This is a genomic window from Streptomyces sp. NPDC101776 (assembly GCF_044766845.1).
GTDB lineage: Bacteria > Actinomycetota > Actinomycetes > Streptomycetales > Streptomycetaceae > Streptomyces.
This window is the reverse complement of the sequence record NZ_JBIWMV010000014.1, coordinates 189006-244834: the sequence shown is the minus strand read 5'-3', so window position 1 is coordinate 244834 and position 55829 is coordinate 189006. Positions and strand designations below refer to the sequence as shown.

The 55829-nt window shown below is 70.2% G+C and carries 53 protein-coding genes, 1 tRNA gene and 1 pseudogene (2 of these 55 cut by a window edge); 28 read left to right on the top strand and 27 right to left on the bottom strand.

Features of this window, described 5'->3' with window-relative positions; all coding sequences use genetic code 11:
* Nucleotides 1-30, bottom strand: partial view of a response regulator transcription factor gene (locus ACIRRY_RS34760; protein ID WP_174447603.1) — the 5' portion only. Its footprint begins 648 nt before the window's first position; 30 of the gene's 678 nt are visible here — the first part of the coding sequence; its start codon is at nucleotides 28-30; the stop codon falls past the left edge of the window.
* Nucleotides 31-364: 334 nt separating this feature from the next.
* On the opposite strand from ACIRRY_RS34760, the gene ACIRRY_RS34755 reads away from it, so the two are divergent.
* A complete protein-coding gene (locus ACIRRY_RS34755) occupies nucleotides 365-1861 on the top strand; it encodes an oligopeptide:H+ symporter (protein WP_403980768.1) in 1497 nt (498 codons plus the stop codon).
* A 67-nt stretch (nucleotides 1862-1928) separates the two neighbouring features.
* Here ACIRRY_RS34755 and ACIRRY_RS34750 read toward each other — a convergent pair whose 3' ends face one another.
* From ACIRRY_RS34750 to ACIRRY_RS34730, 5 genes are all read right to left on the bottom strand, one after another.
* Nucleotides 1929-3269, bottom strand: a complete 1341-nt coding sequence (locus tag ACIRRY_RS34750; protein WP_403980766.1) for a hypothetical protein — start codon at nucleotides 3267-3269, stop codon at nucleotides 1929-1931.
* Nucleotides 3266-4336: a hypothetical protein gene (locus tag ACIRRY_RS34745; protein ID WP_403980883.1), complete on the bottom strand. Its 1071-nt coding sequence runs from the start codon at nucleotides 4334-4336 to the stop codon at nucleotides 3266-3268. Before ACIRRY_RS34745 ends, ACIRRY_RS34750 begins: the two co-directional genes overlap by 4 nt.
* 125 nt (nucleotides 4337-4461) lie before the next feature.
* Nucleotides 4462-5190 (bottom strand): LPXTG cell wall anchor domain-containing protein, encoded by a 729-nt coding sequence (locus ACIRRY_RS34740; RefSeq protein WP_403980763.1) that lies wholly within the window; start codon nucleotides 5188-5190, stop codon nucleotides 4462-4464.
* Between the two features lie 146 nt (nucleotides 5191-5336).
* Nucleotides 5337-5840 (bottom strand): ATP-binding protein, encoded by a 504-nt coding sequence (locus ACIRRY_RS34735; RefSeq protein WP_403980761.1) that lies wholly within the window; start codon nucleotides 5838-5840, stop codon nucleotides 5337-5339.
* A 148-nt stretch (nucleotides 5841-5988) separates the two neighbouring features.
* Entirely contained in the window at nucleotides 5989-6360 is a 372-nt protein-coding gene (locus ACIRRY_RS34730) for an STAS domain-containing protein (RefSeq protein WP_200682607.1), read from the bottom strand.
* A 278-nt stretch (nucleotides 6361-6638) separates the two neighbouring features.
* Between ACIRRY_RS34730 and ACIRRY_RS34725 the strand changes: the two genes are divergently transcribed.
* From ACIRRY_RS34725 to ACIRRY_RS34715, 3 genes are all read left to right on the top strand, one after another.
* The gene (locus tag ACIRRY_RS34725) at nucleotides 6639-7520 is read left to right on the top strand and encodes an RNA polymerase sigma factor SigF (protein ID WP_403980759.1); all 882 of its coding nucleotides are present in this window, start codon (nucleotides 6639-6641) and stop codon (nucleotides 7518-7520) included.
* Nucleotides 7521-7721: 201 nt separating this feature from the next.
* Nucleotides 7722-9212 carry a ricin-type beta-trefoil lectin domain protein gene (locus ACIRRY_RS34720; RefSeq protein ID WP_403980756.1) on the top strand — a complete coding sequence of 497 codons (1491 nt, stop codon included), beginning with the start codon at nucleotides 7722-7724 and terminating at the stop codon, nucleotides 9210-9212.
* A gap of 82 nt (nucleotides 9213-9294) precedes the next feature.
* Nucleotides 9295-10053 carry a DUF5995 family protein gene (locus ACIRRY_RS34715; RefSeq protein WP_403980753.1) on the top strand — a complete coding sequence of 253 codons (759 nt, stop codon included), beginning with the start codon at nucleotides 9295-9297 and terminating at the stop codon, nucleotides 10051-10053.
* Here ACIRRY_RS34715 and ACIRRY_RS34710 read toward each other — a convergent pair.
* The 3 genes and pseudogenes from ACIRRY_RS34710 to ACIRRY_RS34700 form a co-directional block, all read right to left on the bottom strand.
* On the bottom strand, nucleotides 10022-10285 hold the full coding sequence (locus tag ACIRRY_RS34710) for a hypothetical protein (protein ID WP_403980751.1): 264 nt from the start codon (nucleotides 10283-10285) through the stop codon (nucleotides 10022-10024). The two genes, ACIRRY_RS34715 and ACIRRY_RS34710, sit on opposite strands and share 32 nt — an antisense overlap.
* Before the next feature lie 3 nt (nucleotides 10286-10288).
* Nucleotides 10289-11164, bottom strand: coding sequence for a hypothetical protein (locus ACIRRY_RS34705; RefSeq protein ID WP_403980749.1), 876 nt, complete (start codon nucleotides 11162-11164; stop codon nucleotides 10289-10291).
* Between the two features lie 42 nt (nucleotides 11165-11206).
* Nucleotides 11207-11634 (bottom strand): annotated as a pseudogene (locus tag ACIRRY_RS34700) (ATP-binding protein).
* Nucleotides 11635-11824: 190 nt separating this feature from the next.
* Here ACIRRY_RS34700 and ACIRRY_RS34695 point away from each other — a divergent pair.
* The 4 genes from ACIRRY_RS34695 to ACIRRY_RS34680 all read left to right on the top strand — a co-directional run bounded on the left by ACIRRY_RS34695 (nucleotide 11825) and on the right by ACIRRY_RS34680 (nucleotide 14386).
* On the top strand, nucleotides 11825-12676 hold the full coding sequence (locus ACIRRY_RS34695) for a helix-turn-helix domain-containing protein (protein ID WP_403980746.1): 852 nt from the start codon (nucleotides 11825-11827) through the stop codon (nucleotides 12674-12676).
* 8 nt (nucleotides 12677-12684) lie between these two features.
* On the top strand, nucleotides 12685-12882 hold the full coding sequence (locus ACIRRY_RS34690; protein WP_403980743.1) for a DUF397 domain-containing protein: 198 nt from the start codon (nucleotides 12685-12687) through the stop codon (nucleotides 12880-12882).
* 38 nt (nucleotides 12883-12920) lie between these two features.
* Complete coding sequence (locus ACIRRY_RS34685; RefSeq protein WP_403980741.1) at nucleotides 12921-13115, top strand: DUF397 domain-containing protein; 195 nt, start codon at nucleotides 12921-12923, stop codon at nucleotides 13113-13115.
* Between the two features lie 89 nt (nucleotides 13116-13204).
* Nucleotides 13205-14386 (top strand): serine hydrolase domain-containing protein, encoded by a 1182-nt coding sequence (locus ACIRRY_RS34680; protein WP_403980738.1) that lies wholly within the window; start codon nucleotides 13205-13207, stop codon nucleotides 14384-14386.
* Here ACIRRY_RS34680 and ACIRRY_RS34675 read toward each other — a convergent pair whose 3' ends face one another.
* The 6 genes from ACIRRY_RS34675 to hutU form a co-directional block, all read right to left on the bottom strand.
* Nucleotides 14387-15352 carry a CehA/McbA family metallohydrolase gene (locus tag ACIRRY_RS34675; RefSeq protein ID WP_403980735.1) on the bottom strand — a complete coding sequence of 322 codons (966 nt, stop codon included), beginning with the start codon at nucleotides 15350-15352 and terminating at the stop codon, nucleotides 14387-14389. It abuts the gene before it with no gap.
* A 4-nt stretch (nucleotides 15353-15356) separates the two neighbouring features.
* Nucleotides 15357-15767 carry a hypothetical protein gene (locus ACIRRY_RS34670; protein ID WP_403980733.1) on the bottom strand — a complete coding sequence of 137 codons (411 nt, stop codon included), beginning with the start codon at nucleotides 15765-15767 and terminating at the stop codon, nucleotides 15357-15359.
* Between the two features lie 160 nt (nucleotides 15768-15927).
* Complete coding sequence (gene hutI / locus ACIRRY_RS34665; RefSeq protein ID WP_403980730.1) at nucleotides 15928-17103, bottom strand: imidazolonepropionase; 1176 nt, start codon at nucleotides 17101-17103, stop codon at nucleotides 15928-15930.
* 20 nt (nucleotides 17104-17123) lie between these two features.
* Entirely contained in the window at nucleotides 17124-18449 is a 1326-nt protein-coding gene (locus tag ACIRRY_RS34660; RefSeq protein ID WP_403980881.1) for a formimidoylglutamate deiminase, read from the bottom strand.
* A 29-nt stretch (nucleotides 18450-18478) separates the two neighbouring features.
* A complete protein-coding gene (locus ACIRRY_RS34655) occupies nucleotides 18479-19759 on the bottom strand; it encodes an allantoate amidohydrolase (protein ID WP_403980879.1) in 1281 nt (426 codons plus the stop codon).
* A gap of 35 nt (nucleotides 19760-19794) precedes the next feature.
* Complete coding sequence (hutU, locus tag ACIRRY_RS34650; RefSeq protein ID WP_403980727.1) at nucleotides 19795-21474, bottom strand: urocanate hydratase; 1680 nt, start codon at nucleotides 21472-21474, stop codon at nucleotides 19795-19797.
* Between the two features lie 154 nt (nucleotides 21475-21628).
* On the opposite strand from hutU, the gene ACIRRY_RS34645 reads away from it, so the two are divergent.
* From ACIRRY_RS34645 to ACIRRY_RS34625, 5 genes are all read left to right on the top strand, one after another.
* Nucleotides 21629-23056 (top strand): diaminopimelate decarboxylase, encoded by a 1428-nt coding sequence (locus ACIRRY_RS34645; RefSeq protein ID WP_403980725.1) that lies wholly within the window; start codon nucleotides 21629-21631, stop codon nucleotides 23054-23056.
* 182 nt (nucleotides 23057-23238) lie between these two features.
* A complete protein-coding gene (locus tag ACIRRY_RS34640; protein ID WP_200690521.1) occupies nucleotides 23239-23637 on the top strand; it encodes a hypothetical protein in 399 nt (132 codons plus the stop codon).
* The gene (locus ACIRRY_RS34635) at nucleotides 23634-24455 is read left to right on the top strand and encodes a transcriptional regulator (protein ID WP_403980723.1); all 822 of its coding nucleotides are present in this window, start codon (nucleotides 23634-23636) and stop codon (nucleotides 24453-24455) included. The genes ACIRRY_RS34640 and ACIRRY_RS34635 overlap by 4 nt, the downstream gene beginning before the upstream one ends.
* Nucleotides 24456-24489: 34 nt before the next feature.
* Nucleotides 24490-25002 carry a roadblock/LC7 domain-containing protein gene (locus tag ACIRRY_RS34630; RefSeq protein ID WP_403980721.1) on the top strand — a complete coding sequence of 171 codons (513 nt, stop codon included), beginning with the start codon at nucleotides 24490-24492 and terminating at the stop codon, nucleotides 25000-25002.
* Nucleotides 25003-25024: 22 nt separating this feature from the next.
* On the top strand, nucleotides 25025-25399 hold the full coding sequence (locus ACIRRY_RS34625) for a hypothetical protein (protein WP_403980719.1): 375 nt from the start codon (nucleotides 25025-25027) through the stop codon (nucleotides 25397-25399).
* Between the two features lie 32 nt (nucleotides 25400-25431).
* On the opposite strand, the gene ACIRRY_RS34620 is transcribed toward ACIRRY_RS34625, so the two are convergent.
* From ACIRRY_RS34620 to ACIRRY_RS34610, 3 genes are all read right to left on the bottom strand, one after another.
* Nucleotides 25432-26025: a hypothetical protein gene (locus ACIRRY_RS34620; protein WP_403980717.1), complete on the bottom strand. Its 594-nt coding sequence runs from the start codon at nucleotides 26023-26025 to the stop codon at nucleotides 25432-25434.
* 100 nt (nucleotides 26026-26125) lie between these two features.
* Nucleotides 26126-27025, bottom strand: a complete 900-nt coding sequence (locus ACIRRY_RS34615; RefSeq protein WP_403980714.1) for a MurR/RpiR family transcriptional regulator — start codon at nucleotides 27023-27025, stop codon at nucleotides 26126-26128.
* Nucleotides 27022-28554 (bottom strand): aromatic amino acid ammonia-lyase, encoded by a 1533-nt coding sequence (locus tag ACIRRY_RS34610; RefSeq protein WP_403980711.1) that lies wholly within the window; start codon nucleotides 28552-28554, stop codon nucleotides 27022-27024. Before ACIRRY_RS34610 ends, ACIRRY_RS34615 begins: the two co-directional genes overlap by 4 nt.
* Before the next feature lie 142 nt (nucleotides 28555-28696).
* On the opposite strand from ACIRRY_RS34610, the gene ACIRRY_RS34605 reads away from it, so the two are divergent.
* The 7 genes from ACIRRY_RS34605 (at nucleotide 28697) to ACIRRY_RS34575 (ending at nucleotide 35068) form a co-directional block, all read left to right on the top strand.
* On the top strand, nucleotides 28697-29731 hold the full coding sequence (locus ACIRRY_RS34605) for an ABC transporter ATP-binding protein (RefSeq protein ID WP_403980709.1): 1035 nt from the start codon (nucleotides 28697-28699) through the stop codon (nucleotides 29729-29731).
* Nucleotides 29728-30369 carry an ABC transporter permease gene (locus tag ACIRRY_RS34600; RefSeq protein WP_403980706.1) on the top strand — a complete coding sequence of 214 codons (642 nt, stop codon included), beginning with the start codon at nucleotides 29728-29730 and terminating at the stop codon, nucleotides 30367-30369. Before ACIRRY_RS34605 ends, ACIRRY_RS34600 begins: the two co-directional genes overlap by 4 nt.
* Nucleotides 30369-31031: an ABC transporter permease gene (locus ACIRRY_RS34595; protein WP_200688972.1), complete on the top strand. Its 663-nt coding sequence runs from the start codon at nucleotides 30369-30371 to the stop codon at nucleotides 31029-31031. Before ACIRRY_RS34600 ends, ACIRRY_RS34595 begins: the two co-directional genes overlap by 1 nt.
* Nucleotides 31032-31209: 178 nt before the next feature.
* Nucleotides 31210-32145, top strand: a complete 936-nt coding sequence (locus tag ACIRRY_RS34590) for an ABC transporter substrate-binding protein (protein WP_403980703.1) — start codon at nucleotides 31210-31212, stop codon at nucleotides 32143-32145.
* A 144-nt stretch (nucleotides 32146-32289) separates the two neighbouring features.
* Nucleotides 32290-32958 (top strand): carbonic anhydrase, encoded by a 669-nt coding sequence (locus ACIRRY_RS34585; RefSeq protein ID WP_403980701.1) that lies wholly within the window; start codon nucleotides 32290-32292, stop codon nucleotides 32956-32958.
* Nucleotides 32959-33024: 66 nt separating this feature from the next.
* Nucleotides 33025-34617, top strand: coding sequence for a SulP family inorganic anion transporter (locus ACIRRY_RS34580; RefSeq protein ID WP_403980698.1), 1593 nt, complete (start codon nucleotides 33025-33027; stop codon nucleotides 34615-34617).
* 10 nt (nucleotides 34618-34627) lie between these two features.
* Nucleotides 34628-35068, top strand: a complete 441-nt coding sequence (locus ACIRRY_RS34575) for a hypothetical protein (RefSeq protein ID WP_403980695.1) — start codon at nucleotides 34628-34630, stop codon at nucleotides 35066-35068.
* A 412-nt stretch (nucleotides 35069-35480) separates the two neighbouring features.
* Here the strand turns inward: ACIRRY_RS34575 and ACIRRY_RS34570 are convergent, their stop codons facing one another.
* Nucleotides 35481-36872 carry a cystathionine beta-synthase gene (locus ACIRRY_RS34570; RefSeq protein ID WP_403980692.1) on the bottom strand — a complete coding sequence of 464 codons (1392 nt, stop codon included), beginning with the start codon at nucleotides 36870-36872 and terminating at the stop codon, nucleotides 35481-35483.
* Between the two features lie 337 nt (nucleotides 36873-37209).
* Between ACIRRY_RS34570 and ACIRRY_RS34565 the strand changes: the two genes are divergently transcribed.
* From ACIRRY_RS34565 to ACIRRY_RS34555, 3 genes are all read left to right on the top strand, one after another.
* Complete coding sequence (locus ACIRRY_RS34565) at nucleotides 37210-38250, top strand: SGNH/GDSL hydrolase family protein (protein WP_403980689.1); 1041 nt, start codon at nucleotides 37210-37212, stop codon at nucleotides 38248-38250.
* 224 nt (nucleotides 38251-38474) lie between these two features.
* Nucleotides 38475-39695: an acetyl-CoA C-acetyltransferase gene (locus tag ACIRRY_RS34560; RefSeq protein ID WP_403980686.1), complete on the top strand. Its 1221-nt coding sequence runs from the start codon at nucleotides 38475-38477 to the stop codon at nucleotides 39693-39695.
* Between the two features lie 283 nt (nucleotides 39696-39978).
* Nucleotides 39979-40758: a hypothetical protein gene (locus ACIRRY_RS34555; protein ID WP_403980876.1), complete on the top strand. Its 780-nt coding sequence runs from the start codon at nucleotides 39979-39981 to the stop codon at nucleotides 40756-40758.
* A 176-nt stretch (nucleotides 40759-40934) separates the two neighbouring features.
* On the opposite strand, the gene ACIRRY_RS34550 is transcribed toward ACIRRY_RS34555, so the two are convergent.
* Complete coding sequence (locus ACIRRY_RS34550; protein ID WP_403980874.1) at nucleotides 40935-41216, bottom strand: hypothetical protein; 282 nt, start codon at nucleotides 41214-41216, stop codon at nucleotides 40935-40937.
* A gap of 132 nt (nucleotides 41217-41348) precedes the next feature.
* Between ACIRRY_RS34550 and ACIRRY_RS34545 the strand changes: the two genes are divergently transcribed.
* The gene (locus ACIRRY_RS34545; protein WP_026151524.1) at nucleotides 41349-41579 is read left to right on the top strand and encodes a DUF4287 domain-containing protein; all 231 of its coding nucleotides are present in this window, start codon (nucleotides 41349-41351) and stop codon (nucleotides 41577-41579) included.
* Between the two features lie 87 nt (nucleotides 41580-41666).
* Here the strand turns inward: ACIRRY_RS34545 and ACIRRY_RS34540 are convergent, their stop codons facing one another.
* The 4 genes from ACIRRY_RS34540 to ACIRRY_RS34525 all read right to left on the bottom strand — a co-directional run bounded on the left by ACIRRY_RS34540 (nucleotide 41667) and on the right by ACIRRY_RS34525 (nucleotide 45178).
* Complete coding sequence (locus ACIRRY_RS34540; RefSeq protein ID WP_403980683.1) at nucleotides 41667-42554, bottom strand: Bax inhibitor-1/YccA family protein; 888 nt, start codon at nucleotides 42552-42554, stop codon at nucleotides 41667-41669.
* A 171-nt stretch (nucleotides 42555-42725) separates the two neighbouring features.
* Nucleotides 42726-43919, bottom strand: coding sequence for a 4-hydroxybenzoate 3-monooxygenase (locus tag ACIRRY_RS34535; RefSeq protein ID WP_403980680.1), 1194 nt, complete (start codon nucleotides 43917-43919; stop codon nucleotides 42726-42728).
* Between the two features lie 111 nt (nucleotides 43920-44030).
* The gene (locus tag ACIRRY_RS34530; protein WP_403980678.1) at nucleotides 44031-44963 is read right to left on the bottom strand and encodes a class I SAM-dependent methyltransferase; all 933 of its coding nucleotides are present in this window, start codon (nucleotides 44961-44963) and stop codon (nucleotides 44031-44033) included.
* Nucleotides 44964-45091: 128 nt separating this feature from the next.
* Nucleotides 45092-45178 (bottom strand) — tRNA-Leu (locus tag ACIRRY_RS34525).
* Between the two features lie 414 nt (nucleotides 45179-45592).
* Between ACIRRY_RS34525 and ACIRRY_RS34520 the strand changes: the two genes are divergently transcribed.
* A complete protein-coding gene (locus tag ACIRRY_RS34520; RefSeq protein ID WP_403980676.1) occupies nucleotides 45593-46366 on the top strand; it encodes an ATP-binding cassette domain-containing protein in 774 nt (257 codons plus the stop codon).
* 114 nt (nucleotides 46367-46480) lie between these two features.
* Entirely contained in the window at nucleotides 46481-49009 is a 2529-nt protein-coding gene (locus ACIRRY_RS34515) for an ABC transporter permease (RefSeq protein ID WP_403980673.1), read from the top strand.
* An 84-nt stretch (nucleotides 49010-49093) separates the two neighbouring features.
* Here the strand turns inward: ACIRRY_RS34515 and ACIRRY_RS34510 are convergent, their stop codons facing one another.
* Both ACIRRY_RS34510 and ACIRRY_RS34505 read right to left on the bottom strand, forming a co-directional pair.
* Nucleotides 49094-50386 carry a class I SAM-dependent methyltransferase gene (locus tag ACIRRY_RS34510; RefSeq protein WP_403980670.1) on the bottom strand — a complete coding sequence of 431 codons (1293 nt, stop codon included), beginning with the start codon at nucleotides 50384-50386 and terminating at the stop codon, nucleotides 49094-49096.
* A gap of 218 nt (nucleotides 50387-50604) precedes the next feature.
* Complete coding sequence (locus ACIRRY_RS34505; protein WP_403980669.1) at nucleotides 50605-51990, bottom strand: NAD(P)/FAD-dependent oxidoreductase; 1386 nt, start codon at nucleotides 51988-51990, stop codon at nucleotides 50605-50607.
* A gap of 493 nt (nucleotides 51991-52483) precedes the next feature.
* On the opposite strand from ACIRRY_RS34505, the gene ACIRRY_RS34500 reads away from it, so the two are divergent.
* Nucleotides 52484-53485 (top strand): zinc-binding dehydrogenase, encoded by a 1002-nt coding sequence (locus tag ACIRRY_RS34500; RefSeq protein WP_403980667.1) that lies wholly within the window; start codon nucleotides 52484-52486, stop codon nucleotides 53483-53485.
* A 417-nt stretch (nucleotides 53486-53902) separates the two neighbouring features.
* On the top strand, nucleotides 53903-54844 hold the full coding sequence (locus ACIRRY_RS34495; RefSeq protein WP_403980664.1) for a serine protein kinase RIO: 942 nt from the start codon (nucleotides 53903-53905) through the stop codon (nucleotides 54842-54844).
* 298 nt (nucleotides 54845-55142) lie between these two features.
* Here ACIRRY_RS34495 and ACIRRY_RS34490 read toward each other — a convergent pair whose 3' ends face one another.
* Nucleotides 55143-55829: the 3' portion of an exopolyphosphatase gene (locus ACIRRY_RS34490; RefSeq protein WP_403980662.1), read on the bottom strand. It continues 267 nt past the right edge of the window; the window shows 687 of its 954 coding nt (coding positions 268-954); the start codon falls outside the window, past its right edge; it ends in the stop codon at nucleotides 55143-55145.

The window sequence follows — 55829 nt, the reverse complement described above, 5'->3', positions numbered from 1 at the left end:
GTCGTCCTCGGCGAGCAGTACACGGGTCATGAGGTGATGGTAGTCCGCCTCGGACAGCGGTCGAGGTGTGATCGCCACGAGTGATTCTTACCTTTGGGCAAGTCGGATTCACCACGGTGAAGAATCTGGTCCGAACCTGTGCCTGTGGGGTGTGATCCTTGTATTCGCCTTAGAATATTCGGCCACGGTTCCACTTATCCCTGTGATCGATGTCTCAAGTCCTTCCTTTTCCGGCAGTGTCCTGCCGTATGGTGACTGAACCGCCCGTAGTGACATTGGGGACCTTTGGCGAGCATTCACAGCTGAAGGTCTTTTTTGTGCGCGGTCCTACCGACCAACAAGGCCCGACCAGCAAGGAACGACCATGGCGTCCAGCCTGACGAAGGACTCGGTGACTCCGGGCACCCCCGGTTCCGAGAGCGCCTTCTTCGGCCACCCCCGCGGACTGGCCACTCTCTTCATGACCGAGATGTGGGAGCGATTCTCCTACTACGGCATGAAGGCCCTGCTCCCGCTGTACCTGGTGGCACCGGGTGGCCTGCACATGAACGCGGCCACCGCGACCGCGATCTACTCGGTGTACCTGTCGCTCGTGTACCTGCTCGCCCTGCCCGGCGGCTGGTTCGCGGACCGTGTCCTCGGCCCCCGCAAGACGGTCGCCGTCGCGGGCGTGATCATCGTGCTCGGCCACCTGACCCTCGCCCTCCCCTCCTCGGGCACGTTCTTCGCGGGCCTCGGCCTGGTGGCGATCGGCTCGGGTCTCCTCAAGGCCAACATCTCCACGATGGTCGGCCACCTCTACGAGGGCCCCGACGACCCACGCCGCGACGGCGGCTTCACGCTCTTCTACATCGGCATCAACGTCGGTGCCTTCGCCGCGCCGCTGCTCATCGGCACGGCCGGTGAGAAGGTCAACTGGCACTTCGGCTTCGCGCTCGCCGCCGTCGGCATGGCCCTGGGTCTCGCCCAGTACCTGCTCGGCACGCGCCATCTCAGTTCCCGCTCGGACATCGTCCCCACGCCGCTGTCCGCCGAGGAGAAGGCCGCCACGCTGCGCAAGTCGGCGCTCTGGGCGGCCGTCGCGGTCGTCTTCTACGCGATCGTCGGATTCTCCGGCCACTACACGCTGAACTGGCTGCTGGTCCCGATCACGATCGCCGGCCTGTTCATCCCCGTCCTGGTCATCGCCCGCATCAAGCGCGACAGGGACCTCGACCGCGCCGAGCAGTCGAAGATGTCCGCGTACATCTGGTTCTTCGTCGCGGCGGCCGTCTTCTGGATGATCTACGACCAGGGCGGCTCGACGGTGTCCCTGTTCGCCGACTCCTCGGCGAAGAACACCGTCTTCGGCTGGAACTTCCCGATCTCCTGGTACCAGTCGGTCAACCCGGTCCTCATCATGGCCCTGGCCCCGGTCTTCGCCTGGGCGTGGCTGGCGCTGGCCCGCCGCGGCAAGGAGCCGAGCACGGCGACGAAGTTCGCGATGGGCCTGGTCCTGATCGGCGCGTCCTTCTTCCTCTTCCTGGCCCCGCTCGCGATCGCCGACGGCGGTCACAAGGCGGCGGCGATGTGGCTGGTGGCGATCTACTTCGTCCAGACGGTCGGCGAGCTGACCCTCTCCCCCGTCGGCCTGTCCGTCACCACGAAGATGGCTCCCTCGAAGTACGCCTCCCAGATGATGGGCGTCTGGTTCCTCGCGGTCACGGCGGGCGACGCCACGACAGGCCTCCTGTCCATCGCCGGCGTCGACCTCAACAAGACGGGCATCGTCACCCTGCAAGCCGTCCTCGCGGTCCTCGCGGGCGCGGCGGTCTGGATGTACCGCAAGAAGGTCAAGGCCCTCATGGGCGACGTGCACTGAGCCCCCGTCGAACCGCCGAAGGGCGGCCGCACCACTCGGTGCGGCCGCCCTTCGGGTTTTCCGGTGCCTACCGAGCCCGCTTCCGCCCCGGCATGAACGTGAACACCGCCACGCCCAACAGGATCGCCGTACCGGAGACGAGGCCCAGCGCCTTCAGACCGCCGTGGCTGTCCGAGCCCGTCTCCGCCAGGCCTCCGGAGGTCGATGTCGAGGTCGACGTACCGCCCGATGTGGAGGAACCCCCGGCCGCGCCGCTCGCCTGTTCCGTGGTGTCGAGGGTCAGCGAGACCTTCGACTCCGTGGGCGTGCAAGTCGTCGTCGTACCAAGGGCGTTGACCGTGAGGACGCCGGGGGCCAGTGTCGACGTCCCGCTCGCGCCCGGTTTGTAGGTGCCGGTCAGGTCCGAGATCTCGATCGGGTCGCCGGACTTGATGGCGGAGGAGTTGGTCGGGCCCTCCACATGGACCGTGCCGCTGTCGGCGCCGCCCAGGACGACCTCCATCGACGGTTTCACCGAGTCCGCCGGGATGTCGGCCGGGCTGTCCATCACCGAGCCCTTGAACTGCACGGTGAGGTCGTAACTCCCGCCGTCCTTCGTGGCGTTGATCTGCACGGCCGAGGTCGCGTTCTTGTCACCGATCGGCGTCTTGCACGCGTAGGGGACGGAGACCTCCTTGCCGGTGAAGTCGGTCTGGCCGGTGCCGTCGCTGGGGCTCGCGGACGTGGACTCCGACGCGGATTCCGAGTCACTGGGCGAGGCCGATTCCGAGGAGGATTCCGACGCGGTGGCCGACGTGGAGTCCGAGGGGGTCGGGGACGTGCTCGACGAACTGCCGTCCCCCGCCGTCACGTTGATCGTCACCGAAGGCGAGACCGTCTGCGTCGGCGCGCACTTCGTGTCCGTCGAGAACGCGTTGACCGTGTACGCGTCCGGAGTCAGCGTGACCGCCCCCGCCGTCGTCAGCTTCAGCGAGCCCTTCATGTCGGACAGGGTCATGACCGCGCCCTTGGGAATCGCCGGGTTCTCGCGCGGGCCCACCATCGCGATGTTCGCGGTCTGCGCGCCTCCCGCCTTCAACGTGCCCGACGGCTGAACGGAGTTGGCGGGGAGGTCGATGATGTCGGGGTTCTTGGACGCGGCCTGGGTGAACTTCCAGACGACGTCGACCGTGTCGCCCACCTTCGCCGAGGCCGGCGCGGTGATCTCGACCTTGGTGGTGCCGTCGACCGGGTCGATACCGGCGGGCGGCACGCAGTGGGTGGCGTAGGACACCTCGGCGGCCTGCGCGGCCTGGGCGCTCAGCCCGAGCGCGAGACCCGCACCGCCGAGGACCAGGGCGAACGTGGCCGCGCCCGCTCTCCGTACACCGCCTCCGCCGGCCGATATGACTCTCCTTGGCTTGCTCACGTAAGTCCCTTCCTGGTGGGAGTCGTCGGACTCGTCGGACTGTCGTCGTGCGGTGCGGAGAGCCGGCCGGCCGTGCCCGGATCGGAGTCCGGGGTGAACCACGGCAGGGTCGAGGTCACAGGGGCGGCTTCCTGCGGATCGGCCGCCGTGCCGAACTTCGGCATGCGCAGGGTGAGTTGCGTGGGCATGCGCAGAGCCCGGTGCCGGGGCGGGCCCGTGCTGCGGGCCGCCCGTCGTGGCCGGATCCGGTCCACGACGGCCATTCCGACACGGAACACCGCCGCCGGTACGACCACGCAGAGCAGGATCCAGAACAGGGTCACGCCCCAGGGGCGGCCCACGCCCCACGGCTGTTCGGCGAGCACCCGGCCGCCGTACTTCATCGAGACGACGTAGTCGCCGTGCGCCCCGGCCGACAGCTCGACCGGGAGTCTGATCTCCGCCTTGCCGCCGGGCGCGATCGTGCCGTTGAACTGCTGGTCGTCCCACTGCGGTGCGAACACCCCGTGGGCGGTGCCGACTTGGAACAGGGGGTTCTTGACGGCGGAGGAGCCCGCGTTGCCGACAGTGAAGACCAGCGTGCGGGACGGTGGTGCCCCGAACCAGGTCAACAGCCCGCTGGAACCGTCCAGTCGGGGGTCGGACAGGACCGAGAGGCGCCCGGTCGACGGTTCGGCGGGGAGTGGTTCGATCGCGTGACCCGCCACCTGGAACACCGCGTCCGCCGACGCGCTCGCCCCCGTCACCGTCGCCACATGCACCACGCACGGGCACGGCACCGGCGGCTCGGACACCGGCAGCTTCTTGCTGAAGACCCCCTTGGCGTCCGTCGTGACGGCTCTGCCGTCCGCGTTGGCACAGGAGTTGGTCCCGCCGATCACCCCGCGCGCGGGCGTCGCCTGTCCGCAGATCAGCACCGTCAGCAGGGCGTCCGCCCGCCAGCCGCTCCCGGAGACGGTGATCGAACCGCCCGCTCCCGCCTGCGACTTCGAGAGATTCACGGCGGGCCCGCCCGCGGCGGCGGCGGACATCGTCCCCGTCAACGGCAGCAGAAGCAGCGCGAGCATCGCCACCAGCGCCGGAACCCGCACCTTGCCGCTCACGTCACCGCTCCCGTCATCCCGTCAACTCGACTTCCGTACGCGGACGTTCGGCCACCGCGGCAAGCGCGCGGCGGTCTCGCAGGGGGCGGTCAGCGGCGGGCGCGGGCCGTCTGGTTGCGCCGGGTCAGCCACAGGGTGCCCGCCGCGCCCGCGAGCAGCACCGTGCCGCCGAGCGTGCCGAGGGCGACGAACGAGTCGTCGGGGCCGGTCTTCGGAAGGGTGCCGCCGGAGTCCGTACCGGTGCTGGAACCCGTGGAACCCGTAGAGCCCGTGGAACCCGTGGAGCCTGTGGACCCGGACGACCCGCCCGCCGCCGTGACGTCCAACGTGAGGGACGGGCCGGGGCTGTTGGTCGGGGTGCACGTCGTCGTCGTACCGAGGGCCTTGATGGTGAGGACGGCCGCCGTGAAGGTGACCTTGCCGCTCGCCTTCGGGGTGTACGTGCCCGTCAAGTCGTTGATTTTGATGGGGGTGTTGGCGGGGATCGCGGCCGCGTTGGCGGGGCCGGACACCGAGACCGTGCCGCTGTCCGCGCCGCCCAGCTTGATGGTGGCGCTCGGGCTCATCGCGCCCTTGCCGAGTTCGACGGGGCTGGAGGAGACGCCCTTCTGCCAGGACATGGTGAGCTGGTAGCCGCTGCCGCTCTTGACGCCCTTGATGTCGATCGGCGAGACGGCGGTCTTGACGCCGATGGGCGTCTCGCACTTGTAGTTGACGTCGACCACGTCGGCCCGCGCTGCGGGGGCGGCCATGAATACCGCCGAGCCGGCGAGGGCCGCGACGGACGCGAGCGCTGCGGTTCGTTTCTGGTACGACACGGTCCCCTCATTCCTGACGGCACATCAGATCGGCCGTCAAGGTACGCCGGGGGTCGTGAGGAAGGAAGACAAGGCGCACGCCGGAGTTGTGACGATCCGGCGTGCACGGAGGGAGTGCCGAGTGGAAGGGGTGACCGGGGGTAACCCTAGGCGGGTGCGCCCAGCTCCGCCCACACCGTCTTGCCGGTGACTCCCGGGGTGCGTACGACTCCCCAGTCCAGGCACAGTCGCTGCACGATGAACATGCCGTGGCCGCCGGGGCGGCCCGCGCGGTGCGGGGTCCTGGGGGCGGGCTGGCCCGCGCCGCGGTCGGAGACCTCGACCCGGATCACCTTCTTGTCGCAGGTGATCCACATCTCGTCCGGGCCCTCGGCGTGCAGACAGGCGTTGGTGACCAGTTCGGAGACGACGAGGAGCACGTCCTCGGCGGCGGCGCGCCGGTCGGCGCCCTCGGCGGGCAGCCAGCCCCAGGCGTACAGGGCCTGGCGGGCGAAGTCGCGGGCCAGGGGTACGACCCCGCTCTCGCCCGCGAAACCGAGTCTGCGGGTGTCGCGCCCCATGGCGGGCTCGGCGTCGTCGCCGGCGGGCGGCGCGGAATCGCCACCGGGCTCCGGGCGGTCGCCCGGCGGGTAGGGCCGGGTGGTGCTCATCAGCGCTTCACCTCACCGATTCACCGGTTCACGATTCAAGAGTCTGTACGTGTTCAAGAGTCAGTACGTGCGTCAGGTGCATTTTCGTCGCTCCGGTTTCCGACAGGTTCAGATGTTCTCCTGCCCTGGCGAACCGGCAAAACACCCCTTATTCGTCGGCGAGAGCAGCCTCAAGGGTGTCGTGGACGGTGAAGACCGCATCCGCCCCGGTGATCTCGAACACGCGCGCCACCGCGGGCTTCATCCCCGCGAGGTGCACCCCGCCGTCCGCGGCTTCCGCCTTCAGGCGCGCGCCGAGCAATACGTTCAGGCCCGTGGAGTCACAGAACTCCAGCCGTGAGCAGTCCACGACGAGCCGTGCGTACCCATGGGCAAGCAGGTCCTCCAGCGGTTCCCGCAACAGATCGGCGGTGTGGTGATCCAACTCACCCGCCGGTGTCACGACAGCGCTGAGGCCCTCTTTCCGCACCTCGACCAGAAGCCGGCCAGACTGTGCGCTGCCGACCGTCCCGCGGTCCATGCCGTCTCTCTCTCCCGAGGTCGTGGCTGTTGACGTTCGCGCTGGAACACTACGCCTTCCTCACACTCTCCGACACCCGAACAACCGCCCACAAATGGACATATGGGTACACAACGCACTTGCGGCGGGCTCCAGAAAGCGGGTAGGGCTAGGAGAGACAAGTATTTGGACATTCGATACGACCGACAAGACCCGACACAACCGGCTTTGGAGGCGCCGCACTCCGCAGTGCACGCACCGGCTTCGGCAGCCATATGCCGAGAACGATGGAGGACGCCATGTCACCCCGGCTCGACGCATCGCCTACCCCGGCAGCGACGTCGACACCCCCACCGGCACAACTGGATCCCAATCCCATCGAGGGGCTCCCCGAGATCCCCCCGTACGACGAGATCGGCGCCGTAGACGCGCGCGCCCTCTCGAAGACCCTCTTCGCGCGGCTGGAGTCGCTCGAGGAAGGGACGTACGAGTACGCGTACGTCCGCAACACGCTCGTCGAGCTCAACCTCGCGCTGGTCAAGTTCGCCGCCTCCCGCTTCCGCTCGCGCAGCGAGCCGATGGAGGACATCATCCAGGTCGGCACGATCGGCCTGATCAAGGCGATCGACCGCTTCGAACTCAGCCGCGGCGTCGAGTTCCCCACCTTCGCGATGCCCACCATCGTCGGGGAGATCAAGCGCTTCTTCCGCGACACCTCGTGGTCCGTGCGCGTCCCGCGCCGACTCCAGGAACTCCGGCTCGACCTGGCCAAGGCCGGCGACGAACTGGCCCAGCAGCTCGACCGCGCCCCCACCGTGGCCGAGCTGGCCGAGCGCCTCAAGCTCAGCCGCGACGAGGTCGTCGAGGGCATGGCGGCGTCAAACGCCTACACCGCCAGCTCACTTGACGCCCAGCCCGAGGAGGACGACTCCGAGGGCGCGCTCGCGGACCGTATCGGCTACGAGGACCACGGACTCGAAGGCATCGAGTACGTCGAGTCGTTGAAGCCGCTGATCGCCGAACTCCCGTTCCGGGACCGGCAGATCCTCTCCCTGCGCTTCGTCGCCAACATGACGCAGTCGGAGATCGGCGACGAGCTGGGCATCTCGCAGATGCACGTCTCGCGGCTGCTGTCGCGGACCCTGGTACGGCTGCGGAAGGGCCTGACGGTCGAGGAGTAGTCCAGTCCCCCGACCGGGTTCACCCTGCCTGTGCTGAGCGCGGCGCGCGTGTGTGTGCGCCGCGCTCAGGCGTTCCCGGATGCTCCGGTGCCGTTCCCTGGGTTACCCACAGAAACCTCTTTCCCCACCGGCCCTCTTCCACCACTATGGTCACCCGACAAACTGGCTGGTCCGTCAGGACGGGCGCGAGGAGACGGGTGAATGGTTCGCTCCGACGAGTACGGCGACACCCCCGCCGACGCTTCCGACGCACGGCTCACGGAACTGCTGCGCGCCGACACGTCCACGCTCTACCCGGCCCTCCAGGAACTCCGCACCCGGCACCAGCCGTCCGTGCTGTCCTACGCCCGCCTGTGCACCACGAGCGAGTCGGCGGCACGGCAGTTGGCGGCGCAGACGTTCACCCTCGCGGCCCGCGAGACGGCACGCGGCGTGGACCCGGGAGTCCCCTGGCGGCACCAACTCCTGCTGCTGACAGGCCGGGTGGCCGCGTCCTGGTCCCAGGACGACCGCTCGACCGGCCTCGATTCCGGCCTCCTCCTGCTCCTGAACACGACGGACCCGGCCCCGTCCATGCTCCCGCCGTTCCTCTCCCTCTCCTCCCGTACCCAGGGCCTGGTCTGGTACGGCATCGTCGAGCGGGAGCCGGCGACCGTGACCGCCACCTTCCTCGGCCTCACCCCCGAGGACGTCGTCCACGGCACCGAACAGGCCCTCCAGGCCATGGCGCAGGCCTGCCTGAAGTCCCGCCTGGCCGCCTCCGACGACCCGCGCTGCGGTGACTTCCGGCGCCTGATCGAGCAGTCGGTACGCCCCGACCACCCCCGCGACAGCGCCGACCTGCGCGCCCACATGGCGCACTGCGCCCACTGCACGGGCGCGTACGAGGAACTGACGGCGCTGCGGGACGCTCCGCGGGCGACGCTGTCGGAGGGTTTGCTGCCATGGGCGGGAACGTCGTACGCGATGAGCGGTCGCGAGGAGGTGAGGGGCAACTCCCTCAGTACTCCCTCGACTTGGTCGCCCTCGCGTCGGCTGGTGCTGGCCTCGGCGGCGCTGGGGGTGGCGTTGGTGCCGCTGCTGTTCTTCGTGCTGCGGCCGGGTGGGGCGACACCGCGTCCGGGAGCGGCGGCGGGGACGGTGGCGGTCGTCCCGTCGGCCCCGTCCGAGGTGACGGTGACGGCGACGGTCCCGGTGACGCCGTCGGCATCCCCCTCCAAGTCACCTTCTCCGAAACCGAGTTCGAGTCCGACCCGCTCGGCAACCCCCACCCCCTCTCCCACCACCCACGCGCCGAACGGCACGTACGCCCAGGTCGTGAACGTCTCCACGGGCCGGTGCCTGGACATCCGGGACGGCGACCTGACGGAGGGCGCGGATGTGATCACGGCACCGTGCACCTCGTCCGACACGCAGTTGTGGCGGGTGGACGCGGCACGCGGGGTGGTGCAGTCGTCGGCCGACTCAGACCTGTGCCTGGACAGCCGGGGGTCCGTGGAGAAGGGGGTCGGCATCTGGGAGTGCGATTCGGTGGACGGGAGCCACGGCGACAACCTGAGGTTCACGGTGGACGGGGACGGGGTGATCCGTCCGGCGATCGCGATCCTGACGGGGATGACGCCGGAGGGCGGTGCCGGGGTGTCGCTGGTGCCGTTGAGCGGGGGCGCGGAGCAGCGGTGGCGGGCGGGGTGAGGCGGGTGCCGTACCGGAGCGGGCGTTATCAGTGAGACTGGGCAGCAGTCCGAACTGAGGCTCCGGAAAAAGGGAGTTGGGCATGACGGCACAGAACATCGACGAGGTCGTGGACGGGCTTGCGGGGATCGTGCGGGAGGCGACCCGTGCGGGTGACCGGATCGGGTATTTCGCGGCGCTGTACCGACAGGTGACGGTCGAGATCCGTAAGGCCATCCACGAGGGCCAGTTCGAGGACGGCCTGCGGATGGACCGCTTCGACACGCTCTTCGGCAACCGTTACTTCGCCGCGCACGACGCGTGGCTCCGCGACGGCAGTGGACCACGTTGCTGGCGCGCGACCTTCGGCCTGCTCGCCGACTCCGACACGGTCATCGTCCAGCACCTGATCCTCGGCGTGAACGCGCACATCAACCTCGACCTGGCCGTCGCCGCCGCGGGGACCGACCCCGGCAAGGACATCCAGGCACTACGGCACGACTTCCTGCTGATCAACGACATCCTGGCGCGGGTGGTGCTGGCGGTGCAGGACTCGGTCGACGCGGTGTCACCCCTCCTGTCCCTCCTGGACAAGGTCGGCGGCCGCACCGACGAGCAGATCCTCGACTTCAGCATCGTCCAGTCCCGCGCGGAGGCGTGGGAGAACGCGGTGCTGTTGGCGGGGCAGAGTGAGAGTGAGCGCGCGGCGACCATCGAACGCCTCGACATCCGCGCCGCCGTTCTCGCCCGCTTGATCGCCCGCCCGGGCGCCCTGGTCCGCCCGGCGCTGGAGCTGATCCGGCATACGGAGAGTGGTGATGTGGCTGCGGTCATCGCTCATCTGGACAGCGCGGTGCGGTGAACAACTCCCTCGCGTCGGTGATGTCGTGGGAGCGGTCGAGCCAGGTGGCGAGTTCGTCGGGGTCGGTGGAGGCGAGGATGCGGTCGCGGGTGGGGGTGGGGACGTCGATCTGACGTGCGCGGAGGAGTCGTAGAATGATCTCCGCGCGTGCCTGAGCGCGTCCCTCCCGCCGGCCTTCCTCACGCACCTGTTCTGCCAGCGGGTGCCGCCAGAAGTACTGGATGTTCCGCACGGTTCAGCGGTCGTCGCCGAACAGATCCATCGCGTCGGACACCTGTTGGGAGCGGTCGAGCCAGGTGCCGAGTTCGTCGAGGTCGGTGGAGGCGAGGATGCGGTCGCGGACACCGTCGGGGACGTCGATCTGACGCCGTTGGAGGGTACGGAGAATGGCTGCCGACCACCCCTCGGCCCGCCCTTCCTCACGTACCTGCTCCGCCAGCGGGTGCCGCCAGAAGTACTGGATCGCCGTCATCAGGTCCCTCCACATCTGCTGGGCCTGGCGGTCTGCCAGGCACGAGTCGACGAACTGCACGAAGACCGCGGCACTGTCCGGGTCGATGGTCCGCAGGGCGTTTGCCAGGGATTCCAGTATGACGGCGGCCTGCGGACCCTTGCCATGCGTCATCGCCGAAAGCACCGCAAGGGGTACATCCCGTTCGGCTTCCCGGTCGTCCACGATCACCGGCACGTTGTCCGGTCCCAGGACGAACGGTCGCACCGTCAGCGAGGGGCATCCGCGTACCCCGAGATGGATCGGTTCCGCCGCCCAGCGGGCCGTGGCGTGGCTCTGGGTGATGACGATGAGTACGGGTTCGCAGCGGTACTTCTCGTGCAGGTAGCTGAGGTAGTACGGCCAACTGCCGCGTTTCCGCTTATCGATGTCGCTCTGCGACTCGACGACCAGGAGGTAGGCCCCGTCGTCGGTCTCCGCGCGGAGCAACGTGTCCACGCGCCTCTCGACCGGTTCGATCTCGGTGAGGTCCACGTTCATGGCGGCGAACTCACGTGGTTCGGGGAAGGGGATCCCTAACACGCCCTGCAGAGCACGGGTCAGAAGCGCGGGATCCTTCTGGAAGATCCGGTGCAGCGCCTCGTGCGACGAGCTGACCATCAACTCTCCTTTCTGTCCGATCAATTCGAGATGATCAACGATCTAGGCGGCGTTCAGGTCACACCAGACGTACTTGCCGCGCCGCCCGTTCCTCGACAACGGCTGCCAGCCCCAGAGATCGGCGCAGGCCCGCACCAACGCGAGGCCTCGGCCTGCCTCAGCGTCCAAAAGATTCGCCAACTGCCCCGGCGGCTCGGGGGGTTCGGGGTCCGCGTCCCACGCCCCGACACCCGCAGCACCCCCGCCGACCAGCTCACGCGGAGCATGACCGGACCCTTTGTGTGGAGTACGGCGTTGGCCACCAGCTCCGTCGCGAGGAGTTCGGCGGTGTCCGCGACCCGGATGAGACCGTGCACGGTGAGGACGAGGCGGAGGGTGCGGCGGCAGACGGTGACGGCACGGCGGTCGTGCGGGACGGAGAGGGAGTACTCCCAGGGCTCGGGCTCGGGTTGGGTTTCAGATTCGGGCATGCGGCAGCTCCGGGGCGGTCGGTGTTGGGTGCGCGCGGTGGCAGTGCCGCATCCGTCATGGCAGGACGAAGCGGTGCGCTTCCGCAGCGTGTGCGTGGCATCACCGACAGTAGGGTGTAAATTCGTACCCCTGCAACCGCCTCGCGTAATCTGACCCCGAACGAGGAGTCCCAGAGAGGCAGTTACTCGGATGACCATGCGGAACCAGCCCACCGCCCGACACATGCGCCTGGGTTCCGAGCTGCGCAAGCTACGGGAGGCCGCGGGCAAGCCGGCCAAAGAGGTGGCCGGGCTCCTTGGGTCGAGTTCGGCACACATGAGCCAGATCGAAGCCGGCAGTTCAGCGATCAGCGAGGAACGGCTGCGCAGACTGGCGGCTCATTGCGCCTGCACGGACGAGGAGTTGATCGAGGCCCTCGTGGCGATGGCGACCGAGCGCACACGCGGGTGGTGGGACGAGTACAAAGGTGTCCTACCCCAGGTGAACCTGGACGTGGCCGAGGCAGAGCACCACGCGAAGTTCCTGCGGGAAGTCGTCATCACGCACGTCCCCGGGCTGCTCCAGACGCCGGACTATGCGCGGGCGGTCTTCGGGTACATGCGTCCGGAGCTACCGGAGAGCGAACTGGCACCCCGGGTGGACCACCGGATGAAGCGGCGAGCCGTCATCGAAGGCGACAACCCGACGCCGTACGAGACGGTCATCCACGAGTTCGCACTGCGGATCCGCGTGGCGGACCGCCAGGCATCCATCACCCAACTCCGCCGCATTCTGACCGAGATCGAGGAGGGGCACGCCACGGTTCGCGTCATCCCGACCGACCAGGACGGCTTCGCCGGGGCCGGCGCCTCAATGATGTACATGGGCGGTCCGTTGGCCCAACTGGACACCGGGCTCAGGGACACCCCTGGCGGGACCATGTTCATCGATGCCGAAGCGCAGTTGAAACGGCTCCGAGCGCTCTTCCGTAAGGTGGAGAAGGCGTCGCTGGACTCCACGGCGTCGCGGGACTTCATCCACCACCTGACGAAGGAACTGTGAGACGCACCATGAGCCACGCCCTGCACTGGCAGAAGTCCACGTTCTCGGACGGCGGCGAAGGCAACACCTGCGTCGAACTCGCCGCCGCCCCCGACACTCTCCGCCTGCGCGAGAGTGACGCCCCCACCACCCAACTCACCACCAGCATCGCCCCCTTGACCCACCTCATACGTGGCATCAAGGCAGGCCGATCCACAGCCCGTTGACCAACGGCACCCTGGCAGAAGGAATCGCGAGGACCCACATGCCCGGGAACAAGCACTGGCAGAAGTCCACTTTCTCGGACGGCGGCGACGGCAACACCTGCGTCGAACTCGCCACCACCCGTAACGCCTTCCACCTCCGCGAAAGCGTCACGCCGAACACCGAACTCACCACCGCCCGCGCTCCGTTGACCCACCTCATACACGGCATCAAGTCAGGCCTGTTCCACCCCTGAGCACTCCCGCCGCACCGGGGGCTATCCCCCACCCCTCTCCTGGGGCACACCGGATCGCCCCCGCCGAAGAGCGAAACTAGCGTTCAGCCATGACCTCGGACCTGCGGAAGCACCTCGTCATCGCACTCGGCATAGCCACCCTGCTCGCCGCAGAGATGGGCACCGCCGTAGCCCAGCCCACCACCCCCTCCCCCGCGGAGCGGTTACGGCAGAACACCAAGGCGATCCACGCGCTCGGTGTCAGCGGGGTGCAGGCCCGCGTGGTCGCGGCCGGTGGCCGGGAGTGGGTCGCCACCAGCGGTACCGCCGACCTGAACACCGGCCGCCCGGTCCGTTCCGACGGCTACTTCCGCATGGCCAGCACGTCCAAGACGCTGGTCGCCACCGTGGTGCTCCAGTTGGAGGCCGAGGGCAGGCTGTCCCTGGACGACACGGTCGATCACTGGCTGCCAGGAGTGGTGCGGGGCAACGGCAACGACGGCAGCCGCATCACCGTCCGCCAACTGCTCCAGCACACCAGCGGAATCCGCGACGACCTCCCCGGGTACACCACACCGGCCGAGTACTACCAGCAGCGCTACTTCGTCTACAGCCCCGAGCAGTTGGTCACTCGCGCCATGGCCCACGCGCCGAACTCCCCACCGGGCGAAGGCTGGAGCTACTCCAACACCGGTTACGTCCTGCTCGGCACCCTCATCCAGAAAGCCTCCGGCCGACCCGCCCACCAGGAAATCGAAGACCGGATCCTGCGTCCGCTCGGCCTCAACCAAACCCGGTGGCGCGGTACTTCACCGACCCTGCCCCGGCCGCACGCCAAGGCCTACCAACTCTTCGGCCCCGGTTCCGAGGTGGACGTCACCGACCAGATACCCGTGGACTACGAGAACCTCTCGTTCGTCACGACCACGCGGGACGAGAACGCGTTGCTCCGCGCGCTGCTCGCCGGCCGCCTGCTGCCGCCGCGACAACTGGCCGAGATGAAGCACACCGTCCCCGTGAGCGCGGAGGTCCAACAGCTCTGGCCCGGTGGCCGATACGGACTCGGCCTGGCCGAACGCCCCCTGAGCTGCGGAGGAACCTATTGGGGCCATGAGGGCGGGGACGGCGGCTACATCACCCTCAACGGTGTCACCGACGACGGCAGGCGAAGCGCCGTCGTCTCCATGTCCGAGGCACGCGGCGACACCCTGGAGCACATCCTGGCCCAGGAGAACGCGGCCAGCGCCCTGATCGACGACGCGTTGTGCGCGAGGGCACCCAACACCCCGTGATCAGAGCAGAGTTACCGGGTTGCTCAGCGCCGCCATGCTCCCCCCGGGATGACGCACCTCGACCCGGACGAACGCCGACTCCCGCGCACTGGTACGCCACTCCACCGCGCCCACTCCCGCAGCGGACAGCGAAGCAACGTGGACCTTCCCCGCCCCGGTGTGAAGACTGACCACCCCCGAAGGCACACCCCTCACACCCACCCGCGCCACGACCGGTCCCGCACCACTCTCCAACTGCCCGCCGATACACACCCGTTGAGCGCCCGCAGAGACCTCGAACGACAACTCGACGTCGGCAGAACCGGCGATCCAACTCCGCCCGGCGCGAATGCCGGCGAGCACCGCGGCCGTACTCAGCTCACCGGCCCGCACCACGGTGTGCGGAACGCCGATCTGGCCCGACAGGTGTGCGTCGCTGTTGCCCATCGCCGGCCGCCACCCGCCCTGCCGAACACCCGCCGCAAGACCACTCCCCCACTCCGCCAACGCCGCCTCGTTGTCCGCCTGCCAGGGCAGGTCCGAAGTCCACGGCCCGTTCCAGACCTCCACCACGTCGAACCCCTGGTACGGGTACAGGAACGTCCCCGAGTCGTACGGCGCGTGCGGATGGGCGACCACACACAGCCCACCGCCCCGATGGACCTCGTCGAGATGCCGGTCGATCACCCCGTCCCGCACGCCGTACCGCCAGTCGACCACCCGCCCGTACCGGACCCCCAGCGCGAGCCAGTGCCCGGTACGGGTGGTGACCTCCTGCCCCAGGATCACCAGCAGATCGTCGCCGCCGTAGCGACCCCAAGTGCCGTGCGTATCGGCGTTGTTGTGCTCGGTGGCGGTCAGGAAATCCAGTCCCGCCGCCCGCGCCTCGACGGCAAGACGTTCCGGCGTCAGCTCACCGCCGTGCGAGCACACCGAGTGCACGTGACAGTCGCCCCGGTACCAGCCACCTTCTCGACCGACAGTCACCCGATCACGCGGCGTCGAGGGCGGTGGTGATCTTGCGGACCATCTCCGTCATGACCGGGCTGACCTCGCCCTTCTTGGGCCGGACCGCCGCTTCGACCGTGACCAGGACGGTGCTGCGGAAGTTGTCGGCCTCCGCCGGATCCTGCTTCGTGAGCAGGCTCATCGCGCTGGTCAGGGCGGGCAGCACGTGGTCGGCGATCTCGGCCACGGACTTGCCGTCCAGGTTCGCGATCTTGGAGTGCTCGGCGAGCACGTGGCCGACCTGACCGGTCGCCGAGCTCAGGGCGAGGCTGCCCTGGGTGGCGATCCGGTGCGGCGAGCCGGCGACGGCACCGGCTGCCGACAGGAGGGTGACGGCGCCGTACGCGGCGGTACGCAGGGTGTTCTTGTCCTGGTCGGTAAGGGTGATGGCCATGATGATCTGCTCCTTGGGATCGGGCGCGGCCCCGGTCGGGGCTCGGTTCGCCTTCCTTCTGGAACAGAGCCTGCGCCCACCCGGTTTCACGACGCCCTCAACCCGCTTTCAGCGGACAGGGGACGTATGAGATCCGTTGAAATCCTCCGAGATGCCCTGGTCAGACCACCCGCATACCCCGCCGCCACACCCCACTCACCAACGGCACCCCCGGCCGATACGCCAGATGCACATGGCTCGGCGCGTCCAGCAGAGTCAAGTCGGCACGCGCCCCCACCACGACCCGGCCCACGTCGTCGCGTCGCAACGCCGCCGCCCCGCCCGCCGTGGCCGCCCACACCGCCTCGTCCGGAGTCATCCCCATGTCCCGTACGGCCAGCGCGATGCAGAAGGGGACGGAGGAGGTGAAGGACGAGCCGGGGTTGCAGTCGGTCGACAGGGCGACCGTGACGCCCGCGTCCAACAGGCGGCGCGCGTCCGGCCATTGCGCCCGCGTCGAGAACTCGGCACCGGGGAGGAGCGTCGCGACCGTCCGGCCGGCCGCCAGTGCGTCCACGTCCGCGTCCGTGAGATGCGTGCAGTGGTCCGCGCTCGCCGCGTCCAGTTCTACGGCGAGTTGGACGCCCGGGCCGTAGGAGAGCTGGTTGGCGTGGATGCGTGGGTGCAGGCCCTTCGCCTTGCCCGCCGTGAGGATCGCGCGCGCCTGGTCGCCGTCGAACGCGCCCTTCTCGCAGAACACGTCGATCCAACGGGCGTGCGGGGCGCAGGCGTCGAGCATCTCGCCGGTGACCAGTGCCACGTATGCGGCGGGGTCGTCGGCGTAGTCGGGCGAGACGATGTGCGCGCCGAGGTACGTCACCTCGTCCGTGTGCGCGGCGGCGATGCGGAGCGCGCGGGACTCGTCGGCGACCGTCAGGCCGTAGCCGGACTTCGTCTCGAAGGTGGTGGTGCCCTGGCGGAGGGCCTCGTCCAGGTAACGGGTGAGGTTCGCCTCCAGTTCCGCGTCGCTCGCCGCGCGCGTCGCCGCGACCGTCGTACGGATGCCGCCCGCGCTGTACGCCCGCCCGGACATGCGGGCGTTGAACTCCTGGGTGCGGTCGCCCGCGAAGACGAGGTGCGAGTGGGAGTCCACGAAGCCCGGCAGGACCGCCCTTCCACCGGCGTCGACCCGATTGTCAGTGGCGGGTGCTTTGCTTGTTTCACCGGTCCAAGCGATGCGGTCGCCGTCGATGACGACGGCCGCGTCCTGGATCAGACCGAGAGGCGAGCCATCACCCAGGGAGGGGTCGTTGGTGACGAGCGTGGCGATGTTGGTGATGACAGTGCTGCTACTCATCGTGTCCTCGTGGGTGGTTGTCAGGCACGCAGGGCTTCGACTGCCTGCGCCAAGGCCTGCGGCACATCCGGTACGAGCGCGTGCGCCCCGTCGCGTACGACGTGCCGGCCGCCCACGACCGTGTGCCGTACGTCCGCTGCCGTCGCCGCGAATACGGCCGTCTCGGCGCCGAGCCTGGGTACCGGGCCCGCTGTCCTGACCGAGTCGAGCGCGATCGTCGTGAAGTCGGCGAGGGCGCCTGCCGTGAGGCTGCCCGCCTCGTCCCAGCCGAGTGCCGCGTGGCCGTCGGCCGAGGCCGCGCGGAGCAGGGCCGCCGCCGTCCAGTGGCCCCGGGTGCGGGTGCGCAGGCGCTCGTTCAGCTCCATCGCGCGGGCCTCTTCGAGCAGGTCGATGACGGCGTGGCTGTCCGAGCCGAGGGAGAGGGGTGAGCCGGCTCGCTGGAGGGCGACCGCCGGGCCGATGCCGTCGGCCAGGTCCCGTTCCGTCGTCGGGCACATGCAGGTGCCCGTCCCGGTGGAGCCCAGCAGCGCGATGTCCTCGTCCGTGAGGTGCGTGTTGTGGACGCCCGTGGTGCGCGGGCCCAACACCCCGTGGTCGGCGAGGAGTTGGGTCGGCGTGCAGTCGTGGGCCGTGCGGCAGGCGTCGTTCTCCGCCGTCTGCTCGGACAGGTGGACGTGGAGCGGGGCCCGCCGCTCCTCGGCCCAGCGGGCCACCGTCGCCAACTCACCGGCGGGCACGGCCCGTACGGAGTGGATCGCGGCACCGATCCTCGCGTGATCCCGTTCCTTGAGAAGTGAACAGCGTTCCGCCCAGGCGTCCGCGCTTCCGTCGGAGAAGCGGAGCTGGTGGTGGTTGGGGGGCTGCCCGAAGCCGGAGGAGAGGTAGGCGGTGTCGAGGAGGGTGATGCGGATACCGGCTTCGGAGGAGGCGGCGATGAGGGCCTCGCCCATGGCGTTGGGGTCGGCGTACGGGGTGCCGCCGTGCGCGTGGTGCACATAGTGGAACTCGCCGACCGCCGTGATCCCGGCCAGCGCCATCTCGGCGTACACCGCGCGGGCCAGTGCGTGGTAGGTGTCCGGGGTGAGCTGGTCGGCGAAGGAGTACATGAACTCCCGCCAGGTCCAGAAGGTGCCGGAGCCGACCTGGACGGTGCCGCGCAGGGCGCGGTGGAAGGCGTGGCTGTGGGCGTTGGCGAGGCCGGGGAGGGTGAGTCCGCGCAGGATCTCGGCGCCGGGGGGCGGGGTGTCGACCTCGGTGCGGACGGCCGCGATCCGTCCGTCACCCACCTCCAGGGCGACGCCCGGCTCGACGTTGGTGTCGAGCCAGGCGTGTTCCAGCCAGTACATCCGCGTGGTGGGGTGCGTGGTGGGGTGCGTCACCTGCAGGCCAGCCCTTCCAGTACGTCGGCGAGTGCGGTCACCCCGGCCACGCAGTCGTCCTCGGCCGCGAACTCGGCCGGGGAGTGCGAGACGCCCGTGGGATTGCGCACGAACAGCATGGCGGTCGGGATGCTCCCCGAGAGGATTCCGGCGTCGTGTCCGGCACCGGTGCCGAGGACGGGGACGGTGAGTTCCGTACCCGAACCCGCGCCCGCGCCCGAACCCGCGCCCAGGACTCGGGCGAGTTCGTCGCGAAGGGCGTGGTCGAACTCGACGACGGGAGTGAAGGACTCCCGGACGATGTCGAGGTCGATGCCGTGCGCCTCCGCGTACTCGCGGGCCGCCTTCTCGATGCCGGTGACCACCGTGTCCAGGGTGTCCTGGTCGGCGGCGCGGGAGTCGAGCCAGCCGCGCACGAGGGAGGGGATGGCGTTGACGCCGTTCGGTTCCACGGCGATCTTCCCGAACGTGGCGACGGCGCCCGCGAGTTGGGCCTCGCGGCGGGCGGCGAGCACGGTCTCGGCGTACGACAGCATCGGGTCGCGGCGGTCCACCAGGCGGGTGGTGCCGGCGTGGTTGGCCTCGCCCCGGAAGTCGAAGCGCCACCGTCCGTGCGGCCAGATGGCGCTGGCGATGCCGACCCGGTCGCCGGACAGGTCCAGGGCGCGGCCCTGTTCGACGTGGAGTTCGACGAACGCGCCGATGCGGGCGAGCCGTTCGGGGTCGGGGCCGATGGCGTCGGCGTCGTAGCCGGCCGCCGCCATGGCCTGCGGGAGCGTGACCCCGTCGCCGTCGGTCAGCCGGTGCGCCTGCTCGACGGTGAGCTGCCCGGCGGTCAGCCGCGACCCGACACAGGCGAGCCCGAAGCGGGCGCCTTCCTCGTCACCGAAGTTCACGATGGCGAGCGGCCTGGTGAACTCCACGCCCCTGCCCCGCAGTTCATCGAGCGCGGCGAAGGACGAGACGACTCCGAGGGGTCCGTCGAAGGCGCCGCCGTCGGGTACCGAGTCGAGGTGCGACCCGGTGACCACGGCGTCCCCGGCAGCGGGGTCACCGAGCCAGGCCCACTGGTTGCCGTTGCGGTCGAGTTCGTAGGTCAGGCCGCGCGCCTTGGCCTGCTCCTCGAACCAGGCCCGGCACTCGGCGTCGGCACCCGTCCAGGCGAACCGGCGATAGCCACCGGAGTCGGGGTGCCGACCGATGGGGAGCAGCTCGCGCCACATCTCGTGGAAGGAATCACCGGTCGGCACAGCCGACGCCCGGCTTCCTGTCCCCACCGAGGAGTCCCCGCCCCGCTCGTCTCCCGGAAGGGTCACGCGTCGTCACCCTCGCGCATCGGCACCCGCACACCCCGCTCGTCGGCAACCCGCTCCGCGATGTCGTAGCCGGCGTCCACGTGCCGGATGACGCCCATGCCGGGGTCGTTCGTGAGGACTCGGCGGAGCTTCTCGCCCGCGAGCTTCGTGCCGTCGGCCACCGAGACCTGGCCCGCGTGGATGGAGCGGCCCATGCCGACGCCGCCGCCGTGGTGGATCGACACCCAGGACGCGCCCGACGCCACATTCACCATCGCGTTCAGCAGCGGCCAGTCGGCGATCGCGTCGGAGCCGTCGAGCATGGCCTCGGTCTCGCGGTAGGGCGAGGCGACGGAGCCGGAGTCGAGGTGATCGCGGCCGATGACCAGCGGGGCGGCCAGCTCACCGCTCGCCACCATGTCGTTGAAGCGCTCGCCGGCCTTGTCCCGCTCGCCGTAGCCGAGCCAGCAGATGCGGGCCGGGAGTCCCTGGAAGTGGACCCGCTCGCCCGCCATCTTGATCCAGCGGTGCAGGGACGCGTTTTGAATGGACTCAGCCTCCGGGAAGAGGTCGAGGATCGCCTTGTCCGTCTTGTGGATGTCGGAGGCCTCGCCGGAGAGGGCGGCCCAGCGGAAGGGGCCCTTGCCCTCGGAGAAGAGGGGGCGGATGTAGGCGGGGACGAAGCCGGGGAAGGCGAACGCCCGCTCGTATCCGGCGAGTTGGGCCTCGCCGCGGATCGAGTTGCCGTAGTCGAAGACCTCGGCGCCTGCGTCCATGAAGCCGACCATCGCCTCGACGTGCGTGGCCATGGACTCGCGGGCGCGGACGGTGAAGCCCGCCGGGTCCTTTGCGGCGGCGTCGGCCATGTCGTCGAAGTCGATGCCCACCGGGAGGTAGGCCAGCGGGTCGTGGGCCGAGGTCTGGTCGGTCACGATGTCGATCGGGGCGCCCTCGGCGAGCATCTGCGGAAGCAGCTCCGCCGCGTTGCCGAGGAGGCCGATGGAGAGCGGGCGGCGGGCGTCGCGGGCCTCGACGGCCAGCTCCAGCGCGTGGCGCAGGTTGTCGGCCCTGACGTCGAGGTAGCGGTGCTCGATGCGGCGGTCGATGGCGCGGGGGTCGACGTCGATACAGATCGCGACGCCGTCGTTCATGGTCACGGCGAGGGGCTGGGCGCCGCCCATGCCGCCGAGGCCGGCCGTCAACGTGATCGTCCCGGCGAGGGTGCCGTTGAACTTCTTCGCGGCGACGGCGGCGAAGGTCTCGTAGGTGCCCTGGAGGATGCCCTGGGTGCCGATGTAGATCCACGAACCGGCCGTCATCTGGCCGTACATGGTGAGGCCGAGGGCCTCCAGGCGCCGGAACTCCTCCCAGTTGGCCCAGTCGCCGACGAGGTTGGAGTTGGCGATGAGGACGCGCGGCGCCCACTCGTGGGTCTGCATCACGCCGACGGGGCGGCCGGACTGGACGAGCATCGTCTCGTCCTGCTTGAGGGTGCGCAGGGTGCGGACCATGGCGTCGAAGGAGCGCCAGTCGCGGGCGGCCTTGCCGGTGCCGCCGTAGACGACGAGCTTGTCGGGGTGTTCGGCGACCTCGGGGTCCAGGTTGTTCTGCAGCATCCGCAGGGCGGCTTCCTGCTGCCATCCCAGGGCGCTCAGTTCCGTACCGCGCGGTGCTCGTACGGGGCGGGGTCCTGACATGGTCTGCCTCCTAGCGGACTTCGATCAACGGACTGCGATCAGCGGATGTCTACGGCACATCTTTACTGCGGTTATTCACATCCTGGCGTTCTGAATAGAACTAGTCAATACATCGAGGCTCGGATGTGGGCAGGCTGTGGGTGTTCGGCCGGATATGCGGACCGGCCGGACGACCACCGACAACGACACGACGGGGGACGCAGTGAACGACGTACACCAGGGTCACACGGACGGCGCCGAGCGGACCGTGCGCCGGGACCAGGCGGTGCGGGCCGCCGTGGAGCAGGGGCTGCTGGGGCCGGCCTCGCCCATCGTCGCGCTGCTGGACGTGACCGGTGTCCGGGAGTCGGCGGCGGCGCTGCGCGCGGCGTTCGACGCGGTGACGGCGCCCGGGACGCCCGTGCTGCACGCGTTCGCCGTGAAGGCGAGCCCGCTCGTGCCGGTGCTGCGGCTGCTGCACGAGGAGGGCATCGGCGCGGAGGTGGCGAGCCCGGGCGAGTTGGCGCTGGCGCGGGCGGCGGGCGTACGGCCGGAGCGGACCGTGCTCGACGCGCCCGCGAAGACGACGGCGGAGCTGCGGGAGGCGCTGGCGCTGGGGATCGCGGTGAACGTCGACAATCCGCAGGAGTTGGAGCGCGTCGATGGGCTGATGCGGTCGGCCAGTAGCCGTTCGCCGCTCGGGATCCGGGTCAATCCGCAGATCGGCGGCGGGTCGATCGCCGCCCTGTCCACGGCCACGGCGACCTCGAAGTTCGGGGTGGCGCTGCGGGACGAGGGGGCGCGCGAGTGGGTGGTGCGGGCGTTCGCCGAGCGGCCGTGGCTGAGCCGGCTGCACGCGCACACCGGGTCGCAGGGGATTCCGCCGGCGCTGCTCGCGCGGGGTGTCGCCGAGACGTACGAGCTGGCGGAGGAGATCAACGCGCGGCTCGGGCGGCGGCAGATCGACACGCTCGACATCGGCGGCGGGCTGGGGGTGAACTTCGGCACGGACGCGACGAGCCCGACGTACGCCCAGTACGCGCGGCTGTTGAGGGAGGCGGTGCCGGGGCTGTTCGACGGGCGGTACGGGCTGGTGACCGAGTTCGGGCGGTCGATGCTGGCCAAGCAGGGGACGGTGGTGGCCCGGGTCGAGTACGCGAAGAGCGCCGGCGGGCGGCCGATCGCGATCACGCACGCGGGGGTGCAGGTCGCGACACGGACGGTGTACGCGCCGCAGTCGTGGCCGCTGCGGATCGCCGCCTACGACGGGAAGGGGCGGCCCAAGTCGGGTCCCGAGGTGGTGCAGGACGTCGCCGGTCCGGCCTGTTTCGCGGGTGATCTGCTCGCGCAGGGGCAGGCGTTGCCCCTGCTGGAGCAGGGGGACCACGCGGCGGCGCTGGACACCGGGGCGTACTACTTCGCGGCCCACTACGCCTACAACTCCCTTGCCCGGCCCGGCATTTACGGGTTCGTCCAGGACGGTGCCGGGGGTGTGGCGTTCGCGACCGTGCGGGAGCCGCAGACCGTCGCGGAGATCGTGGCCGAATCCGGCGGGGCGCACGCCGCCGCGCTCACCACTCTGAGCGCGCCCGGGCGCCGTTGACGCACGCCGGTGGGCGCGCGGTTCAACTGGCTCACGCAACTGGTGTGAAAACGGGGTCAGTTGACCCACCTTAGTCACTCGGGGCATGTCCCACTGGAAAATGCCAGATCCCTCACCCCTCGGCCATACGGTGCGTAGCTTCGTCGTCACTCAGCCGAACCGCAGGCGGGAGGGGAGCCACGGTGCCCGGAATCGACGAGTGCTTACTGGAGGCCATGCGACTGCCCGGTGCCCGGGGCGCCGCGCTGGTCGACTGGACCAGCGGGCTGGCCCTGGGCGTCGTAGGAGAGTCGCCCGGGGGTGACCAGGAGGCCAGTGCGGCGGAGGCCGCGGAGTTGGCTCGGCTGGCGGCCGAGCACCGGGCGTTCGCGTCCGACGCGGCCGAGGGGGAGGAGGCCGACGATCCTCCGCTGGAGGATCTGATCGTCAGCAACCGGGACAGCTATCACGTGCTGCGGTTCGTGCGGACGTCGTTCGACAGCAGTGTGTTCCTGCATCTGTGGCTGGCCCGCGCGGAGGGCAATCTGGCGCTGGCCCGGATCCGGCTCGGCGAGATGGCCGGACGGCTGGTGCTGGGATGACGGCCGTCAAGGCCACGCAGGCCACCCCGCCGCCGCGGCTGCCCGTACGGGCCAAGGCCGATGCCGGCGAGCGGGGCTGGGGCGGGGCCTCGCCGATGCTGACCAGGCTCGCCGCCGAGGAGGCGACCGGGGTGCTCGTGCGCGAGCGCGGCAGTCTGCATCTCGTCGACGGCGCGGTCGTGCACGCCGAGAGCCCGTCCGCCCCCGGTCTCGACCTGCTCCTCACCGCGCACGGCACCCTGCGCGCCGAGACCTGGGAGGCCGCCGCCAGGGCGACCGACGACCGGCACGCCACGACCCGACTGCTGCTGGACGGCGGCGAGTTGAGCTCGGGCGCGCTGGAGCTGTGCCATCTGGGGGCGCTGTACGACGCGGCGTACTTCGTGCTCTCGCCGAGCAGCACCCCGGGGCGTTTCCGGTACGGCGTCACGCATCCGCTCGGGGGTGTGCGGCCGGTTCCGGTGGCCGCGCTGGAGCGGGAGACGCTGCGCCGCCGCGATCTGCTGCACCGCGTCTGGCCGGACGCGGCGACGGACGGCGCGCCGCTGGTGCGGGCCGACCCCGTCGCGCCCCCGCCGATCACCGCCCGGCAGGCGGCGGTGCTGGCCCGGGTGGACGGCGTACGGACGGCGACGGACATCGCGCGGGCGCTGGGCCGGCGGGCCTACCCCACGCTGCTGGACGTCCGTCGGCTGGTGTCGGCGGGGCTCGTCTCGCCCCGGCCGCCCGCGCCCGCCGCCGCGCCGCCGCTGCCCGACGTCACCGATCCCGACATCACATTGCTGAAGAGGCTCAGGGATGCGCTGGAGGCCCTTTGAGTGGCAGCGAGCACGCGCCGAGAGGAGAGAGCCGATGGCCGCCGAGGCCGAGATCCTCGACGAACTGCGCCGGTTGAGAGCGCGGGTGCCCCAGCTGACCGGGGCGCTGGCGGCGGGCGTCGACGGTCTCGTGCTGGCGCAGGACACCCCGGGCGTCGAGCCGGAGCGGGTGGCCGCGCTGACCGCGACGGCGCTGGGCGTGGCCGTACGGATGGCGGACGCGACCGGGCAGGGCGACTTCCGCGAGCTGATCGTGCGCGGGGTCTACGGCTATGTCGCGACCTACGCGGCGGGCCGCGGCGCCGTGCTGACCGTGCTCGCGCAGGACCGGGTGAACGTCGGCCGGCTGCTGCTGGAGGGCCGCCGCGCGGGGGCCCGGATCGGGGAACTGGTCGACGCCGAGGCGGCGGCCACGGCGGAAGCCGAGGCCGAGGCCGAGGAACAGGCCCGGGCCGCGCCCACCAAGACCACCACCGCACGAACGAGAACAGCGCGCGCACCACGCACCACCACAGGCACCAACGCGCGCACCACCACGGAAAGTTGAACGGACCCAAAGGAGCACTGTCATGGCCAACACCGAAACCTCCCTCAAAGAGGCGCTGACCTCCATCGAGGGCGCGACCGGGGTCGCGCTCGTCGACTACACCAGCGGTATGGCGCTCGGCACGATGGGCGGCAGCAAGACCTTCGACCTCGGCGTCGCCGCCGCCGGGAACACCGACGTCGTGCGCTCCAAGCTGCGCACGATGGAGCACCTCGGCCTGAAGGGCGAGATCGAGGACATCCTGATCACCCTCTCCAGCCAGTACCACCTGATCCGCCTGCTCAAGGGCCGGGGCGGCAACGGTCTGTTCCTCTACCTGGTGCTGGACGCCGGCCGCGCGAACCTGGCGATGGCCCGGCACCAGTTGAAGAGGATCGAGGCGGATCTGGAGGTGTAGGCCGGACTCCGGGATCCGGCTACGGGATTCGGCTACGCGTAGACGTCGCTGCGGCGGCGCGCCCCGCCCGGGGTCGCGTCGCCCGCGGCGATACCGGTGGAGCGGTAGCCCTTGACCGGCTTGCCGGCCGGGGCGCCGCCCCGCCTGTCCAGCCAGTCGACGCGGATCCACAGCAGTGCGTCGTCGGCCCGTTCGCGGCGGCCCAGCCAGGCGGCCTTCAGGCGCAGCCCGGTACCGGCGCCGGCGAGCAGCATGCCGCCGGCCGCCGGTACGGCGAACCCGCCGGCCAGCGCGAGCGCGAAGGCGAGGACGAGCCACCAGCGGTGGGCCCGGCGCCAGTTCCGTACGGTGACCGCGCGGTCCTGGAGCACATCGTGCTTTCCGGCCCGGGCGGCTGCGCGGGCGAGGGTGGTGTAGCGCTTGCGGCGCGTGTACGACACCACGAGCGCCGCGACGATGAACAGGGCGGCCCCGGCCATCACCCCGATCCGGCGCCCGGTGATGCCGGGCAGCAGTAGGCCGAGACCTGCCGCCAGCACCCCGAACCACCAGGTCGGGGCGGCTCCGGCCCGTACGACGACGGCCACTCGGGCCAGCCCCTGGACTCTGCGATCTCCGCGTGCCACGTCCTGCCTCCTGGTCGTCCCGGCACAGCTCCGTAGTGCCGGGAGACTAGTGAGGGAACGTGAGACGAGTCTGAGAAGACAGCGGACGGGACGGGATGTCTCACTCCACGAACAGCCCCCGCGCCGCCGCCCGCGCGTCGAACTCCTCCAACCGGGCCTGCGCGTCGGGCAGGTCGTCGCACATCGCCTCCAACAACACCCGGCCGAGCAGCATCGGCGCGCAGGCCGTGTCGAAGGCGAGGCCGGTGCCGACGGCGGCCGGGATCAGGAGGTCGGAGACCTTGGCGACGGGTGCGAACGCCGAGTCCGCGACGGTGACGACGGTCAGGCCCGCCTCCCGCGCGTACGTCAGGGTGTCGACGACCTCGCGCGGGTGCCGGGGCAGCGCGAAACACAGCAGGGTGGTGGCACCGGCCCGGACGGCCGCGTCGATCCGGTCGTGGATCATCGTGCCGCCCTCGTTGAGCAGCCGTACGTCCGGATGGACCTTGGCGGCGAAGTACGCGAAGCCGTACGCCTGGGAGGCCGCCGCGCGCAGACCGAGCACCGGCAGCGGGCGGGAGGCGGCGAGCAGGCGGCCTGCCTTGGCGACCGGGCGGGGGTCGGCCAGTATCTCGGAGAGGTGCTTGAGGTTCTCGATCTCGGCCTCTACGGCCTGCTGGTACTCGTTGTACGACGCCGTGTCCGTCGTCGACTCGATGGGCGCGACCTCTCGGAGGTGTTTGCGCAGCGCCGGGTAGCCGTCGAAGCCGAGGGCGACCGCGAAGCGGGTCACGGAGGGCTGGCTGACGCCGGCGAGTTCGGCGAGTTCGACGCTGGAGAGGAACGGCACGTCGGCGGCGCGGCGCACCATGCTGTGCGCGATGCGCCGCTGGGTCGGCGTGAGCCGGTGCCCCTCGAAGAGCGCCTGCAACCGTGCGGCCGGGCTGTCGGTCACGTCCATACCCCTGTCCGCCCTGTCCACCCTGCCCGCCCTGTCCACCGTGCCGTCCACGCTCATGCCGTGCTCCCCCTCCAGATGTCCGTGAACCGGTCGAGCAGTCCCGTCGCCGCCGTCACATCGTCCGTGAGCGGCCGGTCCGCCGTCTCGTCGGTGAGTACGGACTCGGCCAGCTCCAGCGCTCGGCCGACCGGGAGTTCCGGGTCGGGCCGCAGCCCCCGCTGGCGCAACGCCCGTACGGCGGCGACGAGTTCGCAGCCGACGACGAGACGGTACGCGCGACAGGCGCGCAGTGTCTGACGTGCGGCGAGCGAGGCGAAGCTGGCCTGTTCCTCGACGCCCCGGGAGAGTACAGCGTGCCCGAGCGAGGCGGGAGCCGAGAACGCGCGCAGGTCGCCGAGGGCGGCGGCGGCCGCGTACTCCAGGATCATGATGCCGGAGGAGGCCGCTTCCTGGTCGGCGAGGAAGGGCTTGAGGCGGGTGAACGCGGGCTCGTTGAGCGAGGACAGCCGGGACGTGGACAGCCGGGCCACCTGGGTGACCGCGAGCCTGAAGTGGTCCAGGGCGAGGGCGAGTTGGGCCTGGTAGAAGCCGCCGTGGTGGTAGGCGGCCATGTCCTCCACGGAGATGAGGGGGTTCTCGGCGGCGGCGTTGATCTCGATCGCGAGGACGTCCTCCAGCGCGTCCGCCGCGTCGTGCGCGGGCCCATGGATCTGCGGCAGACACCGGAAGGCGTACGGGTCCTGGATCCGCCCGAGCGGCGGAGTGGGCCGGTCGGCGGCCCCGATCAACTCCCGCATCCGCCGCGCCACTTCGCTCGACCCCCGATGCGGACGAGCGGCGTGCACCGGCGCGGCGAACGGCTCGTGCGACCCGTCGACGGCGAGCAGCGAGAGCGCCCCGACGACTTGCGTCGCCCCGATGAGCCCCCGCAACTCGTGCAGCGCGAGCGCGGACTGCCCGAGAGTGAGCGCGTTGCTGCTGATGAGCGCCAACGCGTCGTTGTTGTCGAGGGGTTGGGGCTCGGGGACGCCGACCGGATCCTGGCCCATCCCGCGCCAGGGATGCTCCCCCACCAACGCCAGCCCCACCTGAGCCAGCGCCGCGATGTCCCCCGTCCCCACCGAGCCGAACTCGTTGACGACCGGATACACCCCGTTCTCCAGCGCCTCGCACAGTGCCGTGACGACCGTGGGGCGCAGGCCGGCGCCGCCTGCCAGCAGCTGGTTGGCGCGGACGGCGAGCATCGCGCGGACCTCGCGGGCCGGGAGCTCGTCGCCGATCGCGCCTGCGTGGCTGCGCAGCAGTCGTAGGCCGTGTTCGGCTGCCGCCTCCGTGGGCACGTCCTCGTTCCGATTGGCGCCGACGCCGGTCGAGCGGCCGTAGACGCGGCCGGTCGCGGCGATCTGGCGGGCCGCGTCCCAGGACTCGGTCGCGCGCTTCATCGCGTCGGTGCCGGCGACCGGTCGGGCCTCCCCGTCGGCGAGCCGGACCACATCGGCGACCCCGAAGCCGACCCCGTCGAGGACGACCAGATCGGTGCCCCCGGACAGAGACACATCAGAGGCGTCCACGATCTGAGACGACATAAGGCGACGAACTCCCCTCAATCAGGACACTCGATCTTGCCAGCCGGCCATCCGTTACCTCGGATTAACGCGGAGACATTGACAAACTATTCAGACACCGAGAACTCTGCATGACGTTATACAGCCGGGCAAGGGACAACTCATGATCCAGTTCGACGCGGTCCACAAACGCTTCCCCAACGGCACGACAGCAGTTCACGACCTCACCCTGGAGATGCCGGAAGGCGGGGTCACCGTACTGGTCGGTTCCTCCGGTTGCGGCAAGACGACCACCCTTCGGATGATCAACCGGATGATCGAACCGACCTCGGGCGTCATCAAGGTCGGCGGCAAGGACGTCACCCAGCAGGACGCCGCCGAACTGCGCCGTTCCATCGGGTACGTCATCCAGCAGTCGGGGCTCTTCCCGCACCGCACCGTCCTCGACAACATCGCCACCGTGCCGCTGCTCCTCGGCCACGGAAGGAAGAAGGCCAGGGCACGCGCGGCCGAACTCCTGGAGACCGTCGGCCTCGCCGCCGACGCCGGCAAGCGGTACCCGCACCAGCTCTCCGGCGGCCAGCAGCAGCGCGTCGGCGTGGCCCGCGCGCTCGCCGCCGACCCGCCGGTCCTGCTGATGGACGAGCCCTTCGGCGCCGTGGACCCGGTGGTCCGCACCCAGCTCCAGGACGAACTGGTCAGACTCCAGAAGGAGTTGAACAAGACCATCGTCTTCGTCACGCACGACATCGACGAAGCCGTACGGCTCGGCGACCGCATCGCGATCTTCCGCACCGGCGGTCACCTCGTCCAGTGCGCGGCCCCCACCGAGCTCCTCGCCCGCCCTGCCGACGACTTCGTCGCCGACTTCCTCGGCGCCGAGCGCGGTCTCAAGCTGCTCTCGCTGACGACCCTCGCGGACGTCCCGCAGGGCCCGGCCCCCGAGGGCACCCCCTGGACCCTCGTCCTCGACGAGGCCCGCAAGCCCCTGCACTGGGCCACCGAGGGCGCCGAGATCCCCGTACGACCGCTCAAGGACGGCGACTCGCTGCTCGCCGCCCTCAACGAGTCCGTCGCCTCCCCGAACGGCCTGATCGCCCGCGTCGACGCGGCCGGCGTCCTCACCGGCGTCTCCTCCCGCGACGACATCCACACCCACGCGGGCCAGGCGCACGCCGAAGCACGGGTCGCGGCATGACCGTCGACTGGTCGTGGATAGGCGACCACACCGACGACCTGACCAGCCTCACGTTCTCGCACCTCCAGGCCGCGCTGACCGCCGTCTTCTTCGGCCTGCTGATCTCGCTCCCGCTGGCGGTCGTGGCCCACCGCTTCCGCCCGCTCCGGGGCTTCCTGCTCGGCCTCTCGAACGTGCTGTTCACGATCCCGTCGATCGCGATCTTCGTGCTCCTGCTCCCGATCAGCGGCCTCACCCGCACCACCACCGTGATCGGTCTGACGGTCTACACGCTGGTCGTGCTGCTGCGGAACACGGTCGAGGGTCTGGACTCCGTCCCCGCGAAGACGAAGGAGGCCGCGAAGGCGATGGGCACGCGCCCCCTGCGCACACTCCTCACCGTCGAACTCCCCCTCGCGCTCCCGGTGATCATGGCGGGTGTCCGCATCGCCACGGTGATGTCGATCTCCCTCGTCTCGGTCGCGACCTACATCGGCGACGGCGGCCTCGGCCAGCTCTTCACCGACGGCTTCCAGCGCGACTTCCCGACGCCGGTGATCGTGGGCGTGGTCCTCACCCTGCTGCTGGCCGTGGTCGCGGACGCGGCCCTGGTCGCCCTCCAGTACGTACTCACCCCGTGGACGAGGCGGCGAGCCTGATGTTCGAACTCTTCAAGAACCTCGGCAAGTGGCTGACCAGCGGCTCCCAGTGGGCCGGCACGGACGGCATCGCGCACCGCCTCGCCGAGCACCTCCAGTACTCGCTGCTGGCGACCCTCATCGCGGCCGTGATCGGCCTCCCGCTGGGCCTGCTGATCGGGCACACCGGCAAGGGCGCGTTCCTCGCGATCAACCTCGCCTCCTTCGGCCGCGCGCTGCCGACCGTCGGGCTGGTCGTCCTGGTCTTCCTGGCCAGCGGCCTGTCCATGTGGCCGGTGTACATCGCGCTGGTCGCCCTCGCGGTCCCGTCGATCGTGACGAACACGTACGCCGGGATGACCGCCGTGGATCCGGACGTGAAGGACGCGGCACGCGGGCAGGGCATGCGCGGCCACCAGGTCCTCTTCCAGGTCGAGTTGCCCCTCGCGCTCCCCCTGATCATGACCGGCCTGCGGCTCGCCCTCATCCAGGTGGTCTCCACGGCCACCGTCGCCGCGTACGTCTCCTTCGGGGGCCTGGGCCGCTTCGTCTTCGACGGGCTCGCCCAGCGGGATCTTGTGCAAGTGCTGGGCGGTGCGGTGCTCGTGGCCGTCGTCGCCATCGTGCTGGACCTCGGCCTCTCCGGGCTTCAGCGTTTCCTCTTCCGTCATCGCACCGCGTAGTCGCCTCGCCGGATGCGCCGTTTTCGTCCGCGGCGCCATCGTGGCTGGTCTCGCCCACGCGGCGGTAGCCGCACATCGACACAGCCCCGCGCCCCTTGGGCGCGTCAGCCCCCAGGGCGCTGCCGAACCACTGCGGACTTCACCCAACCTCGCCCAGGGAAACCGAAGGAACCCGAAAATGAACCGTCGCACCCTCCTCGGCGCCCTCGCCGGAACGGCCGTCGCCGTCCCCCTCCTGTCTTCCTGCGCGGGCGGCGTCACCTCGCTCGACGGCGGGGGCTCGGCCGGCGGTGGCAACGCCTCCAGCAAGAAGGGCGTGACCATCGGCACCGCCAACTTCACCGAGAACCAGGTCCTCGGCTACCTCTACGCCGCCGCCCTCGAAGCGGCCGGCGTGAAGGTCAAGGTCCGTCCCAACCTCGGCACCCGCGAGATCGTCTTCCCCGCCCTCAAGAGCGGCGACATCGACCTCCTCCCCGAGTACCAGGGCTCCCTGCTCACCTACCTCCAGCCCAAGTCCAAGGTCGCGGAGGCGGGCGCGATGCAGAACGCCCTCACCCTCGCCCTCCCCTCCGGCCTCCAGGTCCTCCCGTACGGCATCGCCGAGGACGCGGACTGCTTCGTCGTCACCCGCGCGACCGCCGAGAAGTACGGCCTCACCTCGCTGGCCGACCTCGCGAAGCACAACGGCAAGCTGACGCTGGGCGCCTCCGCCGAGGTGAAGACCCGTCAGGTGGGCGTCGTAGGACTGAAGGACGTCTACGGCGTGGAGTTCAAGGAGTTCAAGTCCCTTGATTCCGACGGGCCGTTGGTGAAGGGCGCGCTGAAGAAGGGCGATGTGGACGTGGCGAACCTGTTCACCACCGACACCGACATCAAGGCCAACGACTGGGTCGTCCTGACCGACCCCAGGACCCTGATCCCCAGTCAGCACATCGTGCCGCTCATCGCCGACCGGGTGGCCGACTCCACGGTCCGCAAGGCCCTCGCCCGGGTCGGCAACATCCTCACCACGGCCCAGCTCACCGAGCTGAACCGGCAGGTGGACAAGGACAAGAAGGACCCGGAGGACGTCGCGAACACGTACGCGAAGCAACACGGCATCACGAAGTAATGGCCCGTCGATGACCGATCGATGATCTGACGAGGGATCAGTCAAGTGTCGTTAAACCGGCACTCTCGGTAACTGATCGCATGCGTAGGGTGATTGAGCGCTACAGCACAACGTGCTGAACAAGCACACCACCTGAGGAAACGCATGGCCTCGAACCGCAGGGCCTTTCTGACGGCCACCGCCGTCGGCGCGCTGGCCACCGTCCCCACGAACGCCACCGCCGCCGTCGGCACACGGCCCCGCCCGACCACCGCCCCCGACGCCCTCGCCGAACTCCTCGACGGCAACCGCCGTTACGCGACCGACCACCCCCGCCACCCGGACGAGAGCCGTGCGCTGCGCCGTCAACTGGCCACCGCGCAGCACCCGTTCGCGGTGATCGTCGGCTGTGTCGACTCCCGGGTGCCGCCCGAGCTGGTCTTCGACCAGGGCCTCGGCGACCTGCTGTGCATAAGGACGGCCGGCGAGGTCCTGGACGAGGCGGTGCTCGCGTCCATCCAGTACGGCGTGGCCGAACTGCGCATCCCCCTGGTGCTGGTGCTCGGCCACGAGCGCTGCGGCGCGGTCGCGGCGACGCTCGCGCACCTGGAGACCGGCACGCCCGTCCCCGGCCATCTCGCGCTCCTCGTCGACGAGATCGCCCCAGCCGCGCGCCGCACCCGGGCGCTGCCCGGCGACTGGGCCGAACACACGATGACGGCCCACACGGCCTGGGTCAGGGACGCGATCCGCGCCGACCCCGCCTTCACCTCCGCGCGGATCGTCGCGGCCCGCTTCGACCTCGACACGGGCCTCGTGACCCTGCTGCCGTAGCCCACGAACACCCCCAACTCCCCACCGCCGTAAGCACGTTCCCCCACTGCAGAGAAGCGCATCCCCATGCCCTTGAACGGCGTGCTCTCCGTCCTGCCCTCCCCCGCCGACTTCCGCACCATGACCCGCGCCCCGCGCCGCGACCTGCTGTGCGGCCTCACGGTCGCCGTCGTGGCACTCCCCCTGGCCCTCGGTTTCGGGGTGACGTCCGGGCTCGGCGCGGCCTCCGGTCTGATCACCGCGATCGTCGCGGGCTCGCTCGCCGCGTTGTTCGGCGGCTCCGCGCGCCAGGTCAGCGGCCCGACCGGCGCGATGACCGTCGTCCTCGTCCCGATCGTCCACGAGTACGGCGCGAACGGCGTCCTGACGGTCGGGCTGATCTCCGGCGTCATGCTCCTCGCGCTCGCCTTCGCCCGCGCGGGAGCGGCGATGGCGTACGTCCCCGCGCCGGTGATCGCCGGTTTCACCATCGGCATCGCCTGTGTGATCGGCCTCCAGCAGGTGCCGTCGGCGCTGGGCGTGCCCACCCCGAGCGGCGACCAGGTCGCGGTGGTCGCGGCACGCGCGGCGGAGGAGTTCGACGCGGCCCCGCACTGGGCGGCCCTCCTCCTGGCCCTCGGCTCGGCCGCGCTGATGCTGGCCGGGGCACGCTGGAAACCGACGGTTCCCTTCTCCCTGGCGGCAGTCGGCGTGGCGACGGTCGTGGCCGAGGCCCTGCACCTGCGCGTCACCCGCCTAGGCAGCCTTCCGTCCTCACTCCCCGCGCCCTCGCTCGCCTTCCTGGACGTGTCCCGGGTCCCGACCCTGCTCCTCCCGGCGGCAGCGGTGGCGGCACTGGCCGCACTGGAATCGCTCCTGTCCGCCTCGGTCGCGGACGCGATGCGCCCCGGCGAACGCCACGACCCCGGCAAGGAACTCTTCGGCCAGGGCATCGCCAACCTCGCGGCCCCGCTCTTCGGCGGCGTCCCGGCGACGGGCGCGATCGCGCGGACGGCGGTCAACGTCCGCACCGGCGCCACCTCCCGGCTGGCCGCGCTCGCGCACGCGGTGATCCTCGCCGGGATCGTCGCGGTCGCGGCCCCGTTGGTGGGCCGTATCCCCCTGTCCGCGCTGGCCGGAGTGCTGCTGGCGACGGCGATCCGCATGGTGGAGACGGACGCGGTCCGCGCGATGGCCCGCTCGACGCACGGCGACGCCCTGGTCCTGGTCCTCACGGCGGCCGGCACGCTCGCCCTGGACCTGGTGCGCGCGGTCCTGATCGGCCTCGCCGTCTCGGTCCTGCTGGCCCTGCGCTCGGCGACGCGCGCCACGAACCTGACTCCGGCCGAACTCCCCGACACCGCCTCCGGCACGGTGACGTACCGCTTCGAGGGCCCGCTCCTGTTCGCCGCCGCCCACCGCTTCCGCCGCGGCCTGGCGGATGTGCGCGATGTGACGGCCGTAGACCTGCGACTGTCAGGGCTGACGGCGGTCGACGCGACGGGGGCGCTGGCGCTGAAGGAGGCGGTGGGCGAGCTGCGCGGCCGGGGTATCGAGGTCCGGATCACGGGAGTCGAGCACGCCCACCGCAAGGTGCTGGAGTCGCTCGGGGTGCTCCCGGTGAACCCGAATTCCAACAGGGGGGCTATCCCCAGTGCAGCGGGCGCGACGGCTCCCTAATCTGAAGCGCATGACGGGAATCGACTCGCACGACGCCGAACTCAAGAAGGAACTCAACGCCACCCTGCAAGCGCGCAGGGAGCTGGGCGACGAGTACGAGTCGGCGCTGGTCGACTCGTTCCTGGAGAAGGTCGACCAGCGCATCGACGGCGCGGTGGAGCGCCGGGTGCGCCGGCAGATGGCCGAGCAGCAGATGGTGGTCGCGCGCGGCTCGCGCGGGCCGAAGTCCACCGACTCCTGGGGCGAGCGCTTCGGCTTCGGCATCGTCTCGATGGTGCTGGCGATCCCGCTCTCCGCGATCGGCGGCGGCATCGCCCACCTCCCCGGCCTGCTGGTGGCCTGGGCCGGCATCGTCGGCGTGAACGCGGTGCAGGCGGCGCGCACCAATCCGGGGTTGTTCGGCGGCGGGCGACGCGGCAGGTCCTCGCAGGACAGCGAGTGGGAGGACTGAGCCCCCGTCGTCTGGTGGCACCAACACCGGGCGCCTGCTGAGGAGTCGGGCCGCTTCAGGGCCGCAGAGAAGCGCTCGTGGAAAAGCTATGCGCGGGGACCGCCGCACCCCCCGTTGCCGGGAGGGCGGGACGACGGCGGTCCCCGCGAGGGACGCGTGCCGGGTCAGGGCCGGGCGTGCGCGTCCTAGGCGTCGGTGGAGGTCCGGGAGCCGCTCCGGAGGTCCGTGACGCCGTTTTTGTGTCGGCGAGGCGGGGAGCCGCTCCCGCCTTGCCGACATCCACCAATCTGCCCGACGCTTGTTAAGCGTGTGCTGCGTGGACGTGACGCGCTCGTACCACTTCCGCGAAGTCCACCATTTTGGTGGACAACCGCAAAGTCGCCGTCGGCACGGCCCGTTCACCGGACGTTTGCTACTGCTTCCCGCCCTTGGCGAGGAAGGACAGCAGGTCCTGCCGGCTGATGACACCGGTCGGCTTGCCCTCGACCAGGACGATCGCGGCGTCCGCTCCGCCCAGCACGGTCATCAGGTCGCCCACCGGCTCACCGGAGCCGACCTGCGGCAGCGGGGCCGACATGTGCTTCTCCAGCGGGTCGGTCAGCGAGGCGCGCTGGGTGAACAGGGCGTCCAGCAGCTCCCGTTCGACGACCGAGCCGACGACCTCCGCCGCCATGACGTCGGGGTGACCGGCGCCCGGCTTCACGATCGGCATCTGCGAGACGCCGTACTCCCGCAGCACCTCGATGGCCTCGCCGACCGACTCCTCCGGGTGCATGTGCACGAGGGAGGGGATGGCGCCGTGCACCTTGTCGTTGAGGACGTCGGCGACGCGGGCGCTGGGGCCCTCGTCCTCCAGGAAGCCGTAGTCGGCCATCCACTCGTCGTTGAAGATCTTGGAGAGATAGCCGCGCCCGCTGTCGGGGAGCAGGACGACGACGACATCGTCCGGGCCGAGCCGCTCGGCGACCCGCAGCGCGGCGACGACGGCCATCCCGCAGGAGCCGCCCACCAGCAGCCCCTCCTCCTTCGCGAGCCGGCGGGTCATCTGGAAGGAGTCCTTGTCGGACACGGCGACGATCTCGTCCGCGACGGTCCGGTCGTAGGCGGTCGGCCAGAAGTCCTCACCGACGCCCTCGACGAGATACGGCCGCCCCGAGCCGCCGGAGTACACGGACCCCTCGGGGTCGGCGCCGACGACCTGGACGCGGCCGTCACTGGTGTCCTTCAGGTACCGCCCGGTGCCGGAGATCGTGCCGCCCGTCCCCACGCCCGCGACGAAGTGGGTGATCTTCCCCTCGGTCTGCTCCCAGAGCTCGGGGCCGGTCGAGTGGTAGTGGGAGAGCGGGTTGTTCGGGTTGGAGTACTGGTCGGGCTTCCAGGCGCCCGGCGTCTCGCGGACCAGGCGGTCGGAGACGTTGTAGTACGAGTCCGGGTGCTCGGGGTCGACGGCGGTGGGGCAGACGACCACTTCGGCGCCGTACGCGCGCATCACGTTGATCTTGTCCATGGACACCTTGTCGGGGCACACGAAGATGCAGTGGTACCCCTTCTGCTGGGCCACGATGGCCAGGCCGACGCCGGTGTTGCCGCTGGTCGGCTCGACGATGGTGCCGCCGGGCTGCAGTTCCCCGCTCTTCTCCGCCGCCTCGATCATGCGCAGCGCGATGCGGTCCTTCACGCTGCCGCCAGGGTTGAAGTACTCCACCTTGGCGAGAACGGTCGCCTGGATGCCCGCGGTCACGCTGTTGAGCCTCAGCAGCGGGGTGTTGCCGACGAGGCTGATCATCGAGTCGTGGAATTGCACCGTTGTCTCCGGTTGCTGCAAAAGAAGTGGTCGTGATTGGTCTTGCCAGCGTAGGGCCTGTCCGGCGGGTCGGGGTCGCGGGGAATCGGCGGCGACTGTTCGGTACCGGTGCGCTGGGAATCGGCGACGCGTGATCCGTGCCGGTGCGCGGGGCGGGCCGGGCCTCCTCACGCCCTTGAGCCGGCAAGGGAGTTGAGCGCGGGCCGCCCCCGTGGGCACGCGCGGATCCGCCGGACGGCCCTGCGCCCCGAAATGACGTTCACCGCCTGTTGAGATTGGGTGACGTGCTGTTCGGGGCAAGGAGTGGATGACGGCTACGAGGAGGTGACGGCGACGTATGACGAGGATGTCGAGGGCGCGGGTGGCCCGGCGGATCGCGGCCGGTGCGGCGTACGGCGGTGGCGGGGTCGGACTGGTGGGCGCGGCGGCCGTCGGCCTGGTACTGGCCGAGGTCCGCTTCGTGAAACGCCATGTGGGCAACGGCCATGCGCCGGGCAGCAACCATGTGCCGAGCGCCGACGGCCGCTACGGCCATGTCTACGACACTCCGGGTGAACTCCCGCTGCGGCTGACCATGCTCGGCGACTCCACGGCCGCCGGGCAGGGCGTCCACCGGGCGGCGCAGACCCCGGGCGCGCTGCTGGCCTCGGGCCTGGCGGCGGTTTCGGAACGCCCGGTCGAGCTGCGGAACGTGGCCCTTCCGGGCGCCCAGTCCGACGATCTGGACCGCCAGGTGGCGCTGGCCCTCGCGGACACCACCCGGGTGCCGGACGTCTGCGTGATCATGATCGGCGCGAACGACGTCACCCACCGCATGCACCCGACCCGCTCGGTCCGGCACCTCTCGGCGACGGTACGGCGGCTGCGGACGGCCGGCGCGGAGGTGGTCGTCGGCACGTGTCCCGACCTCGGGACGGTGGAGCAGGTCCAGCAGCCGCTGCGCTGGCTGGCCCGCCGGGCGTCCAGACAGCTGGCGGCGGCCCAGACGATCGGCACGGTCGAGCAGGGCGGGCGCACGGTGTCGCTGGGCGACCTGCTGGGCCCCGAGTTCGCGGCGAACCCGCGCGAGCTGTTCGGCCCGGACAACTTCCACCCCTCGGCGGAGGGCTACGCCACCGCCGCGATGGCGATCCTGCCGACCGTCTGCGCCGCGCTGGGCCTCTGGCCGGCCGAGGAGGACCGCCCGGACGCGTCCCGCCGCGAGGGCTTCCTGCCGGTGGCCCGCGCCGCGGCGGAGGCGGCGTCGGAGGCGGGCACGGAGGTCACGGCGGCGATGCCGACGGGGCCGCGGGGGCCGTGGGCGCTGCTGAAGCGGCGGAAGAGGAGGCGGGTACCGGAGCCGGAAGCGGCGACCCCCTCCAGCCCGTCCGGAGTTTGAGGACGAGGCCGTTCAGGCCGACGGCGGGGTCCGGGGGCGCAGCCCCCAGGGGCGCCCGCCCCCACCGACCCGCACCGCACTTCCGCTCCACCGCCGGAGGCCCAAGCAAGCGCTTAGAAAACTGCGGCCAGGGTCACACCGCCCATGCCGTGACCCTGGCCATACGTACGGGTAACTTCCCAAGAAGCCCTGCACATCACCGTACGTACGCCAATGGAGCCGTGATGCCCGAAGCCGTCATCGTCTCGACCGCCCGCTCCCCCATCGGCCGCGCCTTCAAGGGCTCCCTCAAGGACCTGCGCCCCGACGACCTCACCGCCACGATCATCGAGGCCGCGCTCGCCAAGGTCCCCGAGCTGGACCCGAAGCTCATCGAGGACCTGATGCTCGGCTGCGGCCTCCCCGGCGGCGAGCAGGGCAGCAACCTCGGCCGGATCGTCGCCGTACAGATGGGCATGGACCACCTGCCGGGCTGCACGATCACCCGTTACTGTTCGTCCTCGCTCCAGACCAGCCGCATGGCCCTGCACGCCATCAAGGCCGGCGAGGGCGACGTCTTCATCTCGGCCGGTGTCGAGATGGTCTCCCGGTTCGTGAAGGGCAACTCCGACAGCCTCCCGGACACGCGCAACCCGCTGTTCGCCGAGGCCGAGGCCCGCACCGCCGAGGTCGCCGCCAGCGAGGGCGCGAGCTGGCACGACCCGCGCGAGGACGGCCTGCTCCCCGACCCGTACATCGCGATGGGCCAGACCGCGGAGAACCTCGCCCGGATCAAGGGCGTCACCCGCCAGGACATGGACGAGTTCGGCGTCCGCTCGCAGAACCTCGCCGAGGAAGCCATCAAGAACGGCTTCTGGGAGCGCGAGATCACCCCGGTCACGCTGCCCGACGGCACGGTCGTCAGCAAGGACGACGGCCCGCGCGCCGGCGTCACCCTGGACGGCGTCTCCGGCCTCAAGCCGGTCTTCCGCCCCGACGGCCTGGTCACGGCCGGCAACTGCTGCCCGCTGAACGACGGCGCCGCCGCGGTCGTCATCATGAGCGACACCAAGGCCCGCGAGCTGGGCCTGACCCCGCTCGCGCGGATCGTGTCGACCGGTGTCTCCGGCCTCTCCCCCGAGATCATGGGCCTCGGTCCGGTGGAAGCCTCCAAGCAGGCACTCGGGCGCGCCGGCCTCACCGTCGACGACATCGACCTGTTCGAGATCAACGAGGCGTTCGCCGCCCAGGTGATCCCGTCCTACCGCGACCTGAACATCCCGCTGGAGAAGCTCAACGTGAACGGCGGCGCGATCGCCGTCGGCCACCCCTTCGGCATGACCGGCGCCCGCATCACCGGCACGTTGATCAACTCCCTCCAGTTCCACGACAAGCAGTTCGGTCTGGAGACGATGTGCGTCGGCGGCGGCCAGGGCATGGCGATGGTCATCGAGCGCCTCAGCTGACCAACTCCCCGTAGCCGTACGGGAACTTTGCGTCACCCTCAGGCCCGGAACCCAGTAACCACCTGGGTTCTGGGCCGATTTGTGATCCAATCTCCCCCAGGATGTGACCTATCTCCCTTCGAGGAGGGATTTTCCCAGGTCAGGACCGTTTCACCACCAAACATCGGGCCCAAAGTCCTGCCCGTTTCGTGACGTTACGCACTGACAGCTGGTTAGTCCGCCCTTCAAGCTGATGTAGGAAGTCGGGGGTCGACTTTGAACCGGGAGTACGTCAGTGAGCGCCATGCCGATCGCTTTGCTGCTCACCACGGCCGCCACAGGCGCCGTGGGCGTCGCCGTCCTGCGCACCCTCTTGGTGCTCCGTCGCCAGGTAGCGGCCCTGCACACCGAACTCGCCGAGGGCCGGGCCGCCGCCGTACGGCCGCTCGTGCCCGCCGCCCGCAGCCACACCGACGCGGATGAGATACGCGCCGCGGTGGCCGAGGCGCTGGCCGAGGAGCGGGAGCGGGAACTGGCCGAGGCGCGGGCCTTCTGGGCCGCCCAGGAGGCCCGCGACACCGAGGTGCCGACTCTGTTGGGCCTGCCCGACAGTGAGCTGTTCCTGCCCCGCCAGAGCGACTTCGTGGGCCTCGAACCGCTGGAGCCGGTCACCGAGCCGTTCACGGAGCCCGAGGAGTTCGCCGGGGACTCCCCCGAACTGGCCGCGGCCCGTCGCCGCCACCCGTCACACCCGGACTTCGTACCGGCCCAGTCACCGGTGGCGAACGACCACGAACGCACGGTCGCCACGCTGGAGGAGCTGGCCGAGTCCGCCGTGGAACTGGCCGACGTCCGTCCCGGCCCGCTCGGCACCCTCGACGTCTACGTCTTCGTCGACGGCACCACCCTCTGCATGACCCCCGGCCACCGCGAAACCGCCGAACGCCTCGCCTCCGCCCTCCGCGCCGGCGAGACCCCGTTCCTCCTCGGCGGCTCGGGAGTCTCCGGCGCCTACACCCTGACCTTCGCGTGCGGCCAGGAGAACGTGTACATCCTGGCGGACCGGGTCATAGCGTCCCTTTGATCGGTTCGTTTTCGAGTGCGGGCCGGTGGGGGCTGGTCGCGCAGTTCCCCGCGCCCCTAAAAACGCAGCGCCAGCCGTGTTCTGAGGGGCCCTAAAAACGCAGCCCCAGCCACGTCTTTCAGGGGCGCGGGGAACTGCGCGACCGGCCACGACGGACCCGCACCCGCCAACGCACCTCAGACGCCCGCCCTCTTCTGCGCCTCCGCCACCAACCCGAGCGCCTCATCGACCTCGGCGTCACTCACCAGAACGACCGCCAAGTCATGCACGGCAACGGTGATTTGATCCGCCGCGGCAAACATCCCCGCATCCGGCATCTCCCGAGCATCGACACCCGGTTCCTCAACCGCCTGCGCCCACCGAGACATCTGCCTGGCCAGCGCCAGCGCCTCCGCGGCAGCGCCCCGTTGCAAACGACTCTGCGGCGCGGCCCTGAGCCGGTCCGCAAAGTGATCCACCGCTTGAGTCAACCGCGTCGTATCCGCCACGCCGCGAGACTACGCGCCGTACCGGGACTGTTGCCAACGGGCGAACGCTCAGGCACGGTGACCTGAAGGACCGGCTTACACCCCATGCGTCCGGAGGCGCCGATGTCCCAAGTGTTCTCCCAGGAGACCCATCGCAACATGCTCGCCCGCATCCCCCATTGCACCGGTCGTGAAGTGTCCGACTGGCTGCGCACCGTCGACGAAGGCCCCGCCCTCTTCCGCTTCGAGGAGAAGGTCAGCTGGCTCCGCGCCGAGCACGACCTCGCGTACGGCCACGCCAAGGCGATCATTCACGAGTACGACCTGAGGAGGGCCGCGCGCAAACTGCTCTAGGCGCGCACCACGGACCGACCCACAACGGACATGACGAAGGGCCCCGGGAACGAACCCGGGGCCCTTTCGCGATCAGCCTGCGGACGGCTAGTTGTTGCTGTTGAGGATCGAGATGATCCTCAGGAACTCCATGTAGATCCACACCAGCGTCAGCGTGAGCCCGAAGGCCGCCAGCCAGGCCTCTTCCTTGGGCGCGCCGTAGGCGATCCCGTCCTCGACCTGCTTGAAGTCGAGGGCGAGGAAGCACGCGCCGAGGATGATGCCGACGACACCGAAGAAGATGCCGAGCGGGCCGCTGCGGAAGCCGAGGCCGTCACCGCCGCCGAACACCGCGAACAGCAGGTTCACCGCCATCAGCAGGATGAAGCCGAGCGCGGCCGCCATCACGAAGCCGTAGAAGCGGCGGTTCACGCGGATCCAGCCCGCGCGGTACGCGATGAGCACGCCGGCGAAGACCGCCATCGTGCCGATCACGGCCTGCATGGCCGCGCCGCTCGCGATGCGGTTGTCGACGACGCTGGAGACGACGCCGAGGAAGACGCCTTCCAGGGCGGCGTACGACAGGATCAGCGCCGGGACGGGCTTGCGCTTGAAGGACTGGACGAACGCCAGGACCATCGCGATCAGCGCGGCGCCGATCCCGATGCCGTACGAACGGTTGATGTTGGCGTCGTCGACCGGGAGCAGCACCCAGGCGAGCGCGGCCGTGACGATCAGCGTGCCGAGGGTGGTGCCGGTGCGCAGGACGACGTCGTCCATGGTCATCCGGCCGGTGGTGGCCGGGGCCTGGGGCGGTGCGCCCTGCTGCAGGTCCTGCTGGGCGTACGGGTTCTGCGCGTACGGGTTGCCGCCCGCGTAGGGGTTGCCCTGCGTACCCACGGCGGGGCCCCCGGCCTGCGGCGCGGTGTTGAAGCCCGCGTAGCCGTTGTCGCGGCTGAACCCCCGTCGCGAGAAGACCGGGTTTCTGCTCCTCATTTCACTCCTCCATGGCCGCCTCGCGCGGCCTTGGCCTCAAGAGTAATAGGTAGGCAAAGGATTGACCCTACCTCTTGGGGAGGATCTTCCCCTCGTCCTGCCACGGTACGCGGTGGACGGCACCCCCTGTGAACACTGGTACCAACCCGTGACGCCCGCCTTGGAAGGCCCTTATGCCTGTTCATCCGGTTCATCCAGAGGGAACCCGGTGTACGCCTCCGCGAGATCCGTCTCGGCCGCCCGCGAGGACGCGATCCGCTCCAGCCGGGCGAACTGGAGCCGCCCCTCGAAGGGCGTCGCGTCGGGCGCGCGGTGCAGGAGGCTCGTCATGTCGTAGGAGAACCGCTCTGCCTGCCAGACCCGCCGCAGACAGGTGGCGGAGTACGCGTCGAGCCGTTCCTCGCTCCCCGTCCTCTTCTTGTGCGTCAGTGCCCGCGCGAAGGTGACGACGTCGCCGACGGCCAGGTTGAGGCCCTTGGCTCCGGTCGGCGGGACGATGTGCGCGGCGTCGCCGGCGAGGAAGAGCCGGCCGTACCGCATGGGCTCGTGGACGTAGGAGCGCATGGGGGTGACCGACTTCTGGGTGATGGGCCCGCGGTCGAGCCGCCAGCCGTCCTCGGTCTCGAAACGGCGCTCCAGTTCGTCCCAGACGGCGTCGTCGCTCCAGCTCTCGGGGTCCGTGTCCTCCTCCACCTGGAGGTAGAGACGGGAGACGGACGGGGAGCGCATCGAGAGCAGGGCGAAGCCGCGGTCGTGGCGGGCGTAGACGAGCTCGTCGTGGGAGGGCGCGACATCGGCGAGGATGCCGAGCCAGGCGTAGGGGTACGACCGTTCGAAGACGCGGGCGAGTCCGGCGGGGATCGCGTCGCGGGCGACGCCCCAGAAGCCGTCGCAGCCGACGACGTAGTCGCAGTCGAGGACGTCCTCCCGGCCCTGGTACCGGAACCGGACGCGCGGGCTGTCGCCGTCCGCGCCCTCCACCGCGAGCGCCTCGGCCTCGAACAACAGCGGCCCGCCCGCCGTGAGTTGAAGGGCGATCAGGTCCTTGCAGACCTCGGTCTGCGCGTACACCGTGACGCTACGGCCACCGGTGAGGCCCGGGAAGTCCACCCGGTGCCGCTTCCGGTCGAACCGCAGCTCGATCCCGTCGTGGCGCAGCCCCTCCCGGTCCATCCGCTCCCCGGCACCGGCCGCCCGCAGCACGTCGACCGTGCCCTGCTCCAGGATTCCGGCCCGCTGGCGGTGCTCGACGTAGTCCCGGTCGCGGCTCTCCAGTACGACCGAGTCGATCCCGGCGTTGTGCAGCAGCCGGGCGAGGAGGAGTCCGGCGGGGCCGGCTCCGATGATGCCGACGGTGGTACGCATCGGGGGTTCCCTTTCGAGCGGGAGCTGTTCGTCCAGCCTGCATGGTTCGTCTGGTGAAATTCTCTTCACCAAATGGCCGTGCCGTAAGTCTCCGACCGCGTGGGCCGCCTGTCAACGGTCCGAGGGCGAGCCCTCCCGAGTGGCGTCCGGGGCGTCGAGCCGGAAGTGCCAGACGACCACGACCGGGGAGTCGTCCAGCGCCGCGGCCGACGCCTCCGGGCACCAGTGCAGCAGGTCCCAGGACGGGTGGGTCGGGAGCGGGTCCCGGGCGGTGCCGGGGGTGAGGGAGTTGTGCGGGCGGCGGGGCTCCTCGCAGTGCCGGACCTGGAAGCCCAGTGGGAGGGCCGCGGCGAGGTAGGCGCTGAGCGGACGGTGGTACTCGGCGAGGAGGGACGGGCGGCCGTCCGGGCCGGGGCGGCGGGGCAGGGTCGGCCGGAGGTAGGGGACCAGCGGGTGGGCGTCGGAGATGACGAGGTGTCCGCCGGGGCGCAGGACGCGCGCGAACTCCCTTAGCACCGGGGCCAGTTCGGGGACGTGGGCCAGGGCGAGCGCGCACACGACGGTGTCGAACGCGTCGTCGGGAAACGGGAGCCGGTACAGGTCGGCCTCGTGGAAGTCGACGTCCGGCAGGCGCTCGTGGGCCCGGGCGAGCATGGCCGGTGAGGCGTCGACGCCGGTCACGTGGTGGCCGATTTCGTGCAGGTGGGCGGTGTGGCGGCCGGTGCCGCAGGCCGCGTCCAGCGCCGCGCCGAGGGGCAGGCCGTCCAGGATGCGCCGGACGACGGGCTGCTCGATGTCGATCATGTCGTTGCCGGGAGCGTCGTAGTGCGGCGCCCAGTCCCGGTAGACGTCGGCCGCGCTGATCGTGCCCGGTTCCGCCGTGACCCCCTCGGCGTGCGCGAGGGCGGGGGTGTCCAGCAGGGTGCGGATCTCGGCGATCCGGGCCTCGACGAACGCCCGGTCGGCGCTTCCCTCCTTGAAACCGCGCAGCAGGGCGGCACCCTCGATGCCCAGCAGATATCCCAGGGGGCTCAGATAGGTCACCCGCGCACGGTACGGATCCGCTCGCCGACCGCTCCACCGGTTTTCCCGCGCCGCGCCCCTTCGGAGACGGGTCGGCGCACACACGAAAACGACACACCGTTCCCGCTGGTCACACCCTGTAACCGCGATGGTGCCCGGAGCCGGACTTGAACCGGCACGCCCGCGAAGGGGCAGCGAGGTTTAAGCTCGCCGTGTCTGCATTCCACCATCCGGGCAGGCCGTGGGCTCCGCATCGAGGTCACGAGCCTATCGGGACGCGCGTCCCCAACAGCGGGCAGGCGGACCGATGTTGTCTTATTTTATTGATGTCTGAGGGTGCATCAGACCATGGAAAGAGCCATCAGCACTTGCCAATAGCCTTGCGTGCGATCTGGGGCCTCGTATGCGGAATGACGGAATTTCACCGCCCGAACGAGGGTGCTCCACCGGTTCTTGACGTGATGGGTCACGGGGGCGGACCCAAGGACCGTCTCGGGGGTGGTCCTCATCCCCAGGTATGACACCGCTGAGCGCAGTCCGTCTGAAGGCTGCCCCCGGAACCGGAACAGCGGCTGACTACACGGCGCGGCGGGGCGGAGAGGATGGGACACGTCCCCAGCAAGACCGTCGTCCCGACAGGAGCGCCCTCCGTGACCACCACCCCCATCGCCGACCGGACCACCTCAGTGGCCGCGCGTGCCACGGATCTTTCCAAGGTCTACGGACAGGGCGAGACCCAGGTGGTCGCTCTCGACCGGGTCTCGATCGCCTTCCGGCAGGCCGAGTTCACCGCGATCATGGGCCCCTCGGGTTCCGGCAAGTCCACGCTGATGCACTGCGTGGCCGGCCTGGACAGCTTCTCGTCCGGTTCCGTGCGCATCGGTGACACCGAGCTGGGCGCCCTGAAGGACAAGCAGCTCACCAAGTTGCGCCGGGACAAGATCGGTTTCATCTTCCAGGCGTTCAACCTGCTGCCGACGCTGACGGCCCTGGAGAACATCACGCTCCCGATGGACATCGCGGGCCGCAAGCCCGACAAGGAGTGGCTGGACTCGGTGATCCGGATGATCGGCCTCGCCGACCGGCTCAAGCACCGGCCCTCCCAGCTCTCCGGCGGCCAGCAGCAACGCGTCGCGGTGGCACGGGCGTTGGCCTCCCGCCCCGACATCATCTTCGGCGACGAGCCGACCGGAAACCTCGACTCGCGCTCCGGCGCGGAGGTGCTGGGCTTCCTCCGCAACTCCGTACGGGAGTTGGGGCAGACGGTGGTCATGGTGACCCACGACCCGGTGGCGGCGGCGTACGCGGACCGGGTGGTGTTCCTCGCGGACGGACGCATCGTCGACGAGGTCTACGAGCCGACCGCGGACTCGGTACTGGACCGCATGCTGCGTCTTTCTGGGGGAAACCCCCAGACCCCCTGAGTTCGACGCCAAGGGCCGTACCAGCTAGGTCCTCTGACGGCTCCTCAACTCACCGCCACGGCAACCGACTTCGCCGCCCGGCTCACCCCTCGTAGACCTGGACTGAGTAGACCCATGTTCCGAACCGCCTTGCGCAACGTACTCGCGCACAAGGCCCGGCTCCTCATGACCGTGCTCGCCGTGATGCTCGGCGTCGCGTTCGTGTCGGGGACCCTGGTCTTCACCAACACCATCTCGAACGCCTTCCAGAACAGCTCGGCCAAGGGCTTCGACCAGGTCGACGTCGCCGTCCAGGCCAAGTACCAGGACAGCGAGGGCGACGCGGTCGGCAAGACGCCCGAGCTGACGCAGGCGATGCTCGACACCAGCGCGAAGGTGCCGGGGGCCGCGTCCGCGACCGGGGTCGTCAACGGCTTCACCGCCATAGCCGACAAGAAGGGCAAGCTCATCGGCGGCGGCTTCCAGTCGGAGGGCGGCAACTACTGGGGGGACAAGGACGCCCGCTATCCCCTCAAGTCCGGTACGGCACCGCACGGTTCGGGCGAGGTCGCGATCGACTCCGAGACCGCGAAGCGCGCCGGGTACAAGGTCGGCGACACCGTGCGCATCTCGGTCGACGGCCCCGTACTGTCCCCGAGGATCACCGGCATCTTCACCACCGACGACGGCAACGTCGCCGCCGGCGGCAGCCTCGCCCTCTTCGACACGGCCACCGCGCAGAAGCTGTTCGGCAAGGCGGGGACGTACGACGAGATCGATGTGAAGGCCGTGGCCGGGACGAGTCAGGCGGCGCTGAAGTCGCAGCTGGACCTGGCCCTGCCGAAGGGGCGGACCGAGACCACCACCGCCAAGAAGCTCGCCGACGACCAGGCCGAGACGATCGCCGCTTCGATGAGCGGGCTGAAGTCGGGGCTGCTGGTCTTCGCGGGGATCGCGCTCTTCGTCGGCACGTTCATCATCGCCAACACCTTCACCATGCTGGTCGCCCAGCGCACCAAGGAACTGGCCCTGCTGCGCGCGGTCGGTGCCTCGCGCCGGCAGGTCACGCGCTCGGTGCTGCTGGAGGCGTTCGTCGTCGGCGCGGTCGCCGCGGTGGCCGGTCTGGTCGCCGGTATCGGGATCGGCGCCGGGCTGCGCGCGCTGATGGGCACGATCGGCGCGACCGTCCCGGACGGCCCGCTGGTCATCACCTCGGGCACGGTGCTGAGCGCCCTCGCGGTCGGCATCCTCATCACCATGCTCGCCGCCTGGCTGCCCGGCCGCCGGGCCGCGAAGATCCCGCCGGTCGCCGCGATGAGCAGCCTGTACGCGGCGGCCACCACCAAGTCCCTGGTGCTGCGCAACACGCTCGGCGCGCTGTTCTCCGGGGTGGGCGTCGCCGTCGTCATCGCGGCCACGACCATGAGCGGTTCGGACGGCCAGGCGCCCATGGGGATCGGCGCCGTGCTGCTGATCATCGGGGTGTTCATCCTGACCCCGCTGCTGTCCCGCCCACTGATCGCGGCGGCCGCCCCGGCGCTGCGGATCTTCGGGATCTCCGGCAAGCTGGCCCGCCAGAACTCGGTGCGCAACCCGCGCCGTACGGCCGCCACCGCCTCCGCGCTGATGATCGGCCTCACCCTCATCACCGGCATGACGGTGATGGCGGGCAGTCTCCAGCAGGCGATCGACAAGATGGCCTCGTCCGCGATCAGCGCCGACTACATCGTCTCGATGGCGAACGGCAACGAACTCTCCGCCGACGTCGACAAGACCCTCACCACCACCTCCGGCGTCACCGCCACCAGCCCGCTGCGCAACGCCCCTTCGCGCATCGACGGCGAGACCGAGTTCCTGACCGGGGTCAACGGCTCCGCGATCGGCAAGCTCACCGACCTCAAGGTGGACAGCGGCACCTTCAAGGTCGCCGGCACACAGGTCGTGGTGGACGACGACACGGCCAAGTCCCATGGCTGGAAGGCCGGTTCGACCTTCACCACGCACTACGAGGACGGCAAGGCGCAGCAGCTCACCGTCTCCGCGGTCTACGAGGGCAACGCGCTGATCCGCGGCATCATGCTCGACAACACGACGCTCGCCCCGCACCAGACCGACCCGGCCGACATGCAGATCCTGGTCAAGACGGCCGACGGCGCGTCGAGTTCGACGAAGGACAGGCTGGAGAAGGCCCTCGGCTCCAACCCGGCCGTCAAGGTCCAGGACAAGAAGGACCTCTCCGACAGCATCGCGCAGGTCTTCACCCTGATCCTCAACATGGTCTACGGCCTGCTCGCCATGGCGGTGATCGTCGCGGTCCTCGGGGTCATCAACACCCTTGCCATGTCGGTCTTCGAGCGCTCGCAGGAGATCGGGATGCTGCGCGCGATCGGCCTGGACCGCAAGGGCATCAAGCGGATGGTCAGGCTGGAGTCCCTTGTGATCTCGCTCTTCGGCGGGGTGCTCGGCATCGGTCTGGGAGTCTTCTTCGGCTGGGCGGCCGGTGAGTTGATCGGCTCGAAGATGGCGACGTACGAACTGGTCCTCCCCTGGGCCCGGATGGCGCTCTTCCTGCTCCTGGCGGGCACGGTCGGTGTGCTGGCCGCGCTGTGGCCGGCCCGGCGCGCGGCCAAGCTGAACATGCTGTCGGCCATCAAGTCCGAGTAGCCGTACGGGAATTGATCGAAAAAAGGGCAGGGGCCCCGTTCCGGATCGGAACGGGGCCCCTGGCCATGTGCCCGGAAAGCCCGGTCAGTTCCAGGTGCGGGCGCGCAACGGCATTCCGGAGGCGCCCTGTTCGGGGGTCCGGACGGCCAGCACCTGGTTGACTCCTATGCGGTTGCGCTCGAAGCCGAGCACGGACGCCGCCATGTAGAGACGCCAGACGCGGGCCCGCCCGGCGCCGGCCAGCCCGACCGCGCGCCGCCACTCGGACTCCAGGTTGGCGACCCAGCGGCGCAGGGTGAGCGCGTAGTGCTCGCGGATCGCCTCGACGTCCCGCACCTCGAACCCGGCGCCCTCCAGTTGGGTCACGGTGGTGCCGACGGGGGCGAGTTCGCCGTCGGGGAAGACGTACGCGTCGATGAACTCGTCGATGTCGTACGCCGATTCGTCCTGCCAGGGGCGGCGGGCGATCTGATGGTTGAGGAGCCGTCCGCCGGGCTTGAGGAGCGCGAAGAGGTCCCGGGCGTACTCCAAGTACCGTGTGGAGCCCACGTGTTCGGCCATGCCGACGGAGGAGATGGCGTCGTAGGGCCCGTCGGTGACATCGCGGTAGTCCTGCACCCGGATCTCGACCTTGTCGGTGAGGCCCTCCTCGGCGACGCGCTTACGGGCGTAGGCCGCCTGTTCCTGCGAGAGGGTCACGCCGACGACGCTCACGCCGTACTCGCGGGCCGCGTGGATCGCCATCGAACCCCAGCCGCAGCCGACGTCGAGCAGTCGCTGCCCCGGCGTCAGCTCCAGCTTGCGGCAGATGAGGTCGAGCTTGTCGCGCTGGGCGTCCTCCAGCGTGCCGTCCGGGGACTCCCAGTAGGCGCAGGAGTAGACCATGGAGGGGCCGAGGACGATCTCGTAGAAGTCGTTGCCGACGTCGTAGTGGTGGCTGATGGCGCGTTTGTCGGTGCGTCTGGTGTGGAGGTGGGCGCGGCTGCGGCGGACCTCCTCCGGGGGCGGGGCGGGCGGCAGCGGGAGCCCGCCGAGCTTCACCAGTCCGCGGACGGCGGAGCGCACCTCGGGGTCGCGCAGGGCCTCGGCGAGGGTGCGGGTGCCGTCGCCTCGCTCCCAGACCAGCGAGGACATGGCGTCGAGGGCCGCGTAGAAGTCGCCCTCGATGTCCAGGTCCCCGGAGACCCAGGCGCGGGCCATGCCCAGTTCGCCGGGTTTCCACAGGAGTCGGCGCAGGGCACGGCGATTGCGTACGACCAAGGTCGGCGCATCGGGCGGCCCTGCCTCGGAACCGTCCCAGGCGCGGATGCGCACCGGGACGGGGGTCCCCAATAGCTGTTCGAAGAGGGATTTGAGCCGCAGCGCGGCATCAGCCATGGCGCACACCTCCGTGACGCGGATCCCGGAATTGTCCATCACCACGTAAACACCGGCCAGGCCCGATCGCAGTCCTGCTTGACCATTACGAGTAGGCAAAATGCGTGTAGCGACCACGGAGGCGGGCCGGGCCGGGAACGCCGAAGGGGCCGTCCGCACCACGGATGGCGGACGGCCCCTTCGGGCGTGTTCAGTACTTCAGAGGTGACCGGAGAGGGTCAGGAGGCCTTGGCCTTCTCCTCGGTCTTCGCTGCGGCAGCGGGTGCCGGTGCCGGCTTGGCGGCCTCGTAGAACTCTTCGCGGGGGTTCTCCATGGCGCCGAGCGACACGACCTCGCGCTTGAGGAACATCGCGAGCGTCCAGTCGGCGAAGACGCGGATCTTGCGGTTCCAGGTCGGCATGGCCAGACCGTGGTAGCCACGGTGCATGTACCAGGCGAGACGGCCCTTGACCTTGATCTTCACCTTGCCCATGACGATCATCGCGACGCCCTTGTGGAGGCCGAGACCCGCCACCGCACCCTTGTTGGCGTGCGAGTACTCCTTCTGCGGGAAGCCCCGCATACCGGAGATCACGTTGTCGCCGAGGACCTTCGCCTGACGCAGCGCGTGCTGGGCGTTCGGCGGGCACCAGGCGTTCTCCACGCCGGCCTTGCGGGCGGCGATGTCGGGAACCTGGGCGTTGTCGCCGGCGGTCCAGACGTAGTCGGTGCCGGTGACCTGGAGGGTCGGCTGGGCGTCGACGTGACCGCGCGGGCCGAGCGGGAGGCCGAAGCGGGCGAGAACGGGGTTCGGCTTGACGCCGGCCGTCCACACGATCGTGTTGGAGTCGACCTCGAGGCCGTTCTTCAGCACGACGTGACCGCCGACGCAGGAGTCCATCGAGGTCGAGAGGTAGATCTCGATCCCGCGGCTCTCCAGGTGCTCCTTGCCGTAGAGGCCGAGCTTGGGGCCGACCTCCGGGAGGATCTTGTCGGCGGCGTCGACGAGGACGAAGCGCATGTCCTCGCGGGAGACGTTGTTGTAGTACTTGGCCGCGTCCCGGGCCATGTCCTCGACCTCACCGATGGTCTCCGCGCCGGCGAAGCCGCCGCCGACGAAGACGAAGGTGAGCGCCTTGCGGCGGATCTCCTCGTCGGTGGTGGAGTCGGCCTTGTCGAGCTGCTCCAGGACGTGGTTGCGCAGACCGATGGACTCCTCGATGCCCTTCATGCCGATGCCCTGTTCGGCGAGGCCGGGGATCGGGAAGGTGCGGGAGACCGCGCCCATCGCGATGACGAGGTAGTCGAAAGGCAGCTCGTACGCCTCACCCACGAGGGGGGCGATCGTCGCGACCTTGCGGTCCTGGTCGATGGTGGTGACCCGGCCGGTGAGGACCTCCGCCTTCGGCAGCACGCGTCGCAGCGGGACGACGACGTGCCGAGGGGAGATGCTGCCGGCGGCGGCTTCGGGGAGGAAGGGCTGGTAGGTCATGTACGACCGGGGGTCGACGACCGTGACGGTCGCCTCGCCGTAGCGCATCTTCTTGAGAATGCGCCGAGCTGCGTACAGGCCTACGTACCCACCGCCTACTACGAGGATCCTGGGACGCTCCGTGGTGCTCATGCCATCGAGTATCCACCTGCCCCTGGGGGGTCGCTCGTGCGCCCCTTCACAAGCTTCCACAGGGGCTGTGTTATCCTCCGCGACTCGCTTGATCCAGGGCCCCTCGCGGGAGGGGGACCACGGTGCGGTTCGCCCCGTTGTCAAGGCCGCGTGAGCTGCTCCTCTGTCCCGCCGGACCCTCTGGACCACACCTCCGCGACACCCTCCCGAAACGCCCCCGAATCACTCCCGCACCACCCCGCCGAGCACGCTCCCGAGCCCGCCGAGCCCCCGGAAGGGCCAACCGGGGCAGTCCGGTCGTCCAACAGGACAGAATTCCTTGTGAAGAACTTCACGAACTTTCTTACGGACGTGTTCCGGAGGGGGTCGGCGAGCGCCCCCGCACCCGCTCATACGTTATATGGGCTGCTCAGGAGTTTACTACCGGCCGGTAATAATTCGGGGTCCGCGAGACCCGGGAATGAAGCCGCGACGGCCCCACGTTGGCACGCCCATGACGCCCTCGCCGAGCACCATGCGCGCCGTACGGCTCTCCGGACCCGGCCCCGTCGAGAACCTGCGGCTGACCACTCTCCCGCTGCCGCCCGAGCGGGACGGGTGGGTGCGGATCCGTGTCGAGGCGTTCGGGCTCAACCGCTCGGAGCTGAAGCTGCGGCTGGGGGTGAGTGTGGGCGTCGACTTTCCGCGGGTGCCGGGGATCGAGGCCGCCGGTACGGTCGACGCGGCTCCGGCCGACAGCGGTCTGGTGCCCGGGCAGAAGGTCGTCGCGATGATGGGGGACATGGGGCGCACGTACGACGGCGGCTATGCCGAGTACACGTCGGTGCCGCTGGCCCAGGTGATCCCCGTCGAGACCGAGCTGCCCTGGGAGGTGCTGGGCGCGCTGCCGGAGATGGTGCAGACCGCCTACGGCTCGCTCACCGTCGGCCTGGACCTGCGGCCCGGCCAGTCCCTGCTGATCCGCGGCGGTACGTCTTCGGTGGGCCTGGCGGCAGCCGCGCTGGCCCGTTGGCGCGGGGCCACGGTGCTGTCCACCACCCGGCAGGCAGGTCGGCTCGCGCTCCTGACGGAGCGCGGTGTCGACCACCCCGTGCTCGACACAGGCGAAGTCGCCCCCGCCGTACGGGAGTTGTACCCGGACGGCGTCGACGCCGCCCTCGACCTCGTCGGCACCCCCACCCTGCCCGACACTCTGCGGGCGGTCCGCGTCCACGGCACGGCCTGCTTCGGCGGCAGCCTCTCCAACCAGTGGACCGTGCGGGACTTCGCCCCGAACGAGTACCTGCCGAGGGGAGTCCGCCTGGCGGGCTACTTCGGCGACGCCTCCGACCTGCCCGCGCCGGTCTTCCAGGACATCCTCGACGCCGTCGCCGCGGGCCGACTGGCCTTCCCTGTGGACCGCGTGTACGACGGCCTGGAGCAAGTACCGCGGGCCCACGAGGACATGGAGCACGACCGGGCCACGGGGAAGCTGGTGGTCCGCGTCCGGCACTAGGGCGTGTTCGCGGAGTTCCGGTTGTCCTGTGACGCCCGGCAGGCTTCCCCATCGCTTTGAGGGCGTGGGCGGTGCCTCCCGCTCACCGCACCGGGCGAAAACACCGGTACGCCCACTCCCACGCCCGCGCCCGCGCCCGCGCTCAGTACGAGGGCTTGCGTCCGGCGCTCCCCCAGCCTTCGGGCGGACGACGGGACTCCGCGGGCACGGCCCGGCGGAACTCCGGCCGGGCCGACGTAGTACGGAACTCCGGCCGGGCCGACGTAATTCGGTTGCCGCTCCCCGGCCCGGCCTTCACCATGGGCGGGACACCGGGAGCTGCCCGGTGCTCCACGAGAGGAGGCACGACTGTGACCGCGACTGTCCTCGGCATGCCCGCAGCCCGCCTTCCTCTCACCTCTTGGAGCACCTCCAGCGATGTCTCACGACGAGCTCTCGCAAGACCCTCAACACCCGGTATTTCCTGACGACTTCAGCGCCGACCCCTACCGCCGCGTCCCGCCGCCGGACGAGTTGGGTGACATCGACGACCGGTTCGTCTTCGACTTCCGTGCCTACGACGACGACCTCGAGGACGGCCAACGCTGGTCGACCTGGCTGAGTGTCGAACCCCTCTGCCGCGGCCCCGAGCCGCTCCCGGACTGGGTGGTCACCTCGCAGGGCGCGATCGACACCGAGCTCGGTGTCCTCAAGACCGGCAAGGAGGCCGACGTCCACCTCGTCGAGCGCGCCGACCCGCTCGACCCCGCGGCCGGCGTGGTCATGGCGGCCAAGCGGTACCGCTCTCCCGAGCACCGGGCCTTCCACCGCGCCGCGTCCTACACCGAGGGCCGCTCGATGAAGCGTTCACGTGACGAGCGGGCCGTCAAGCGGAAGAGCACCTTCGGCCGACAGGTCGCGGCCGGCGAGTGGGCGGTGTCCGAGTGGGCCGCGCTGGTGCGGCTCTGGAACCTCGGGCTGCCGGTTCCCTACCCGGTCCAGATCGACGGCACCGAGATCCTCATGGAGTGGATCACCGTCGTCGACGAGGACGGCACCGTGGCGACCGCGCCCCGGCTCGCCCAGACCCGGCCCTCGCCCGAGCTGCTGGCGTCCTACTTCCAGCAGCTCACCGACGCGCTCGCGACGATGGTGCAGAACGGCCTCGTGCACGGCGACCTCTCGGCGTACAACATCCTCGCCGCGGGCGAACGCCTGGTCGTCATCGACCTGCCGCAGATCGTCGACCTGGTCGGCAACCTCAACGGGATGACCTTCCTCCAGCGCGACTGCGCCAACATCTGCGGCTGGTTCCGCTCCCGGGGCCTCGACGTCGACGAGCACGCACTGTTCGCGGAACTGATGGCACACGCCTTCTGAACGGGACCGGCGACCGGTCGACCTGCGTGAGGGGGAGGGGCACGGTTCTCCGCGTCCCTCCCGGTCGGGTCACCGGTGTCCAGGGCGGTCCGCCGCCGCGTGCGCCGATGGCGGGGCTGAGTACGAGGGGCCCCATGGCGGTCAAGGCGACCAGGCATCCGTCCGGTACGTCGGGGTCGGCGATGCCGTACGAGGAGCGAAAGGAACTCCGGTTCAGTCCGGTCGCCCGGCAAAGCACGTGACCGGCGACACCGGGCCCCGTGCCCCCCCCGGTCGTGTCGACCCTCGCCCTGCCCTCCTACCCCTCCGCCGCCTTGAAGGCGATCCCGTCCAGAATGTCGTGTTCGCTCACGACGACCTCCGTCGCCCCGACCCGCTCCATGATCGAGCGGAGTACGAGGGCGCCCGCGCCGATGACGTCGACGCGGCCCGGGTGCATGGAGGGGATCGCGGCGCGTTCGGCGTGGGTGGAGTGAAGGAGGGAGTCGGTGATCTCGCGGACCCGGTCGTAGGGGACACGGGAGTGGTGGATGGCCTCCGTGTCGTACTCGGGGAGGTTCTGGGCGATCGCGGAGATCGTGGTGACCGAGCCGGCCAGGCCCACCAGGGTGCGGGCCTCGCGGAGCGGGACCGTCTGTTCGGCGAGGTCGAGGGCGGCCTCGATGTCGGCGCGCATGGCCGCGATCTGGTCCGGGGTGGGCGGGTCGGTGACCTTGCCGTCCTGGACGAGGTGCCGCTCGGTCATGCGGACGCAGCCGATGTCCACGGAACGGGCGGCGCGGACCTGGTCGTCGCCGACGACGAACTCCGTCGAGCCGCCGCCGATGTCCACGACCAGGTAGGGCTTCGCGAAGGCGAGGTCGTCTCGGCCCGTGAGTTCCTTTGTCGCGCCGGTGAAGGAGAGTTCCGCCTCCTCGTCGCCGGTGATCACCTCCGGCTCGACGCCCAGGATGTCCAGGACACCGCGGACGAAGTCCTCGCGGTT

Bases quoted from the DNA above. Each gene is read 5' to 3' on its own strand.
- ACIRRY_RS34680 (WP_403980738.1), top strand. From the start codon at position 13,205: ATGACCTCGGACCTGCGGAAGCACCTCGTCATCGCACTCGGCATAGCC.
- ACIRRY_RS34555 (WP_403980876.1), top strand. From the start codon at position 39,979: ATGCCGATCGCTTTGCTGCTCACCACGGCCGCCACAGGCGCCGTGGGC.
- ACIRRY_RS34575 (WP_403980695.1), top strand. From the start codon at position 34,628: ATGACGGGAATCGACTCGCACGACGCCGAACTCAAGAAGGAACTCAAC.
- ACIRRY_RS34585 (WP_403980701.1), top strand. From the start codon at position 32,290: ATGGCCTCGAACCGCAGGGCCTTTCTGACGGCCACCGCCGTCGGCGCG.
- ACIRRY_RS34610 (WP_403980711.1), bottom strand. From the start codon at position 28,554: ATGTCGTCTCAGATCGTGGACGCCTCTGATGTGTCTCTGTCCGGGGGC.
- ACIRRY_RS34745 (WP_403980883.1), bottom strand. From the start codon at position 4,336: ATGCTCGCGCTGCTTCTGCTGCCGTTGACGGGGACGATGTCCGCCGCC.
- ACIRRY_RS34715 (WP_403980753.1), top strand. From the start codon at position 9,295: ATGACGGCACAGAACATCGACGAGGTCGTGGACGGGCTTGCGGGGATC.
- ACIRRY_RS34685 (WP_403980741.1), top strand. From the start codon at position 12,921: ATGCCCGGGAACAAGCACTGGCAGAAGTCCACTTTCTCGGACGGCGGC.
- ACIRRY_RS34590 (WP_403980703.1), top strand. From the start codon at position 31,210: ATGAACCGTCGCACCCTCCTCGGCGCCCTCGCCGGAACGGCCGTCGCC.
- ACIRRY_RS34500 (WP_403980667.1), top strand. From the start codon at position 52,484: ATGACGCCCTCGCCGAGCACCATGCGCGCCGTACGGCTCTCCGGACCC.
- ACIRRY_RS34730 (WP_200682607.1), bottom strand. From the start codon at position 6,360: ATGGACCGCGGGACGGTCGGCAGCGCACAGTCTGGCCGGCTTCTGGTC.
- ACIRRY_RS34495 (WP_403980664.1), top strand. From the start codon at position 53,903: ATGTCTCACGACGAGCTCTCGCAAGACCCTCAACACCCGGTATTTCCT.
- ACIRRY_RS34695 (WP_403980746.1), top strand. From the start codon at position 11,825: ATGACCATGCGGAACCAGCCCACCGCCCGACACATGCGCCTGGGTTCC.
- ACIRRY_RS34625 (WP_403980719.1), top strand. From the start codon at position 25,025: ATGGCCAACACCGAAACCTCCCTCAAAGAGGCGCTGACCTCCATCGAG.
- ACIRRY_RS34580 (WP_403980698.1), top strand. From the start codon at position 33,025: ATGCCCTTGAACGGCGTGCTCTCCGTCCTGCCCTCCCCCGCCGACTTC.
- ACIRRY_RS34615 (WP_403980714.1), bottom strand. From the start codon at position 27,025: ATGAGCGTGGACGGCACGGTGGACAGGGCGGGCAGGGTGGACAGGGCG.
- ACIRRY_RS34510 (WP_403980670.1), bottom strand. From the start codon at position 50,386: ATGGCTGATGCCGCGCTGCGGCTCAAATCCCTCTTCGAACAGCTATTG.
- ACIRRY_RS34660 (WP_403980881.1), bottom strand. From the start codon at position 18,449: ATGTACTGGCTGGAACACGCCTGGCTCGACACCAACGTCGAGCCGGGC.
- ACIRRY_RS34635 (WP_403980723.1), top strand. From the start codon at position 23,634: ATGACGGCCGTCAAGGCCACGCAGGCCACCCCGCCGCCGCGGCTGCCC.
- ACIRRY_RS34535 (WP_403980680.1), bottom strand. From the start codon at position 43,919: ATGCGTACCACCGTCGGCATCATCGGAGCCGGCCCCGCCGGACTCCTC.
- ACIRRY_RS34630 (WP_403980721.1), top strand. From the start codon at position 24,490: ATGGCCGCCGAGGCCGAGATCCTCGACGAACTGCGCCGGTTGAGAGCG.
- ACIRRY_RS34560 (WP_403980686.1), top strand. From the start codon at position 38,475: ATGCCCGAAGCCGTCATCGTCTCGACCGCCCGCTCCCCCATCGGCCGC.
- ACIRRY_RS34605 (WP_403980709.1), top strand. From the start codon at position 28,697: ATGATCCAGTTCGACGCGGTCCACAAACGCTTCCCCAACGGCACGACA.
- ACIRRY_RS34645 (WP_403980725.1), top strand. From the start codon at position 21,629: ATGCGGACCGGCCGGACGACCACCGACAACGACACGACGGGGGACGCA.
- ACIRRY_RS34545 (WP_026151524.1), top strand. From the start codon at position 41,349: ATGTCCCAAGTGTTCTCCCAGGAGACCCATCGCAACATGCTCGCCCGC.
- ACIRRY_RS34735 (WP_403980761.1), bottom strand. From the start codon at position 5,840: ATGAGCACCACCCGGCCCTACCCGCCGGGCGACCGCCCGGAGCCCGGT.
- ACIRRY_RS34725 (WP_403980759.1), top strand. From the start codon at position 6,639: ATGTCACCCCGGCTCGACGCATCGCCTACCCCGGCAGCGACGTCGACA.
- hutU (WP_403980727.1), bottom strand. From the start codon at position 21,474: ATGTCAGGACCCCGCCCCGTACGAGCACCGCGCGGTACGGAACTGAGC.
- ACIRRY_RS34540 (WP_403980683.1), bottom strand. From the start codon at position 42,554: ATGAGGAGCAGAAACCCGGTCTTCTCGCGACGGGGGTTCAGCCGCGAC.
- ACIRRY_RS34595 (WP_200688972.1), top strand. From the start codon at position 30,369: ATGTTCGAACTCTTCAAGAACCTCGGCAAGTGGCTGACCAGCGGCTCC.
- ACIRRY_RS34690 (WP_403980743.1), top strand. From the start codon at position 12,685: ATGAGCCACGCCCTGCACTGGCAGAAGTCCACGTTCTCGGACGGCGGC.
- ACIRRY_RS34755 (WP_403980768.1), top strand. From the start codon at position 365: ATGGCGTCCAGCCTGACGAAGGACTCGGTGACTCCGGGCACCCCCGGT.
- ACIRRY_RS34705 (WP_403980749.1), bottom strand. From the start codon at position 11,164: ATGGTCAGCTCGTCGCACGAGGCGCTGCACCGGATCTTCCAGAAGGAT.
- ACIRRY_RS34670 (WP_403980733.1), bottom strand. From the start codon at position 15,767: ATGGCCATCACCCTTACCGACCAGGACAAGAACACCCTGCGTACCGCC.
- ACIRRY_RS34505 (WP_403980669.1), bottom strand. From the start codon at position 51,990: ATGAGCACCACGGAGCGTCCCAGGATCCTCGTAGTAGGCGGTGGGTAC.
- hutI (WP_403980730.1), bottom strand. From the start codon at position 17,103: ATGAGTAGCAGCACTGTCATCACCAACATCGCCACGCTCGTCACCAAC.
- ACIRRY_RS34600 (WP_403980706.1), top strand. From the start codon at position 29,728: ATGACCGTCGACTGGTCGTGGATAGGCGACCACACCGACGACCTGACC.
- ACIRRY_RS34515 (WP_403980673.1), top strand. From the start codon at position 46,481: ATGTTCCGAACCGCCTTGCGCAACGTACTCGCGCACAAGGCCCGGCTC.
- ACIRRY_RS34720 (WP_403980756.1), top strand. From the start codon at position 7,722: ATGGTTCGCTCCGACGAGTACGGCGACACCCCCGCCGACGCTTCCGAC.
- ACIRRY_RS34565 (WP_403980689.1), top strand. From the start codon at position 37,210: ATGACGAGGATGTCGAGGGCGCGGGTGGCCCGGCGGATCGCGGCCGGT.